At 61.3% G+C, this 56,868-nt stretch carries 54 protein-coding genes and 1 riboswitch (2 of these 55 only partly in view); of the genes, 23 read left to right on the plus strand and 31 right to left on the minus strand.

Going from position 1 to position 56,868, the window contains the following annotated elements; translation table 11 throughout:
* A protein-coding gene (locus F0311_RS12075; protein ID WP_150462185.1) for a molybdopterin cofactor-binding domain-containing protein crosses the window boundary here: on the plus strand, nt 1-789 show its 3' end. It extends 2,991 nt beyond the left edge of the window; only the last 789 of its 3,780 coding nucleotides appear in the window; the start codon falls outside the window, past its left edge; it ends in the stop codon at nt 787-789.
* Between the two features lie 18 nt (nt 790-807).
* On the opposite strand, the gene F0311_RS12080 is transcribed toward F0311_RS12075, so the two are convergent.
* The 4 genes from F0311_RS12080 to F0311_RS12095 form a co-directional block, all read right to left on the minus strand.
* Nucleotides 808-1,410, minus strand: a complete 603-nt coding sequence (locus F0311_RS12080) for a helix-turn-helix domain-containing protein (RefSeq protein ID WP_150462186.1) — start codon at nt 1,408-1,410, stop codon at nt 808-810.
* Nucleotides 1,411-1,544: 134 nt separating this feature from the next.
* Nucleotides 1,545-2,552 (minus strand): ABC transporter substrate-binding protein, encoded by a 1,008-nt coding sequence (locus F0311_RS12085; protein WP_150462187.1) that lies wholly within the window; start codon nt 2,550-2,552, stop codon nt 1,545-1,547.
* 42 nt (nt 2,553-2,594) lie between these two features.
* Nucleotides 2,595-3,296, minus strand: a complete 702-nt coding sequence (locus tag F0311_RS12090) for an ABC transporter permease (RefSeq protein ID WP_191089908.1) — start codon at nt 3,294-3,296, stop codon at nt 2,595-2,597.
* 188 nt (nt 3,297-3,484) lie between these two features.
* On the minus strand, nt 3,485-4,279 hold the full coding sequence (locus tag F0311_RS12095; protein WP_223881304.1) for an ABC transporter ATP-binding protein: 795 nt from the start codon (nt 4,277-4,279) through the stop codon (nt 3,485-3,487).
* Between the two features lie 186 nt (nt 4,280-4,465).
* Here F0311_RS12095 and F0311_RS12100 point away from each other — a divergent pair, with 186 nt between their 5' ends.
* From F0311_RS12100 to F0311_RS12115, 4 genes are read left to right on the plus strand one after another with little or no spacing between them, the layout of a single operon-like run.
* Nucleotides 4,466-5,848, plus strand: coding sequence for an FAD-binding oxidoreductase (locus F0311_RS12100; RefSeq protein WP_150462190.1), 1,383 nt, complete (start codon nt 4,466-4,468; stop codon nt 5,846-5,848).
* Nucleotides 5,811-6,212, plus strand: a complete 402-nt coding sequence (locus F0311_RS12105) for a VOC family protein (RefSeq protein WP_150462191.1) — start codon at nt 5,811-5,813, stop codon at nt 6,210-6,212. Before F0311_RS12100 ends, F0311_RS12105 begins: the two co-directional genes overlap by 38 nt.
* Before the next feature lie 21 nt (nt 6,213-6,233).
* Nucleotides 6,234-7,481: an amidohydrolase family protein gene (locus F0311_RS12110; protein WP_223881328.1), complete on the plus strand. Its 1,248-nt coding sequence runs from the start codon at nt 6,234-6,236 to the stop codon at nt 7,479-7,481.
* 5 nt (nt 7,482-7,486) lie between these two features.
* Nucleotides 7,487-8,440, plus strand: coding sequence for a PDR/VanB family oxidoreductase (locus tag F0311_RS12115; protein WP_150462193.1), 954 nt, complete (start codon nt 7,487-7,489; stop codon nt 8,438-8,440).
* Here the strand turns inward: F0311_RS12115 and F0311_RS12120 are convergent.
* The 19 genes from F0311_RS12120 to F0311_RS12210 all read right to left on the minus strand — a co-directional run bounded on the left by F0311_RS12120 (nt 8,435) and on the right by F0311_RS12210 (nt 30,293).
* On the minus strand, nt 8,435-9,022 hold the full coding sequence (locus F0311_RS12120; protein WP_191089909.1) for a nucleotidyltransferase family protein: 588 nt from the start codon (nt 9,020-9,022) through the stop codon (nt 8,435-8,437). The genes F0311_RS12115 and F0311_RS12120 overlap by 6 nt on opposite strands.
* A gap of 4 nt (nt 9,023-9,026) precedes the next feature.
* Entirely contained in the window at nt 9,027-9,284 is a 258-nt protein-coding gene (locus F0311_RS12125; RefSeq protein WP_150462195.1) for a helix-turn-helix domain-containing protein, read from the minus strand.
* The gene (allB, locus tag F0311_RS12130) at nt 9,281-10,741 is read right to left on the minus strand and encodes an allantoinase AllB (protein ID WP_150462196.1); all 1,461 of its coding nucleotides are present in this window, start codon (nt 10,739-10,741) and stop codon (nt 9,281-9,283) included. The genes F0311_RS12125 and allB overlap by 4 nt, the downstream gene beginning before the upstream one ends.
* Before the next feature lie 93 nt (nt 10,742-10,834).
* Nucleotides 10,835-11,740 (minus strand): factor-independent urate hydroxylase, encoded by a 906-nt coding sequence (gene pucL / locus F0311_RS12135; RefSeq protein WP_150462197.1) that lies wholly within the window; start codon nt 11,738-11,740, stop codon nt 10,835-10,837.
* Nucleotides 11,741-11,748: 8 nt separating this feature from the next.
* Nucleotides 11,749-12,072: a hydroxyisourate hydrolase gene (uraH, locus tag F0311_RS12140; protein WP_150462198.1), complete on the minus strand. Its 324-nt coding sequence runs from the start codon at nt 12,070-12,072 to the stop codon at nt 11,749-11,751.
* A 141-nt stretch (nt 12,073-12,213) separates the two neighbouring features.
* Nucleotides 12,214-13,794 carry an ABC transporter substrate-binding protein gene (locus F0311_RS12145; protein WP_150462199.1) on the minus strand — a complete coding sequence of 527 codons (1,581 nt, stop codon included), beginning with the start codon at nt 13,792-13,794 and terminating at the stop codon, nt 12,214-12,216.
* 34 nt (nt 13,795-13,828) lie between these two features.
* Entirely contained in the window at nt 13,829-14,911 is a 1,083-nt protein-coding gene (locus F0311_RS12150; RefSeq protein ID WP_150462200.1) for an ABC transporter ATP-binding protein, read from the minus strand.
* Entirely contained in the window at nt 14,908-15,936 is a 1,029-nt protein-coding gene (locus F0311_RS12155) for an ABC transporter ATP-binding protein (RefSeq protein ID WP_223881305.1), read from the minus strand. Before F0311_RS12155 ends, F0311_RS12150 begins: the two co-directional genes overlap by 4 nt.
* Entirely contained in the window at nt 15,933-16,883 is a 951-nt protein-coding gene (locus F0311_RS12160; RefSeq protein ID WP_223881306.1) for an ABC transporter permease, read from the minus strand. The genes F0311_RS12155 and F0311_RS12160 overlap by 4 nt, the downstream gene beginning before the upstream one ends.
* Before the next feature lie 6 nt (nt 16,884-16,889).
* On the minus strand, nt 16,890-17,822 hold the full coding sequence (locus F0311_RS12165; RefSeq protein WP_150462201.1) for an ABC transporter permease: 933 nt from the start codon (nt 17,820-17,822) through the stop codon (nt 16,890-16,892).
* 234 nt (nt 17,823-18,056) lie between these two features.
* Nucleotides 18,057-18,974 carry a MurR/RpiR family transcriptional regulator gene (locus tag F0311_RS12170; protein WP_223881307.1) on the minus strand — a complete coding sequence of 306 codons (918 nt, stop codon included), beginning with the start codon at nt 18,972-18,974 and terminating at the stop codon, nt 18,057-18,059.
* On the minus strand, nt 18,971-20,302 hold the full coding sequence (locus tag F0311_RS12175; protein WP_223881308.1) for an allantoate amidohydrolase: 1,332 nt from the start codon (nt 20,300-20,302) through the stop codon (nt 18,971-18,973). The genes F0311_RS12170 and F0311_RS12175 overlap by 4 nt, the downstream gene beginning before the upstream one ends.
* Complete coding sequence (locus tag F0311_RS12180; RefSeq protein WP_223881309.1) at nt 20,299-21,534, minus strand: pyridoxal-phosphate-dependent aminotransferase family protein; 1,236 nt, start codon at nt 21,532-21,534, stop codon at nt 20,299-20,301. Before F0311_RS12180 ends, F0311_RS12175 begins: the two co-directional genes overlap by 4 nt.
* Before the next feature lie 136 nt (nt 21,535-21,670).
* On the minus strand, nt 21,671-24,628 hold the full coding sequence (locus F0311_RS12185) for an ExeM/NucH family extracellular endonuclease (protein WP_150462202.1): 2,958 nt from the start codon (nt 24,626-24,628) through the stop codon (nt 21,671-21,673).
* A 256-nt stretch (nt 24,629-24,884) separates the two neighbouring features.
* Nucleotides 24,885-25,385: a 2-oxo-4-hydroxy-4-carboxy-5-ureidoimidazoline decarboxylase gene (uraD, locus tag F0311_RS12190; protein ID WP_223881310.1), complete on the minus strand. Its 501-nt coding sequence runs from the start codon at nt 25,383-25,385 to the stop codon at nt 24,885-24,887.
* Nucleotides 25,382-26,695 (minus strand): amidase family protein, encoded by a 1,314-nt coding sequence (locus F0311_RS12195; protein WP_150462203.1) that lies wholly within the window; start codon nt 26,693-26,695, stop codon nt 25,382-25,384. Before F0311_RS12195 ends, uraD begins: the two co-directional genes overlap by 4 nt.
* Nucleotides 26,692-27,780 (minus strand): acetamidase/formamidase family protein, encoded by a 1,089-nt coding sequence (locus tag F0311_RS12200; protein WP_150462204.1) that lies wholly within the window; start codon nt 27,778-27,780, stop codon nt 26,692-26,694. The genes F0311_RS12195 and F0311_RS12200 overlap by 4 nt, the downstream gene beginning before the upstream one ends.
* Nucleotides 27,781-27,789: 9 nt before the next feature.
* On the minus strand, nt 27,790-28,944 hold the full coding sequence (gene metX, locus F0311_RS12205; RefSeq protein WP_150462205.1) for a homoserine O-acetyltransferase MetX: 1,155 nt from the start codon (nt 28,942-28,944) through the stop codon (nt 27,790-27,792).
* A gap of 8 nt (nt 28,945-28,952) precedes the next feature.
* Complete coding sequence (locus F0311_RS12210; RefSeq protein WP_150462206.1) at nt 28,953-30,293, minus strand: O-acetylhomoserine aminocarboxypropyltransferase/cysteine synthase family protein; 1,341 nt, start codon at nt 30,291-30,293, stop codon at nt 28,953-28,955.
* Nucleotides 30,294-30,338: 45 nt separating this feature from the next.
* Nucleotides 30,339-30,480, minus strand: a riboswitch (SAM riboswitch).
* A gap of 131 nt (nt 30,481-30,611) precedes the next feature.
* Between F0311_RS12210 and F0311_RS12215 the strand changes: the two genes are divergently transcribed.
* Complete coding sequence (locus tag F0311_RS12215) at nt 30,612-31,565, plus strand: L-lactate dehydrogenase (RefSeq protein ID WP_150462207.1); 954 nt, start codon at nt 30,612-30,614, stop codon at nt 31,563-31,565.
* A gap of 107 nt (nt 31,566-31,672) precedes the next feature.
* Here F0311_RS12215 and gluQRS read toward each other — a convergent pair whose 3' ends face one another.
* From gluQRS to F0311_RS12230, 3 genes are all read right to left on the minus strand, one after another.
* Nucleotides 31,673-32,596: a tRNA glutamyl-Q(34) synthetase GluQRS gene (gene gluQRS / locus F0311_RS12220; protein WP_150462208.1), complete on the minus strand. Its 924-nt coding sequence runs from the start codon at nt 32,594-32,596 to the stop codon at nt 31,673-31,675.
* 132 nt (nt 32,597-32,728) lie between these two features.
* Nucleotides 32,729-33,520: an SDR family NAD(P)-dependent oxidoreductase gene (locus F0311_RS12225; RefSeq protein ID WP_150462209.1), complete on the minus strand. Its 792-nt coding sequence runs from the start codon at nt 33,518-33,520 to the stop codon at nt 32,729-32,731.
* A gap of 34 nt (nt 33,521-33,554) precedes the next feature.
* On the minus strand, nt 33,555-34,739 hold the full coding sequence (locus F0311_RS12230) for an acetyl-CoA C-acetyltransferase (RefSeq protein ID WP_150462210.1): 1,185 nt from the start codon (nt 34,737-34,739) through the stop codon (nt 33,555-33,557).
* A 178-nt stretch (nt 34,740-34,917) separates the two neighbouring features.
* Here F0311_RS12230 and F0311_RS12235 point away from each other — a divergent pair, with 178 nt between their 5' ends.
* From F0311_RS12235 to F0311_RS12245, 3 genes are all read left to right on the plus strand, one after another.
* The gene (locus F0311_RS12235; RefSeq protein ID WP_191089910.1) at nt 34,918-36,414 is read left to right on the plus strand and encodes a CoA-acylating methylmalonate-semialdehyde dehydrogenase; all 1,497 of its coding nucleotides are present in this window, start codon (nt 34,918-34,920) and stop codon (nt 36,412-36,414) included.
* A 188-nt stretch (nt 36,415-36,602) separates the two neighbouring features.
* Nucleotides 36,603-37,541: a 3-hydroxyisobutyrate dehydrogenase gene (gene mmsB, locus F0311_RS12240; RefSeq protein ID WP_263406273.1), complete on the plus strand. Its 939-nt coding sequence runs from the start codon at nt 36,603-36,605 to the stop codon at nt 37,539-37,541.
* Nucleotides 37,538-38,314: an enoyl-CoA hydratase gene (locus tag F0311_RS12245; RefSeq protein ID WP_150462211.1), complete on the plus strand. Its 777-nt coding sequence runs from the start codon at nt 37,538-37,540 to the stop codon at nt 38,312-38,314. Before mmsB ends, F0311_RS12245 begins: the two co-directional genes overlap by 4 nt.
* Nucleotides 38,315-39,456: 1,142 nt before the next feature.
* Here F0311_RS12245 and F0311_RS12250 read toward each other — a convergent pair.
* On the minus strand, nt 39,457-39,963 hold the full coding sequence (locus tag F0311_RS12250; protein ID WP_150462212.1) for a MarR family winged helix-turn-helix transcriptional regulator: 507 nt from the start codon (nt 39,961-39,963) through the stop codon (nt 39,457-39,459).
* A gap of 124 nt (nt 39,964-40,087) precedes the next feature.
* Between F0311_RS12250 and F0311_RS12255 the strand changes: the two genes are divergently transcribed.
* The 10 genes from F0311_RS12255 (at nt 40,088) to F0311_RS12300 (ending at nt 48,850) form a co-directional block, all read left to right on the plus strand.
* Nucleotides 40,088-41,284 carry an acyl-CoA dehydrogenase family protein gene (locus F0311_RS12255; RefSeq protein WP_150462213.1) on the plus strand — a complete coding sequence of 399 codons (1,197 nt, stop codon included), beginning with the start codon at nt 40,088-40,090 and terminating at the stop codon, nt 41,282-41,284.
* Between the two features lie 133 nt (nt 41,285-41,417).
* Nucleotides 41,418-41,894, plus strand: coding sequence for a hydroxyphenylacetyl-CoA thioesterase PaaI (gene paaI / locus F0311_RS12260; protein WP_396897440.1), 477 nt, complete (start codon nt 41,418-41,420; stop codon nt 41,892-41,894).
* Nucleotides 41,894-43,279: a phenylacetate--CoA ligase PaaK gene (gene paaK, locus F0311_RS12265; RefSeq protein ID WP_150462214.1), complete on the plus strand. Its 1,386-nt coding sequence runs from the start codon at nt 41,894-41,896 to the stop codon at nt 43,277-43,279. Before paaI ends, paaK begins: the two co-directional genes overlap by 1 nt.
* Before the next feature lie 39 nt (nt 43,280-43,318).
* A complete protein-coding gene (locus tag F0311_RS12270) occupies nt 43,319-43,948 on the plus strand; it encodes a TetR/AcrR family transcriptional regulator (RefSeq protein WP_150462215.1) in 630 nt (209 codons plus the stop codon).
* A 75-nt stretch (nt 43,949-44,023) separates the two neighbouring features.
* A complete protein-coding gene (gene paaA / locus F0311_RS12275; RefSeq protein WP_150462329.1) occupies nt 44,024-45,064 on the plus strand; it encodes a 1,2-phenylacetyl-CoA epoxidase subunit PaaA in 1,041 nt (346 codons plus the stop codon).
* A gap of 52 nt (nt 45,065-45,116) precedes the next feature.
* Nucleotides 45,117-45,467, plus strand: a complete 351-nt coding sequence (paaB, locus tag F0311_RS12280; protein WP_150462216.1) for a 1,2-phenylacetyl-CoA epoxidase subunit PaaB — start codon at nt 45,117-45,119, stop codon at nt 45,465-45,467.
* Complete coding sequence (gene paaC, locus F0311_RS12285; protein WP_150462217.1) at nt 45,464-46,309, plus strand: 1,2-phenylacetyl-CoA epoxidase subunit PaaC; 846 nt, start codon at nt 45,464-45,466, stop codon at nt 46,307-46,309. Before paaB ends, paaC begins: the two co-directional genes overlap by 4 nt.
* Nucleotides 46,310-46,317: 8 nt before the next feature.
* The gene (paaD, locus tag F0311_RS12290; RefSeq protein ID WP_150462218.1) at nt 46,318-46,857 is read left to right on the plus strand and encodes a 1,2-phenylacetyl-CoA epoxidase subunit PaaD; all 540 of its coding nucleotides are present in this window, start codon (nt 46,318-46,320) and stop codon (nt 46,855-46,857) included.
* A complete protein-coding gene (paaE, locus tag F0311_RS12295; protein ID WP_150462219.1) occupies nt 46,857-48,035 on the plus strand; it encodes a 1,2-phenylacetyl-CoA epoxidase subunit PaaE in 1,179 nt (392 codons plus the stop codon). Before paaD ends, paaE begins: the two co-directional genes overlap by 1 nt.
* Nucleotides 48,036-48,079: 44 nt before the next feature.
* Nucleotides 48,080-48,850, plus strand: a complete 771-nt coding sequence (locus F0311_RS12300) for an enoyl-CoA hydratase/isomerase family protein (protein WP_150462220.1) — start codon at nt 48,080-48,082, stop codon at nt 48,848-48,850.
* A gap of 44 nt (nt 48,851-48,894) precedes the next feature.
* On the opposite strand, the gene F0311_RS12305 is transcribed toward F0311_RS12300, so the two are convergent.
* The gene (locus F0311_RS12305; protein ID WP_150462221.1) at nt 48,895-49,563 is read right to left on the minus strand and encodes a class I SAM-dependent methyltransferase; all 669 of its coding nucleotides are present in this window, start codon (nt 49,561-49,563) and stop codon (nt 48,895-48,897) included.
* A 297-nt stretch (nt 49,564-49,860) separates the two neighbouring features.
* On the opposite strand from F0311_RS12305, the gene F0311_RS12315 reads away from it, so the two are divergent.
* Nucleotides 49,861-50,055 (plus strand): hypothetical protein, encoded by a 195-nt coding sequence (locus F0311_RS12315; protein ID WP_150462222.1) that lies wholly within the window; start codon nt 49,861-49,863, stop codon nt 50,053-50,055.
* Nucleotides 50,056-50,345: 290 nt separating this feature from the next.
* Here F0311_RS12315 and F0311_RS12320 read toward each other — a convergent pair whose 3' ends face one another.
* Both F0311_RS12320 and F0311_RS12325 read right to left on the minus strand, forming a co-directional pair.
* The gene (locus F0311_RS12320; protein ID WP_223881312.1) at nt 50,346-50,837 is read right to left on the minus strand and encodes an NUDIX hydrolase; all 492 of its coding nucleotides are present in this window, start codon (nt 50,835-50,837) and stop codon (nt 50,346-50,348) included.
* 43 nt (nt 50,838-50,880) lie between these two features.
* The gene (locus F0311_RS12325; RefSeq protein ID WP_150462223.1) at nt 50,881-51,447 is read right to left on the minus strand and encodes a hypothetical protein; all 567 of its coding nucleotides are present in this window, start codon (nt 51,445-51,447) and stop codon (nt 50,881-50,883) included.
* 649 nt (nt 51,448-52,096) lie between these two features.
* Here F0311_RS12325 and F0311_RS12330 point away from each other — a divergent pair.
* Genes F0311_RS12330 through F0311_RS12340 form a run of 3 tightly spaced genes read left to right on the plus strand, consistent with a single transcriptional unit; the run spans nt 52,097 to nt 55,957 of the window.
* Nucleotides 52,097-54,070, plus strand: a complete 1,974-nt coding sequence (locus F0311_RS12330) for a TRAP transporter permease (RefSeq protein WP_150462224.1) — start codon at nt 52,097-52,099, stop codon at nt 54,068-54,070.
* A 10-nt stretch (nt 54,071-54,080) separates the two neighbouring features.
* The gene (locus F0311_RS12335; RefSeq protein ID WP_150462225.1) at nt 54,081-55,049 is read left to right on the plus strand and encodes a TAXI family TRAP transporter solute-binding subunit; all 969 of its coding nucleotides are present in this window, start codon (nt 54,081-54,083) and stop codon (nt 55,047-55,049) included.
* Nucleotides 55,046-55,957: a prephenate dehydratase gene (locus tag F0311_RS12340; protein ID WP_150462226.1), complete on the plus strand. Its 912-nt coding sequence runs from the start codon at nt 55,046-55,048 to the stop codon at nt 55,955-55,957. The genes F0311_RS12335 and F0311_RS12340 overlap by 4 nt, the downstream gene beginning before the upstream one ends.
* Before the next feature lie 10 nt (nt 55,958-55,967).
* Here F0311_RS12340 and paaZ read toward each other — a convergent pair whose 3' ends face one another.
* On the minus strand, nt 55,968-56,868 hold the 3' end of the coding sequence (gene paaZ, locus F0311_RS12345; protein WP_150462227.1) for a phenylacetic acid degradation bifunctional protein PaaZ. The gene runs 1,235 nt beyond the window's last position; only the last 901 of its 2,136 coding nucleotides appear in the window; its start codon lies beyond the right edge, outside the window; the stop codon is at nt 55,968-55,970.

Below are 56,868 nucleotides of genomic sequence, written 5' to 3' on the forward strand. Positions count from 1 at the left end.
CACTCCCACGCCGTGCTCCGGCCCCTCGGGGATGGCCGCTATGAGTTGAAGGTGGGCACCGCGGAGTTCGGCAATGGCACCTCCACGGTGCACCGTCAGGTAGTGGCCGAGGTACTGGGCACCACTGCGGAGAAGATTCTGCTGCGCCAATCCGACACTGACTTGGTGGAGCACGATACCGGGGCCTTCGCCTCCACCGGAATCACAGTCGGTGTCAAAGCTGCCTATCTGGCCGCCCAAGATTTGGCGGCCAAGCTCTCAGCCCTGCCAGCGGACGCGGACTCCACCCGGCTGATCGGCACCGGTCGCTGGGGCGGCTCACCGCGCACCGCGGCATTCAATGTGCACGGCTTCCGGGTCGCGGTGGACACCCGCTCCGGCACCCTGGCCATCCTGCAGTCGGTGCAGGCCGCCGATGCCGGCACCGTGCTCAACGAAGCCCAATGCCGTGGCCAGGTGGAGGGCGGCGTCGCCCAGGCCATCGGCGCCGCACTGTTCGAAGAGGTCCGGATCGATGAGGCCGGCAAGGTCACCACTGACATCCTGCGCAACTACCACATCCCGCAGATGGCGGACCTGCCACGCACTGAGGTGCACTTCGCCGTCTCCGAGGATCCGCTGGGCCCGATGGGTGCCAAGTCCATGTCCGAGTCCCCGTTCAACCCGGTGGCCCCGGCCCTGGGCAACGCCATCCGCGATGCCACCGGCATCCGGCTGACCAAGACTCCATTCACCAAGGACCAGATCGCTGTGACACTCGCACGCTACAAGGCAGCGGAGCAGACCTAAGGATGAATTTTGCACCATTCAGTCGAGGAATGCTGGGGGTTCTTTCACCATTAGAAGCTCACAAGGCTTACCCCCTACGCATCTCCAACGGTGCCCCTGATCTCCTGGATAGTAAAGAGAGTCATTAGCTTCCAAAAAATATACTTCATTATCCTCAAGATCGACTTCTAACCAACCGGCTATGATGTAAACAAACTCGGCTTCTGGATGGTGGAAGTAATCAAGGAACTGCGGATTATCCACGGTCAATCGCATGACGTGGAAAGCAGCCCTGCCATGAAGTAAAAGACTTCGACCACTCTCTTCCTGAAAGCTATCTGAGGACGATTCCACCCCACGTTTCGCACGAACTACTCGATCAGAAGTTCCACCCTCTTCAGAAACATCGCTAGCAGCAACTATCAGTTCGAGGCGGCCCACCCCTAAAGCGCGGCAGATCCTCTCCAAAGAAGACAGGCTCGGATGCGCATGTCCGCGTTCAATCTGACTCAGGAAAGGATGAGAGAGATCTGCTTGCTTGGCTAACTGGACTAACGTCAATCCTCGTCTCTGACGAAGAGCCCGAATACGTCTACCGATTGCGTTGTCGTCGGGAGTCACCTTCTGTTGTTCAGTCGTCACTGGCGCTCCTTAATGGAATGACCGGGTACGTCCCCGAACAATATCAGGTTCAATCAAGCCATCTACTGCAGACAAGGAGACCATCTGCTACTTTTAAAAGCAGGCGTTTCCCCTTGCTCTGAGCCAAACTTCAATTAGTCCTCCGGCAAGAACTCAGTTGTCCAAGCCCCCTCAGCCACCTCTTCGTCTTCAATGATATCCATCTCCAGCGCTAAACGCAGACTTTCATTCCAGCGCTCCTCTGTTTGCCAACCAAACTGAACCTCCTCAGCATCACCAGTCCAGACAAATGGCCGTAGGGCTTCTGATTCCTCGATAAGTTCTTCCACTGTTTGATCTTCAGCAAGCGGCGCAATCCACTCGGCAACATCCTCGATGTTGTCTTCGTAGTACTCCCAGCCTCGAACTGTCGCCTCGACCACGTCACTCACCAATTCAGGATTCTCATCAATAAGTTCCTCAGTGGTGAAGAGACAAGTACCGTAGTCCACGTTCGTGGGATTCGGCAAGACTTCAACATCTACCCCTTGCTCTGCAAGCTGAGCTGGCGCGTTTGTCAGGTACCCCTGAGCAACGGCTGTTTCATCCATGACGAAACTCGCGTAACTGCCCGAAAATTGCACCGCCTCAACCTCATCTAAGCCATACTCTTCCACGGTCCATTCCCAGTCTGGGGAGGACACTTGAGTGTAGACAGTACGACCGTTGAAGTCCGCAGGGGAGTCGATAACCTGCCCCTGATGGTACAAGTAGGCGGCTGGACGCTCCTGAAGGCTAGGCATCAGACACACTATGCCAATACCCTGCTCTCGGCCGAGAAGAATTTGACCGCTGGTCTCTTGACCGAACTCAGCACCTCCGCCTGCTACCACCTGAATGGATGTTGCTTCAGTACCACCTGGCTGAATGTTGACTTCTAATCCAGCGTCTTCGTAATAACCAAGTTCCTGCGCCGCTACGATCCCGCCGGCATTACTCGGTTGCGCGAGCCAGTCAAGCGCGATGGTGATCTCACGAATCTCCTCTGAATGAGGCTCCGTCCCACTAGTGTTTTCAGATGGTCCACTCTGGCCACATGCAACAAGCAGTAGAACTGACGGCGCCAAAAACGCCATTACAGTAGATCCTGAGAAATCGGTCATTATCTTCTCCTTATGGTGCAATTTATTTACGAAATAAAACTTCTACGACGATTCGGTCATCTCCGACTCATGCCACTTACCAAGCAGTAGTCGAGAGAGCTTAGAAACTAAGAAATTAAATATTATTCCAAGAAACGCACAAGCAAGACCAGCCGCAAACATTTCGGGAACTTCAAGACGTATTCCAAAACGAATAATAAGGAAACCCAGTCCAGCATTTCCCGATCCAATCCCCGAGACATATTCTCCGACAATCACGCCGACGACTGCCATCACGCCACAGAGTTTGATTCCCGTCACAATATAGGGAAGGGCAGCTGGCAGCCTTAAACGCACCAAGGATTGAAATTTACTAGCATTCAAGAGCTTATACAGCTCCTGGAGGTTCTTATCTGTGCTACGGAGACCTATCAGCGTATTGGTTAGCACTGGAAAGAACGCCATTATAGTAGCTATAATTACAACAGCAGTGGGGCTAACGCCGAACCAAATGATTATCAAAGGTGCTATGGCAACAGACGGCATAGCCTGCAGAACAATGACGTAGGGATAGACTGCTCGCTCTATGATTCGCGAGGAAGACAGCAGTATAGCTACCAGAACTCCGCTAATGAGACTGACAGTAAAAGCAACTAGCGAGGTAGTAAGGGTGACTATAAACGCTGAGCTGACAACGCCTATCTCACTCCAGGCTGCAGTTGCTATTACAGATGGCATCGGAACAAGGTAGTGCGGGATCTCCATGACTCGGCATACCGTTTCCCAGATAGTCACTACTAACAGTAGTAGTACTGTAGGCGGAATCGCTCGAGCGAGCATTCCAATGAAATCTCGTCTGTTCTCTACACTTGACCATCTTGCGGAAAAATTAGTTTTCCTTACTGATGGAGTAAGCAGCGAATTACTATCAGGAGGCGCAATAGCTGTTGACATCAAGAATCTCCCAGAGAGCGATTAGACTGTAATGCCGAATTTATATCCCCCACCAATTGGGCAAATCGAGCACTAGCTCGAAAGTCGGCTTCCTCATGAGCACGTTGAACGCCAATATCTGCTACCACTTGTCCCGGACTGGGACTCATTACCACTACTCGAGTAGAGAGATAGGCTGCTTCAAAGACATTATGTGTGACAAAAAGGACAGTCATATCTTCCTGTCCTCGCCAAATGCTCAACAGCTCATCTTGCAGAGTCTGTCGAGTTATTTCATCCAAAGCCGCAAAAGGCTCGTCCATGAGCAAAATACGGGGTCTCGCGATAAGTGCCCTTGCAATCGAGACCCGCATCTTCATCCCCCCGGACAGTTGCCGCGGCAGGTCCTTAGCGTGGTCCTTGAGACCAACCAACTCCAACACCCGATCGACTTCTGCCTGAACTTCAGAGCGAGAAACCCCTTGAAGCCCTAGCGGCAGAGCTACGTTGCGTGCGACACTCGCCCAGGGCATGAGGGTAGGTTCTTGGAAGACGAAAGAGACCAGGTTGTCTGCACGCGCTTCGGCGTTAGAGCGCCCGTAAATGCCGACTCGTCCTGCTGTAGGCTCAGCCAGCCCTGCGACCATACGGAAAACTGTAGATTTGCCGCATCCTGATGGCCCCAAGAAAGTAATGAACTCGCCTTGGCCGATGTCTATGTTCACGTTCTCGACAGCTAATTTCCCGTTGCCGAAAGTCTTACTGACCTGAGCTAGTCGCACCGCGACTGGCTCAGGATGAGCTACCAGAACCACACTCAACATCCTCCATTGTGTTGTATATATCAACATTTAAGATGTTAAGCCTCGACTGTTTCTCGATCATGAAGCAGGTGTTTCCGCCAAGTTAAGCGCGTACCTCATACTTTGTGGGTCGTATCTGGATACTCTGGCCGTCGTGCTAGTGTTGAAGATACCAACATTCTATGAGATGGAGTGAGAATGACTGTCACCTCTTCTGACACACAGGTAATAGATGAACTTACTTCAATTCTGGGTCTTGACAAGGTAGCGATCGACGAAGGCACCCGATCGCGAGCCTCAGTAGACGAAGCCACTATGTCGCCAATCCTCGCCGCGAACCTTCCAAACACTATTGCGGATGCGGTCGTCTACCCCGAGGAGATGCAAGATGTCCTGGACATAGTCAACTTAGCGGTCCAAGCCCATACCCCTCTCACGCCCAGAGGAAAGGGAACCGGAAATTACGGACAAGCGGTGCCACTCAGTGGCGGGATTGTCATCGATTTCACCCGAATGAGAAAGATCTGGACGATCGAAGACGGAGTTATCACTGCCGAACCTGGTGCACGAATGATCGAATTGGAACGACACGCAACTTCAGTCGGCCAGCAGCTATGGATGTATCCGTCAACTGTTCAAAGCACCTTAGGAGGATTCATCGCCGGAGGTTCCGGAGGCACGGGATCGATTCGGCACGGGGGTATCCCTGGTGGTTTCGTTGCAGAACTTGAAGTCGTCCACGCAGTTCAGAAACCGGAGATCGTCAAGGTTGCTGGGGACGACGTTACTCCCTATCTCCACGCCTACGGCCTTACAGGACTCATAGTTGGAGCCTCAGTTCGACTCGAGCCCCTGCAGGACTGGAGTGTTGTTTACGGGAGCTTTTCCACACTTGAGGACACTTTCGAACTGATCCAGGAGTTGCCTAACCTGAACCCCGCGCCACGCCTGGTCTCGGCTGATGAGTCGGAGATCACTTCAGGCTTTCCTAAAGATGCAGCAATTCCCCAAGGTCGAGCGAGTCTCAGAGCCATCGTGGACTCCAGACTTGTTGGTCAAACGCAGCACTTGATCGAAGCTGCCGGCGGAATGGTTGAAGAAGTCCGTAAGGGTCTGGGCGCAATGGTTAAGGCCTCTGGCCTCTCGTACAACCATCCGAGCTGGTTCCTTATTCGAAAATCGTCGACTCCGTTATTTCACATGGAGGTAGGAGGTAAGGCGCTTATCGAAAGTTTCGATGAAATGAAATCCGTGTACCCTGGGGCGCTGATTCATCTGGAAGGCAACATTCCGGAGCCTCACGGCATGATCACCGCTCCCTACACCTCAAAGGAAGACGTCCTGCAAGGGCTGGAACAACTCAATAAACTCGGGATCGGTTTCCATAATCCGCACCAGTGGTATATCGACCGTAATGTAGATCTTCTCCGTGAGACGGCAATACACACGGATCCCACTAGCTTATTGAATCCCGGTCACTGGCCCAGCCGGAATTCGGATCCAAGTTCGAACGTAGTGCAGGAAAAGAGGCGTGAAGCGATGAATGAACTATCACGAATGGGAAACAACTGTGAAAATTGATCATTTCGCACTTGAAGTTCCCAACTTTGACCAATTAATTGGTTCATTGACTCATCTTGGTCTCACTTTGCAAAGAGTTGGATGCAAGGCGGACGACTCAAGTCGTAGAATCGCTATGATCAGAGATAAGTCGGGATTTAAAATAGAAATTATAGAAGGAGAAAATATAGAATTCTCTCATTTTGCTGTCAAGGTAGAGAGTATCAATGAACTTCACAAGCGTCTGGTCACCGAGTCGAATTACAATGAAGTTAAGAGTCTTCGACGCCTTTCAGCTGCTAAAGCGTATACCTCTCTAGTGGCGGATCCCAGTGGTCTCATGGTGCAGCTTGTCCGGTATGACCCGGATAGTCCGGACCTGTGATAGAGAAATCACGTGAGCCTTATGCCCCATAGCAGCAGTATTCTGCGCAATGCCTCTCTTGTTAACGGTGAGCAAGTAGACGTTAGATTCGACGGATCCCGTATATCCCACATAGCCCCTGCGAGTCCTCCATCAGCGATCAGTCGGGGAGAGCTTGATCTCCAAGGCTATCTGCTCCTTCCTGCTTTGGCAGAACCCCATGCTCACCTCGACAAAACCTTGACACTATCCCCGGATGTTCCTTTTCAATCGGGAAAGGGATTGGAGGGCGCTATCAGTTCTTGGCACCGAGCCAGGCATCACATGACAGAGGCCAATATCTACGAGCGAGCAAAATCAGCATCGATGAAATTGCTTCACCATGGTACAACTGCCATCCGCACTCACGTCGATGTGCATCGCGACGATGACCCATTACGAGCGGTACGAGCTTTGATTCACTTGAGGAATGATCTTCGGGATGTGATGAACCTCCAACTAGTTCTGCTAGCTCATTGGGACACCTCGGAAGAAATTTTCAAGGAAGCAGTCAGGCTAGGAGTTGACCTCATTGGCGGTGCTCCTCATATGGCTCCTGATCCAGTGAGGCACACCGAAAGACTAATGAAAATCGCTGAGACTTTCAACGTAGGCACAGATTTCCACACGGATGAGCACCTGGACCGTGAAAGCACTATTCAACATTTTATACGGTTAGCTTACCGGAGTTCCACGGAAGTTGTTAGACATACGGCCAGCCATGCTTCTCGATTAAGTACAGTTTCATCCTTTGAACGTCAGAGAATAATAGAATCGGCAGCCGCGAAAAACTTAGGTTTTATAGCCCTTCCGCAAACAAACTTATATCTACAGGGAGGCAATCAGCGTATCGGAACCCCCAGGGGAATTGCACCCATAAATGATCTACTCCACCAAGGTTCCGCAGTAGCCGCGGGAGGAGATAATCAGAGAGACGCCTTTAACCCCATGGGGAGGTTTGATCCTCTAGAGATAGCATCTCTTGTAGTAACTGCCAGCCATGTAGAGGTGAAGGCAGCCTTGGCGCTCGTGAGTTCCCGCGCTAGACATGTAATGGGACTTGCGGAGGCACCATCTGATCGCAACTGGCTTCTGGTTAAGCAGGGACAGCAAGCTGACCTGTTAGCCATAAAGGCAAAGAGCATTGATCAGGCCGTGGGAGAGAGCCCCATGGACCGATACACCTTTCATAAAGGTCAGCTTGTCGCTCGTTCACATTTGAGAGTGGAGTTTCTATTCAGAGGTAGGTAAGCCACATGCTTGATGATACTATTGAAGTAACAGTAGGGGATTTGGTCGACGAAGCGATAGATATAAAAAGATTCGTTTTGCATCGAACAGGAAACCTGGACTTCCCTACCTGGACACCTGGTGCGCATATTGATGTGCTGTTCGCAGAGGGCTTGGTCAGACAATACTCGCTTTGCGGGGACCCACATAGGGCTGATATATGGGAGATTGCAGTCCTGCATACAGGGGAGAGTCGAGGGGCCTCTCATTATTTGCATACTCAAATAAATATAGGCGATCGTCTTTCTATTCGAGGCCCTCGAAATAACTTCAAATTTAACTTAGATTCTTCACTCAGATTTCTCGCCGCTGGTGTGGGAATTACTCCGATAATTTCTATGATAAGAGCTGCACATTCTGCAGATGTCAAATGGCGACTTGATTATATCTCTCGCTCTAGAAAGAGAATGGCGTTCCTTGAAGAGCTGGAATCCTATAGCAGTAATGTCGTTGTTCATGCCTCTGATGAGGGACGTGTTTTCAAACTTAAACACTACCTTATAGACACGGGCGGAGTTTACGGGGCCCCTTTATACGCTTGTGGACCAGCTCGCTTATTAGATGAGCTGACTACTATGAGTGAAACCTGGCCTGAAGACTACCTCCATATAGAGCGTTTCCGGCCTAAGTCAGATGCCTCATTACCAGATCGGCATTCCTTCACAGTAAATTTCGCTTTGTCCGGAGTCACTGCCCAAGTCAATCAAAGAGAGACCATCCTCGATGTAGCGGAGCAAAGTGGGATCCTTGTTGTTTCCTCATGTCGAGAGGGGACTTGCGGCACTTGCGAGACAGACATCATTGAAGGGGAAGCTGATCACCGGGATTCAGTACTCAGTGCAGCTGAGCAGGCTCAGCAACGGACGATGATGATCTGCTGTTCCCGCTCTAAAGGATCTAATCTGGTGTTGGATTTATAACAAATCCTCCGGGGTGTCGATGTCGGTGTCGTCAGCGATACCGGTGAGGTCCATGAGGTCGAGGCGGTGGGCCTGTGCCCGCAGGTAGCGGCGGGCCCCCTCGTCCCCTTCGGCCAGCGCAGCTGCTGCGGCGGCGTCGCCTGTGTCGAACACCACCGGATGCGTCGGCCGGCCAGCCACCGCACCCTGGGTGATCCGTCCCGGAGAATGCTCGTCCAACACGGCTTTCAGCGCCGCGGCCCCGATCCCGGGCTGGTCCACCAGCAGCACCGCAATCCACTGCGCGCCCAGCTCAGCGGCCCGCTGCACCCCCATCCGGAATGAATCCGCCAGCTGTCTCTGCCTGCCAGAGAGAACGACGACGTCCGTTCGGCCCAGCAGCCCCCGAGCGTCAGAATTCAGCGCCTCCAGTACCTCTTCAGACCGGTGGCCCAGTACCAGGACCGGCACGGTGCCCGTCTCCCATGCAGTGCGCAGCGCCCGGACGGCCAGCAGCTCCCCATCAGCTCGCAGCAGCGGTTTGGAGGCCCCGCCAAGCCGCTCAGCTTGCCCGGCGGCAAGAATCACCGTGGCGGTACGCATCGGCCTAAAGACCGTTGCGGCGGGCCGCAGCGTCCCCAATGGGCACCAGTTTGTCGCTGAGCCCATAGCGCCGGTCCTGCATCTGCACCAGGTATCCGGAGGTGATCAGTGTGCGCAGCAGCCGGTGCACTGTGGCTGCTGGCAGTCCGGTGGCCGTGGAGAGTTCACTGAGCGTGGCGGTGCCGCCGCGGGCTGCCACCACCTCAATCAGGGCCAATGCCCGCTCCACGGACTGCACTGAGGATCGCCGGGGCTCGGTCATCGGGCACCTACTGTCTTCTCGGTACGGACCGGATGGCCAGCCGCATATCCGGGGCCGTGCAGCTGTTCCCCGCCGCTGAGCAGCATGGCGGAGGAATCCTGGGCGCTGAACAGCTGGGTGCCGCGCAGCACTGCCCCCACCACCGTGCCGCGGATCTCATAGCCGTTGTAGGCACTGATCGGGTTCTTATGCGCCAGCCCGGCTGAGGAAACTACATGGGTCTGTTCCGGGTCATAGAGCAGAAAGTCGGCGTCACAGCCAGCGGCTATCCGCCCCTTGTGGCTCAGCCCCACCTGTTGAGCGGTGTTGGTGGCCATCCACCGGCTGACCTTCTCCAGGCTGATGCCACGCTCAGCAGCCGCGGAGGCCACCGCGGCGAAACCGACCTGCAGGCCGGAGACCCCGCCCCAGGCCTGAGTCAGGTCAGGGGCGCCCTTGTACTTCTGCTCCCGGGTCGCCGGAGAGTGATCGGTGACCACCATGTCGATCAGCCCCTCGTCCAGCCCCTGCCACAGGGCCTCCCGGTTTCCGGCATCACGGATGGGTGGGCAACATTTGAACTCGGCAGCACCGTCCGGCACCGATTCGGCCTCGAAGCAGAGGTAGTGCGGACAGGTCTCCACGGTGATCGGCAGGCCTTCGTCCCGGGCAGCCTGGATGGTCTCCAGGGCACCGGCCGCAGCCAGGTGCAGGATATGGGTTCGGCAGCCGGTCTCCCGCACCGCGTCGATCAGTCCCTCAATGGCGGTCAGCTCCGCCTCGGCCGGCCGGGTGGCGGCCCAGTCCCGGTAGCGCTTCATCCTGCGGTGCGGCCCGCCGTGGGCGGCGGTGGCCACATCAATGGTTCGGGCGTCCTCGGCGTGGACGATCACCAGACCGTCAAACCGCTGGATCCGGATCATCGCCTCGCGCAGCTGTGCCGGTGTCACCGGTGGGAACTCCGGCACCCCGGAATCCAGCAGGAAGCATTTGAAGCCGAAGACCCCAGCCTCCCACAGTGGTTGGAGGTCATCGGCGTTGCCCGGCACGATTCCACCCCAAAACCCCACATCCACATAGGTCTGGCCCTCGGCCGCGGTCTGCTTGGCCTGCAGGTTGGGCACATTCACTGTGGGCGGGATAGAGTTCAGCGGCATATCCACAATGGTGGTGGCCCCGCCGAGAGCAGCAGCCATGGTCCCGGTGGCGAATCCTTCCCAGCTGGTGCGCCCAGGTTCGTTAAGGTGCACATGGGTGTCCACATTGCCGGGCAGCACCACCAGCCGCGGGGGCACCCGGAGCATCCCGGTCCCGCCGGAGACGTCACGGGCGCGCACAATCGCAGCCTGCCGGGCAGCCTGGCCAGGAGCCAGGCGGGTGATCCGCCGAATTGCCCCCTGATGATCGATCTCCAGGTGCGCCGGCACCAGGTCCCCCTCTACCAGGACCCGCTCTGCGATCAGATGGCGCACGGTCATGGGCCCTAAGCCTAGGACGGCCATATTTCGGGAATATTGACGGCGTGTTCACACCCCATGTCACACGAGAGCAGCAGCCCCTCTATCAGCCTGCTAGACGAACTCGGGCAGCCACTCCCAGGCAGCCGGCGCAGGCGTTGCCCCGGAGCGGGTGACTGAAGCGTTCATCAGCCCGTAGGGCAGCACTCCGGCCTCGAAGACCTCATTGGGATTCTCCAGTCCGTACGGCTCCAGGTCCACCACATAATGGTGGTTGTTCGGCATGGCAAAGCGGATATCCTCGATCTCCGGCACAGCCTGCAGCACAGCTTTCCCTGCCGCGTATAAGGTCTGCTGCAGGCTCAGCGAGTGCACAGCGGCAAACTGCTCCAGCACTGTCTGCTTGACCTGGGCAAACACGGCGTCGTAATCCACACCCCCCGACTCGGCGGCGGTCGCAAACAGCCAGCGGGCAGAGATATCGGTGGCCATGATCCGGTCGGTGGTCTCCGGCAAGGTGGTGAACTCATCCCGCGGGAATCCGGTGAACTCGCTGCCGGTGGACTTCAGCACGGTGAGGTCTTTGAACCCGCCCAGCACGTATTCCACACCATTGGCCATGGTGACTGACGCTGTACGAATCTCCTGCTTGGACCGAACAAAAGAGTGGTCATGGCCGCGGCCCTTCACCTGGATCCGTTCCCAGGGATAGGACTCGGCCAACCATCGCCCGCCGTGCACCTCCGGGTGGCCCAGAAAATGCCGCCCCAGGGTCAGCAGGAACTCCTCGGGGGTGGTGATCCCGTGCTTCCTGGCAAACGCGTAGACGGTGTTCTTCTGGGTGTCGGTGGCCAGTACCTTGGAGTTGTCCCCCGTCAGGAAGGTCTCTGCGAAATCCCCGCGCAAAAAGCTGCTGACGTTCAGGTCGCGGATCTGGTGCACCGGGGTGTCCCGGTTGATCCGCACCACCCGCACTTCGGCCTTGCCGTACTGGTTGGGTCCAAGCACAATCTCGTTCATCGTGTTCCTCAGCTTCCGCGGTAGGTGGAGTAGGAGTAGGGGCTGATCAGCAGGGGCACGTGATAATGGGCTTCAGTGCCGATACTGAAGGTGATATGCACCTCGGGGAAGAACGTGGGCAGGCCCTTGGCCTGGAAGTACGCGCCGGTGTGGAAGCTCAGCCGGTAGGCGCCTTGCTCCAGCTGTTCGGGCCCCAACTCACCAACCCGCCCGTCGCTGTCGGTTCTGCCACGGGCAATCTCAGTGCCCGTACTCTCAGCAAGGATGACGACGACGCCGCCGGCAGGGGTCCCAGCTGTGGTGTCGAGTATATGCGTGGTCACCAGGCTCATCGAGGTCTCCTCCTACTGAACAGCGGTTGTGTCCGAGCTTAGCCGCCCCACGAAATCGCTAAGGCTCAGGGCGAGCGGCAGTTCATGTGGACTGCCGCCCGACCCTGCGCCCCGTATTCTCTGAGCTGTAGTCAGGCCAGATCAATCCGCAGTGATGTACTCCACATAGACCATATCGTCAGCCCGGGGCTCATAGTTGATCCCCTCAGCGCTAGCCCGGAAAGTCACCTGCTGGTACAAGTAGATGTAGGGCAACTCCTCGGCCACGATCTCCTGGACCTGCTGATACTGCTCTTCCCGCTCCTCCTCGTCCATATTCACTGCCGCAGCTTCCAGCAGCTCGTCAACCTCGGGATTGTCGTAGCCAAAGGCCTCGGGGTGGTAATCAGAGTGGAAGTGCCCAAGACTGAAGGAACCATCGTAGAAGGTGTTGTTCCACATGCCGTGCAGCAGATCATTGAACTCGCCGTTGTTACGGGAATCTACGTACTGGCTGGCTTCCATGAGGTTCAGCTGCGCCTCAATGCCGACCTCCTCCAGCATTCCGGCCACGGCCTGAGCCATATCGGCGTCGTCGGGGCTTCGCCCCTGCGACTGGTTCACGGTGATTTCCAACTCACCCTCCCCGTAACCAGCTTCCTCCAGGAGCTCTCGCGCCCGGTCGGGGTCATACCGGAAGGAGTCATGCAGGGACTCTTCGAACCCGAAGGCTCCCGGGACCAGAGCCGTACGGGTGGGAACGCCCTCACCGTTCTGGAACATGTCGTTCATCGTCTCGTTGTCGATGGCGTAGTCGAGAGCTTCGCGTACCAACGGATCTTCGGTGGCGTTCCCTTCATTGGCGTTGACGTAGATGCGCTGCACGGTGGTAGTCGTGGTGGGGAGCAGATCAATGCCCTCCTCCGCATCCACGCGGTCTAGGTCCTGCATCGGGATGAAATCTGCAATATGCACGCCTCCGGTCAGCAATTCGCTGATACGGGTGGAATCCTCACCGATGATACGGAATTCGACAGTGTCCCATTCTGTGACGTCCCCGCGGAAGTAGTCCTCATAGCGGGAGATGGTGAAATTCTCGCCTTCGGACCATTCGACGAATTCAAAGGCGCCGCTGCCGACCGGATGCTCCATATATCCTTCCCAGCCTTCTTCCTCGATGTAGTTCTTGGGGAAGATGCCGGAACCCTCACGGGCCAGACGATAAGGCAACACAGGGTCTGGACCGTCGGTGACGATCTCGAAGTTCAGCTCATCAATTACGTTGACCTCAGCGATGGTGTTGTAGTTGGCGTACTGGGCCAATGTGTCATCGCTAGATACTCGTTCCAGGGTGAACTTCACGTCCTCCGAGGTCAAGGGGTCCCCGTTGTGGAAAGTAATACCCTCGTGCAGGGTGAAGGACCAGGTCTGCTCATCAATATTCTCGTAGGTCTCCGCCAGGTGCGGCTGAAGCGTGCCGTCATCATCGCGACGAATAAGGTAGTCCTGCACGTTGACCATAATGGCTTCGGTAGCGATATCCGCAGAGTTGTGGGTATCTACAGTGTCGATGTCCCGGCCGAAGCCGATGATGAGTTCGTTGCTGCCGGTGCCAGCGGCTCCGGTGCCATCATCCTCACCGCCTTCCGTCACTGCGTCACAGGCTGACAGCGCGAAGAGGCTGCCGATAGCCAATCCAGAGATAGTGGTTCGCCGAAGGGTGTGGGAGTTTCGTGCTTTCATGGTGTCATTTCCTCTCAGATGGGGTGAGTGCTCTTCAGTTATGGTTCAGTGGGAAGTGGCAGGCGGCCTGAGCCGTATCGCTAAGAGATCGCAGCGGCGGTTCTTCAGACCGGCATCGGTCCTGGACATAGAGACATCGAGTGTTGAACGGACACCCCCTCGGAGTGATGTCAAGGCTTGGAACTTCTCCCTCGAGCAGCTCATCCTGGCTGCCTCGCAGTTCGGGCGAGGATACCGGGGATGAATCCAGGAGAGCTTTGGTATAAGGGTGTTTGGGATCGTCGAAGAGTGAATCCCGGGTGGTGATCTCAACGATCTTGCCCAGGTACATCACCGCGATCCTGTCACTGATGTGATGAACCGCCGGCAGGCCATGGCCGATGAAGATATAGGTAAGGTTGAACTCTGCTTGCAGTTTCTTGAGCAGATTGAGCACCTGCGCCTGGATGGATACGTCAAGTGCAGAGACTGCCTCATCGCACACGATCAGCTTGGGGTTGAGCGCCAGAGCCCGGGCTATGCCAATACGTTGGCGCTGACCGCCGCTGAACTCATGGGGGAAGCGGTCAACGAAGTCCGGACTAAGCCCTACGGTGTCCATCAGATCCAGCACCCGGTCACGCCGACCCCGACGGGTGGGCAGGGTCCTATGCGTGCGCAGCGGCTCCTCAATGATCTCACCGACCCGCATGCGAGGATTCAACGAGGAAAAAGGGTCCTGGAAGACCATCTGCATGTCTCGCCGACGCCGACGCATCTCCTGGGGCGGGAGCTCCAACAGATTCTGACCTTCGAAGTACACTTCTCCGCTGGTAGCTTCGAGCAGCCGCAGAATCAGTGCCGCAGTCGTGGATTTTCCAGACCCGGACTCGCCAACGAGGCCGAGTGTCTCCCCGGGGTAGACGTCGAAGGAGATGTTGTTGACAGCAACCAGCTCATTGCGGGGACTCTGCCGTTCCTGAGCCTGATCGGAAGCCTTCCCCTGCTCATCCTTAGCGCTGGCCTTGGGCCGGGGCCCCCGCAACGTGAATTTCTTCGTCAGGTGACGCACTGTGATCAGCGGCTCCTGCGCGGATGCCTCCGTGGTGCTGTGTAAGTGCTCAATCGCCTCAGTCATGAACCAGTCTCCTGTTCGGCATAGAGCCAGCATCGGGTCTTCGCTCCGCTGCCGAGCTCCACCTCGGGCGGACGCTCAGAACAGATTTCCATAGCTTTGGGACAGCGGGCGGCGAACCGGCAGCCAGTGGGCATCTTTGAGGGTGTGGGAACAGCGCCCGGAATAGATTCAAGCTCGTCCCGGACTTCTTCAATCTTCGGAGTGCTGGCCATGAGCGCTTTGGTATATGGATGCCGGGGTTCACGGAAGAGCTCATAGACCTCGGCTTCTTCAACGACCTGCCCGGCATACATGACGACTACTCGGTCAGCCATCTCTGCGATGACGCCTAGGTCGTGGGTGATCAGCAGAATAGAAGTCCCGGTAGTTCTCCGCAGCTTCTTCATCAGGCGCAGAATCTGTGCCTCGACGCTGACATCCAGTGCGGTGGTCGGCTCGTCGGCGATGAGCAGCTGAGGCTCACAGACCAGAGCAATGGCAATCATGATGCGTTGGCGCATGCCCCCGGAGAGTTCGTGAGGATAAGAGCTGTAGGTCTGTTCTGCCCGGGGGATACCGACACTGCGCAGCGCTTCCACAGTGCGTCTCTTCGCTTCCTTACGTGACAGCTTCTCGTGGTAGCGCAGCGGCTCAGCGATCTGTTTGCCCACGCTCATGAGTGGATTCAGGGAGGTCAGCGGTTCCTGGAAGACCATCGAAATCTCTTTGCCCTGCAGCCTACGGCGCTTCTTCGACGGGAGCCGAACGAGGTCATGCGCGCCGGCGAAGAACATCTTGGATGCTGTGACCTCCGCATTGGGCGGCAGCACACCCATGATGCCGTACGATGTGACGCTCTTTCCGGACCCGGATTCCCCGACGATACCGACAACTTCACCGCGTCCGACGGTGAAGGAGACATCTTCGACCACGGTGGTGCTGCTGTCGTCCCCTCTGAAGGAGATCTGCAGCTTCTCAACCTCCAGAACTGGGGGATGCTTCTCTGTCATGATTCTCTGCTGCGGAAAATCGGCTGTAGCAGTCATGAGCGCTTCTTCTCCCTTGGGTCGAGGACGTCTCGGAGCCAGTCCCCCAGGAACATGATGGCCAAGACTGTGATGGTGATCGCTAACCCTGGAAAAGTGGCAATCCACCAGGCGGTGGCCAGATAGTCACGGCCTTCGTTCAGCACATAGCCCCAAGTGACGGTAGGCGGCTGGATTCCCAAACCTAAGAAGCTCAGGGAAGCTTCAATCACTATGTTCGTGCCGAAGCTCAGCGTGGCCACAACGATGGTGGTGGGCATCACATTGGGCAGAATGTGCCGCATCATCATCACGGGATCGCGAGTACCGATCGATCGTGCCGCTCGGACGAAGTCGCGCTCCCGGAGGCTGACGACATCAGCCCTGACCATACGAGCGAAAATCACCCATCCGGTGACCCCGAGTACCACAGTCAGCGTGACAGTGCTGGGACCCATGCTGCCGATGATCACCAGAATCAGCAGGATGTTCGGGATTGCCATGTTGGCATCCACTAGACGCTGAATGATGGTGTCGAACCAGCCACCGGCGTAAAAACCGCTGATCACTCCGAGAGTGACCCCCAAGACCGCTGAGATGATTACGGCTATTCCACTGACCAGCAGAGTGACCTGTACCCCGTGGACGATCCGACTCAGGATGTCCCGCCCCAGGTTATCCGTGCCCAGCAGAAACTCGGTGCTGCCGCCCTCCAGCCAGAACGGCGGCAGCAGACGATCCTGCGGGTGTTGCTGGCCCGGCGGATATGGTGAGATGAATGGGGCAAGCAGTGCCGTCAGCACACAGAGCAGCAGCACCAGGGCGCCGATGGTGGCAGCGGGGCTCTGCAGAAGTGTGCGGAGCCGACGGCGCACCACGGCTGCTGAACCACCGCTGCCTGAGACCGCCGGGCCTCCGGGTGCGGCCTTGGTGCTGGTCTCATTCTCCATCAGGGGCTGTTGTGTCATGGGGACCTACTCGAATCGGATCCGGGGGTCGATCACTTTGTTGAGGATGTCCGCGGCCAGGTTGAACGCGATGATCAGGAGTGCGGTGACAAAGACCACCGCTTGCACGATGGCCATATCTGCGGCAGTCACAGCGTTCACCAGCAGTTGGCCGATGCCGGGCCAGGCGAAGACGCTCTCGGTGATGATCGCACTGCTGATCACCAGTGGCGTGGTGAGCGCAAGCAGTGTGATGCAGGGAACCAGGCAGTTGCGAAAGGCATGACGGTAGAGCACAACCTGGTGAGGCAGCCCCTTGCTGCGGGCGGTACGGATGTAGTCCTGGTTCAGCACCTCCAGCATGTTGGAGCGGATCACCCGGGTCAGCTCGGCGGTGACCCCACCACTGAGGGTAATGGCAGGCAGCACCAAGTGGGCCCAGCTGCCGGAACCCGAAACGGGGAACAGCCCCAACGATACGGAGAGAACCAGAATGAGCATGATGCCGAGCCAGAAGTTTGGAATGGCTTTTCCCACCACAGCGAGTCCTGAGACCACCACGTCGAGTACAGAATTCTTATGCGTTGCTGACAACACCCCCAGCGGCACTGCCATGGCGATGGAGATCAGCATTGCAGCTCCTCCAAGCAGAAACGTATTGGGAAGCCGATCCAGCACAATGGGCATAGCGTCACGGCCATACATATAGGATTCGCCGAAGTCCCCGCGCACCAGGTTCCACATATATTCCCCGTACTGGACATGGAACGGACGGTTGAGCCCCATCGCTTCTCGAAGATCCGCAATCTGCTGAGGCGAGGCGTTGTCGCCCAACCGCTGGCCGACGGGATCTCCCGCAATGTAAACCAGAAAGAAAATTACAAAAGTGATGATGAGCAGCACAGGAATGATCTGTAACGCGTAGCGCGCCCAGTAGGAGGTGGCAATCCTGTATAGCATCGACCTGCGATCCCCTCATTTGGACCTGGAGGCGCCCAGGCCTGAAAAGCGGCTGACTGGACACCGTATGAAACAGTAGTTTCATTAGATCACCCTTGAATGTCACAGAGTTTTCATCAATATGACACTTATGTTTCACCAACTGAGTGATGATCGATCATTCGTTTCATCAAGTGGAAACTCACAGTGTCCCGACCAGTTGGCGCCACCTAACAGAGCGGGTGGCCTGGTGGTTCACAGTTCAAGCTCGTCCAGATCCTCATAAGCCGCAGCGATGGCCGAGATGCGCCGTCGGCTCTCCGGCAGTAAAGCGTTCAGCACACCGTTGGCCAGCACACTCACCAGGGACATCGGTGCGGAATAGGAGTCAAATGCTCCATCGGTGCTGATGGGGCATTCCAGCCACAGATCAGCGTCCCCGGCATAGTGCCGGGAAGTAGAGTCTCCGATGCACAGCAATTTCGCCTCAGAGTCGGAGATCCAACGAATCATCCGAGAGAACACCGCGGGGCGCCGGCGGAAGCCCACTGCCACGACTAGATCCCCGACGCGCAACTTGGCCAGCTCCTCGCCGAGGGTTTGCCCCGGCTGCGGAGAGACCCGCACATCAGTCCGTGCCTGAACCAGCTGCTGATGAAGATGAAGTGCAATGGGATAGCTGTTACGCAGACCTATCACGCTGATCCTCTTGGCTCCGGCGAGCATGCTGACTGCGGCGCTGAGGCGCCCATTCGCCAGGAGTGCACTGAGCTTTGCGAGATTCTCTTGTTCATGGGCCTGGTGCCTCTGCAAGCCGCTGGTGGGGGTGCCGCTTTCATCGGCGTGATGCCCTGACAGGGCAGGAGAGGCCACGGGCAAGCCTCTGCTGCGCAGAGATCGGGCGTGGTCTCGGACTTCTCTGAAGTCATCAAAGCCGAGTTTGCGGAAGAGCCGGGAGACAGTTGCTTTGGAGACTCCCGTTTCACGGCTGATATCAGCGGCGGAGAAGATCGCCAAATCGCCAAGATGCTCCAATAAGAAGTCAGCTACTCGCCGTTCCTGGGGCGGTAGACCTCCGTAGCGGGCATCGATCCTGGCATCGATGCGAACCTCAGCTGGCTCCGGCTCCTTCCCGGCGCCGCTCATTACTGCGAAAGACGTATCCCCACTCACGCTGCCGTCCCTCCGACGCTGAACTCACCGGCATCATAGTTCTCCGCTGTCTTCCATACGGCTGTTTCGAGCGCGTTCAGAGCGGCGGCAACATCCTCGGTGGTCACTGACTCCTCGGGATGGTGACTGATGCCGTCATGACACCGTGTGAACAGCATGGCAACCGGGGTCAGGGCAGCCATGGCCATGGCGTCATGGCCAGCTCGGGAGTAGAGCTGCATTGGATCAGGGTCTCCGGTATGCACGATACCGGCGGCGACCGCCTGGGAGAGCTGATGATCACAGTAGACGGTGCCGGCGGTGTGAATTTCTTCGGCCTCATACTCCAGCCCACGTTCCGAGCACAAATTCTCCAACTCAGTCTCGATCGCAGCCCAGGCGTCGTCTCGAAGTTCATCTGTCTCGGCACGTAGATCAAGGGAGAGATCCGCTCGGCCAGGAACTACGTTGACGGCTCCAGGCACGGCGGTCATCTGCCCCACTGTGGCTATCGCTTGTTTCTCCCGGCCGATCCGTTCGATGTCCAAGACAGCTTGGGATGCACCGATCAGCGCATCACGGCGCCGAGCATAGGGAGTGCCGCCGGCATGGCGGGCCTCCCCCAGAACACTGATCCGGAAACGCCTAGCCCCAGCGATGGAAGTGACCACGCCGAGCGGACGATCAGCGATCTCCAGATAGGGCCCCTGTTCGATGTGGGCCTCCAGGTAGCCCACAAGGTCCGCAGGCTTCCGTGCCGCCTCGCCGACGCGGTCCGCGTCCAGACCGAAGACCTCGAAAGCCTCCCGGAGAGTGATTCCATCCTCATCCTTCACATCCCACCATGTGGGATCCCAGGTACCAGCCATCGCCCGAGACCCGAGTAATGTGGCACCGAACCTGGTACCCTCCTCATCACCGAAAGCAGCCACTTCTATGGCGAAGGGAAGCTGGGCAGAATGTGGGGCCATTCGCCGTGCTGTCTCAATGCCTATGAGCACACCAAGAATGCCGTCATAGCGGCCGGCGTAGGGCACCGTGTCCAGGTGAGAGGCGATCAGCAGGGCGGGCAGACCGGGTTCGCGACCTTCGATCCTGCCGCACTGGTTTCCGGCGGCGTCCTGCCAAGTGGCCATCCCAGCTTCCTGCATCCAATGGGCGGCCAACGCGTTGTGCCTGCGATGCTCCTCGGTGAGATAGGCGCGCAGGATCCCGTCCGGCAGCGCGCTGATAGCGGCCAGCTCGTCGCAGCGGGCCATGATCCGCCGGGCTGCGGTCATGGTCTGCTCACTGGGCAGGTAGGTGCTGTGCTGATGGGCGCCGGGTGTGGCGTGGTGGGCTGTGCTCATCCGGCCTCCGCATATATCTCACTGGCGGCGCCGGTTCCGCCACCGGCGGTGACCTGCGCCCCGGCGGACCGCAGCACCTGTTCCAGGGCGGCCAGGGTGAGCATCACGGCGTCTTTACGGGCGTTATAGCCCATAGTGCCGATCCGCCAGACCACTCCGTGCAGGGGGCCGAAGCTGGTGCCGATCTCAATGCTGTAGTCGCTCAGCAGGGCGGACCGCACTGCCTCGCCGTCCACCCCGTCGGGGATGTGCACGGCCACCACGTTGTTCATCCGGTGGGTCTGGTCGCCGAAGAGCTTCAGCCCCAGTCCCTGTACCCCGGCAACCATGGCGGCACCGTGCAGCCGGTGACGCTCCACAGCATTGTCCATACCTTCGTTCACCAGCAGCCGGGCGCACTCGCGTGCCGCATACAGCATGGAGGTGGCCTCGGTGTGGTGGTTGAGCCGCTGCGGGCCCCAGTAGTCCAGGATCATCGCCAGGTCGAAGTAGTTGGAGGCGATCCGGGTGCCGCGCGGGGTGGTCCCGTCATCGATGCCGGACTCTACATGGCGGCGGGCCCGGATGACCTCCACCGCGCGGTCAGAGAGAGTAATCGGAGCTGAGCCGGAGGGCCCGCCCAGGCATTTCTGCAGACCGGCGGTGGCGGCGTCGACTCCCCAGTCATCGGCCAGGAAGGTGTTGCCGACCAGGGATGCGGTGACATCGGTGTAGAACAGGGCGCCGTGCTTGCGGCAGAGTTCACCGACTCCCTTCAATGGCTGGTTCATGGTGGTGGAGGTGTCGCCCTGGACCAGGGCCAGGAGCTTGGGCCGATGGGTGGTAAGGGCGGCGTCGAGCTCTTCCAGGGTGAAGACTTGCCCCCATTCTTTCTCGATGACGACGACTTCGCCCCCGGCTCTTTCTGCGATCTCCTTCAGCAGGTGCCCGAACCGGCCGAAGACCGGGACCAGTACCTTCTCCCCCGGCTCCACCAGGGATACGATGGCGGCCTCGATGCCTGCGCGTGAGGTGCCGTCGACGAGCAGCGTGGCTCTGTTGCTGGTGCTGAAGACTCCGCGGTAAAGCTCCATCACCTCATTCATGTAGCTGGTCATAGCTGGGGCGAACTGGCCGATCAGTTGGGCGGTCATCGCCCGCAGCACCCGGGGGTCAGCGTTGACCGGCCCGGGCCCCATCAGCAGCTGCTGCGGCGGATGGATCTGGCGATGCTCTGCCACGGAGGATGTCATGGGGATCATCATACTGAAACAATTGTTTCAGCCAGATGAAACGCCGCAAGCTTCCCATCGCCCGTTCTGGGACGGTGAGCCAGCCGGGAAATTCGCCAGCCCACCCTCGTGTTGCGGTCGGGGAGAAATCCCCCGGTCAGTCGGTGAATTGACTGCTGCGGCGTGCCCGGTGATGCAGAATCAGCCCCAGCAGCACCAGCAGCAGAGCTCCACCCAGGACCGCGCCGATAGCAGCGCCGGTGCGGGCCAGGCCCCCTTCACTGCCCTCATCGAAGTCTTCGGGCTCCGTCGGCTCTTCCGTCGGTGTACCTGTCGGATCGTCCGTAGGTGCCTCGGCAGGGGGAGTGGTTTGGTCATCCGTAGGATCCTCACTCGGCCGGTCTGTCGGCTCGGCCTCAAGGGCGATATCAGCAATGATCGGGTCGTGATCTGAAGCTCGCCAGACCATGGAACCCCATGTCTCAGTACCGTAGATGCCCTCGGTTCCGGAGGCCTCGTAGCGGCTGTACTCCAGGGCGATGGGTTCCCGGGCGTTGGTGTTCCAGATGACGGTCTGCTCCACGGTTTCCGCTGCAGAACCCGAGGCCAGGATGTGGTCCAGGGCGCCGAGCTCGCCGCCGAAGTGGTAACCGTCCTGTCCGAGGGAGAGGTTCTGGTAGTCGCCGAACTCAGCATCGTAGATAGCACGCATCGGGTCCTCATAGGCATGGGAGTTGAAGTCGCCCATGAGGTAGAAGTTCTCGATGCCGCGGTCGTCACGGATGGCCTCAGTGAAGGCCACCTGGGCCTCTGCCTGGGCAGTCCGGTCAGCGTTGAAGCAGGCCTGACCGTCGCCCTGGTCCTGGTTGGCGCCCTCTGCCCCGCTGCAGCTCTTGGACTTGAAATGGTTGACGATAGTGACGAACTGGTCCGTGTCGGTTCCGCCCACCGGCTGGAAGACCGCGGCCATGGGCTCGCGGGCGTTGGAATAGATATCGGCCAGGTCGTAGCCCTCCAGCGCGTCGGAGTCCAGGGCGGCCACCCCGTCCTCGAAGAGGATCAGGGAGTCCACCAGTTCCACGTTGGCAGGCTTGTAGACGAAGCCGTTGCGGATCACATCCTCATCCTCCGGGTGCTCGTCCACCGGCACGAAGTCCCAGGCCTCGTCGCCCTCAGCGGCGTTCAGCGCCTCGACCAGCACTTGGTGGGCGTAGTCGCGGTCCTCGCCGAAGTGTGAGGAGTTCTCGATCTCCTGGAGGGCTACGATATCGGCATCCATCTCCACGATGGTGTTGACGATGCGTGCCTGCTGCACCTGGAAGTGCGCCTCGGTGTAGGCGCCGCGGACGTCACACCAGTCGGCGGTGGTGGGGTTGCCGTGCCGGTCCTCGTGATAGTCACAGCCGGGTTCGTCCTCACCGAGGTGCGGGAAGTAGTTCAGCACGTTGAACCCGGCCAGGCGGAGGTCACCGGCCCGCTCAGGAAGGACGGCTCCGCTGCGGGTGTCCTGGATCTCCACGGGCTCCGCCTCGGGGTTTCCGGGCAGGAAGCTGGTGGGCTCGAAGCGCCAGCCGTCGTAGCGGTACTCCAGTATCACGTGGTCGGTCCAGGTGAGGGCTGCTCCGATGCGCACGGTGTCGTTGCTCTGCAGGTAGGGCAGCGGCATATGCCGGTCGAAGGCGAAGGACGCCCAGCGGTTGCGTCCGCCGTGGCCCAGGGTGATCTCCCTGGCCTGGTTCTCCGCCAGGTGCGCATCGGCCTCTGCGCCTGGTGCCATGAGATGGGTTGCGGTGTAGTGCGGCTCGGTGCCGTCCACGATGCGCAGCACTCCGCCTACGCTGTCCGGCTCACCGTGCAGTAACCCGTAGTTGTCGCTGATGGCCCAGTCCCCGGCAGGCTCGATGAGCATGCCGATGAGGTGCTCCCGCTCCTCGGCGCTGAGGAAGCCCTCGTAGACATAGGGCACGGGCTCGGTGACACCATCTTCGGGTTCCGCCACCTCAATAACTGCCCCGTTGAGGATCTGCAGCTGGGCGGATTCCTGGGCGCCGGTCTCGTTCCAGGTGCCCACGGTGCCGGTGATCTCCACGTAGTCGCCGATCTCGACTCCAGCACCGTCCCAGCTGGTGCCCTGGTGGACGAAGATCGCGCAGGAGACCTGGTGGTCGGTGTAGTCCCCCTCACCGCAGGCTGCCTCTTCCTGGACGTAGAAGCCGTCGTGGGCGCGGGAATCGTTCTCGGCGTCGTCGTACTTGGCGGTGACGAAGCCCGCGATCATCACGTCCTCACCCTCCAGCGGGCTTTCAAAGGAGTCGGTCCAGTTCTCTCCGCGGATCTCGGAGATGCGGACCTCTTCGCCGTCCTCCGGCGCCCCGGGGGCGTCAGGGTCGGTGGGGGTGGGGGTATAGGGCTCTCCGCTGGAGTTGACCGGTTCAAACTCCTCCGTCGGGGCGAAGTCGGTGCTGTTCTCGGCGGAGGGGCCCTCCCAGCTGGTGACCCGCTGCAGGGCGGCGTCCTCCACCTCGTTTCCTGCCGGAGCGGCAGCCTCGCCGGCCCAGGCGTATGCGCTGCCGTAGCCGATGAGGTCGACGATCTCCTCATAGTCGGTCACCTCAACGCTGCCCTCCGGCATGGTGATACGGTCGGTCTGCGGGGCCAGCAGCAGGGTGTAGTCGGAGGTGTGGAACCAGTCGTTGGTGGCGTCGAAGTCGGCGTAGTCCACTAGGGTGTACTCGCCGTCGGCGGCCTGGGCTCCCTCGAAGGCGATGAGGAAGTGACCGCCGGCTGGGACGGTTCCCTGCAGGTTCTGGTCGCCGTGGAAGCTGCCGGCGGCGTTGGTGTACTGCAGGGACCACTCTGCCAGGTCGATGTCCTCGGTGCCGTAATTGTAGAGCTCTACGTACCGTTCCAAGTAGGTGGAACCTGGTTCGCCGCCCTGGGTGTAGACCTCATTGATCAGCAGCGTCTCGGGGCCGTCATAGGGTTCCTCGGACTGGGTGTCAGCGGAGACGGGGGCGAGAGTAGCACCTAGCAGGGCCCCGGTCAGGCCGAGTCCGCCCAGGCCTTTGGTGACGCGGGTGCGGAGTGAGCGCGTCGAGGTCGTGTGTGTACTCATAGAAGCAGACGTTCCTCATCAAGAGACAGCGAGTGGACAAAGCTTCGGCGCCGACCGGGGAAGAGGCTGGGAAAACCGGAAGCGAATATCTGTCAGCCAACCAGGACGATGTTAAATTTTGGTGACAAGCGCACTAACTTCCCGTGCCCACGCCATGGCGCTACCTGCCAGCTGCCGCATCTTCCCGGGAAAGAACCACGCTTCAATGTCGGTGACCTGCTGGTTTCTGCGGGCAAACATTACGTGGCACAGAGTCTCAGGAAGTGACTGCGTCCGCCAAGCGGAGAAGGGCAATCTCAGCGAGCTGCTCGCGGCGGATACGCGCCTCGGCGTCGGCGTCGTTCTCCAACCGCCCACGCAATTGGGCGAGCATCTCCTGGTGGGACCGGCCCCTGGCTCGGATCAGGAAAATCCGGTCGAAGCGCTCCTCGTACTCCTTATTGGCCGCCAGCCACTCCTGCTGGGCACGCTCATCCTCGCTGAGGCTGCCCTGCTCAGCACGCGAGGCGCGAGCCTCGACCGACTCACCGGCAGCCTTCTCGCCAATCCGCGGGTGATGCGCCAGAGCGGCGTCGACCTCCTGGTCGGTCCATCCCTCGGCCAAGGCCGCGGCAGTCTCCAGCAGCTGCTCCAAAGAGCTGTACGGGCGGCGGGCCAGAATCCCTGCACGCCAGGAGGCGATCGGCGCGCAGGTGGCCAGGATCTCCCCGACCGCTTCAGCCGATGCAACGTTGAATTCCTCCACACTCAGGCTCACTGCTCACCTGCCAACCGTGCAGCGTAGCGGATCAGCGCTTTGTCACTGCCGGCAGGGCCAATCAGGCTCACTCCGCCGGGCAGGCCGGCGGCAGTGGTGATGGGCACATTCACCGCAGGCAGCCCGGAGAGCCCAGCCACGCAGGTCAGCAGCAGATTACGACGCCGCACCTGGGTTGACCGCTCCGAGCCCGCCTCTGCTTCCTCCACGGTAGGCGCCGCTGAGGCAGCCGAAGGCAGGGCCAGCACTCCGTCAGCCACCCAGGAGCGGATGGTCTCCCGTGCGGTACCCAGCAACTCACGCCCGGCCGCAGCCTGCTCCGCAGTCACCTCTGCGGCCTTGGCATAGCGGGCTGCGACCTCGGGGGTCATCGCCTCCCAGTGCCGGCTGATCCAGTCCCCGTTATTGGCCCAAGCCTCGAAAACCTGCACCTTCTGGAAAGCCTCGTCCAACCAGTACTCCAGGATCTGCGGCTCCGGGCCCAGCAGCTTCTCCGCCGTCTCCCCGTTCAGCTGCTCCAGCCGGGCTACCAGTCCGCCCAGTGCCTCAGCCAGCTCAGAGTCAGCCAGCTCAGCGAGGCTCGGGGCGATCCGCAGCCTGTCCAGCTGCTTATCAGCCTCCCATGCCAGCGGGCCTTTGGGGACGGTGGGGATGGATCCGGTGGTACCCATTCCGCCCAACGCGGAGGGGGCCGAGGGCACAATCTTCTTGGGCCGGGGGACCAGCACCTCGGCCACCTCGGCCAGCAGCTCAGGGGTCCGGGTCAGCCAGCCCACGGTATCGAAGCTCTGAGCCAGCGGGTGCACCCCGGCAATCGGCACCAGGCCGTGGGTGGGGCGGATGCCCCAGAGCCCCTGGTAGGCGGCGGGCACCCGGATAGACCCCCCGGTGTCGGTGCCCAGTCCGATGCTCACCTCACCCAGTGCCACTGCTGCCGCTGAGCCGTTGGAGGATCCGCCGGGAATGCGCCCCGGGGCCGCTGGGTTGGGCGGTGTGCCGTAATGTCCGTTGGTCCCGGCCAGGGAGAGCGCGAACTCATCGGTCTGGGAGATACCGGTGATCTCTGCCCCGGCATCCAGCAGGGCCTGCACCGCAGGTGCGTTGGCCGGCTCGGAGCGCGCCTGGGCCAAGAAGGCGGGGTTGCCCGCCCCGATGGGCTCACCAGCCACTGCGAAGAGGTCCTTGACCGCCACCGTCTCCCCGCTCAGCGGGCCGGTCCTGGCGACAGGGACCAGTGGCGACCCCTTGGTGCGCCATACGGAGCGGTCGTAGGTGTCGGTGTCTGTTTCCGAGGCAGCTGGTGTACTCATATCTGGCTCCTGACGTCGACATCTCGGAAATCGGCTTTGCGCACAGCTGCATGGACACCCTTGACGATGTCCACCACCTGGGAGATGTGGAAGTCGGTGGCTGCCGAGAGGTAGGCATAGGCATGCTCGGCGTCCAGGCCCCAGCGGGCCTGCAGCAGGGCGAGGCAAGAGCGCACACAGTTCTGCACAGCCAGGTCCAGGTCCTCGTCCAGCCCGGTGGGGATGAGGAACTCCTCCGTCTCGGCGATCGGTCCCGCCTGTTCGCCGAACTGCCGGACCGCCTCCTCCCGGGCCACCACCTCGAACTGCACGGTCCCGCGCAGACTGGCCTCCATCGCGGTCAGCGCCACCTCCCCGTCCCCCTGGGCGAAGTGCGGGTCACCCAGAAACGCCAAAGCACCTGGTACCTGCACCGGCAGATACAGCGAGGACCCCTCAGTGAGCATCCGGATGTCGATGTTCCCGCCGTGGGCACCCGGGGGCACCGAGTGGGGGCGGGCGTCGTCGTCGACTGCCACCCCAATGGTGCCGAAGAACGGTTCGAGCGGGAATCTGATGCTGCGTAACGCTCCTGCGGCCGGGGCGATGGTGCCCTGCTCAGCGTCCACTCCGGCGAAGACCGAGACATTGCGCTCCCCTCGGGGGAACTCGGGCAGGGCACCCTTGCCGTGTCGGTTGGAGATCACCCCGTATGGCACTCGGCGCTCCAGCTTCACAATGGTGACTTTGAGCAGGTCCCCGGGCTGTGCCCCCTCCACATAGATGGGTCCGGTGTTGACATGCGGGCCGTCGGTGCGCGGATCGCGCGGATGGTCGCTTGCGGCCAGTGCGGCGGCATCGGTGAGCACCTGCTCGGCCTCCACGCCGTAGGAGCCGAAATAGGCTACCGGGTCCCTGCCCTGGTCCTCCAGGATGCCTTCGTGGGAGATGGTGTCCACCGTGACGGTCTCGCCGGGGCTGATCCGCAGCACCGGGGCGTCATTGCGGGCGGGCAGCCGTCCCCAGAACACGGTGTCCAGCTCAGCGGGGAGATAGTGCGGGACATTCTCGGGAAGGTGTTCGCCGGGCTGCAGGATTCGAGTCACCCTGCCACCCTATAGGCCGAGCGTTACACGAATTTCACGTCCCAGCTGCTCAGCAGAGGTGAGAAAACCGTCATGGCCGATGTGTGAGGTGATCAGGTGCACCTGGTGCTCTCCGGGGATGAGGTCGGCGATCTGCTGGGACTGTTCGGGGAAGTAGAGCCGGTCGGTGTCCACTGCGGCCAAGAACGGAGTGGCGCTGACCTGCCCCAGGGCGGCTTCCACTCCCCCGCGGTGGCGGCCCACATCGTGGCTGATCAGCGCTTCGCCCAGGGTGATGTAGGCATTCGGGTCGAACCGCTGGGTGAGCTTGGCGGCCTGGTGGTCCAGATAGGACTCCACCTGGTACCTGCCAGTACGACGCCGTCCGCCGGCCAGCTGGGTGCCCGCGAACGGGTTCTCTGCCCCTTGGGGGGAGCGGCCGAAGCGCAGGCCCAGCTCGGCCTCGGTACGGTAGGTGATATGCGCGATCCGGCGGGCCAGGCCCAGCCCGGCCTGCGGCTTGTCTCCGGCGTAGTAGTCCCCGCCGTTGAAGTGCGGGTCATTGCGGATGGCCAATACCTGGGCCTGGCCGAAAGCGATCTGCTCGGCGGTGGAGGCCGCCCCGCAGGCGAAGACCCCGAAGCTGCGCACGAACTCCGGGTAGGTCACCGCCCACTCCAGGGCACGGGCCCCGCCCATGGAGCCACCGACCACAGAGTGCAGTCGGGTGACCCCCAGATGGTCCAGCAGCCGTTTCTCCAGGTGTACTGAGTCGCGGATGGTCACGAACGGGAACCGTGAGCCCCACGGGGTGCCGTCGGGGTCGGCCGAGCCTGGTCCGGTGGAGCCGTAGCAGCCGCCCACCATGGCCGGGGCGATCACAAACCAGCGGGAGGTGTCGATGGGCCGGCCCTCTCCCAATAAGCCTTCCCACCAGCCAGCTGACGGGTCAGCGGGACTAGAGGCCACATGGGAGTCCCCGGTCAAGGCGTGGGCCACCAGCACGGCGTTGTCGCCTGCGGCGTTCAGCTCACCCCAGGTCTCGTAGGCCAGTGTGATGGCAGGCAACTGGCCGCCGGTCTCAAAGGTGAAGGCACCGGCGTCGTATGTTTTCAGGGCACCGGCAGGGCGGGTGCCATAGTCGTTCTCAACTGCACCCACCTTCTCCTCCGGCACCAGGGACATCAGCCGACTCAGTCCTCGGCCTTGGCCAGCGCTTGGTCGAGGTCAGCGATGATGTCATCGATATGCTCCAGACCCACCGAGAGGCGCACCAGTCCGGGTTTGACTCCGGCTGCGCGCTGGTCCTCCGGAGACAGCTGGCGGTGGGTGGTGGAGGCCGGGTGGATGGCCAGCGAGCGCACATCGCCCACATTGGCCACCAGGGAGTGCAGTTTAAGGGTGTCCACCAGCTCCTGGCCCTTGGCCACGGCCTTCTCCGGGTCACGCTCATGCAGCTCGAAACTCAGCACAGCACCGACCCCCTTCGGCAGGTATGTCTGGCCGCGCTCATAACAGGGGCTGGACTCCAGCCCGGAGTAGAAGACCCGGCGGACTGCGCGGTGGCTCTCCAGATATTCGGCGACCTTCTGCGCATTCTGGACGTGGCGTTCCACACGCAGGCTGAGCGTCTCCAACCCCAGGTTGATCTCAAAGGCGTTGTGCGGGGAGAGGGCGGGCCCGATATCGCGCAGCAGCTGCACCCGGGCCTTGAGGATGTAGGAGAGATTGACCCCGAAGATGCCCTCAGGTCCCAGGTCACGGCCGAAGACCAGCCCATGGTAGCTCTCATCGGGCTGGTTGAAACCTGGGAACCTCTCTGGGTGCTGGGCGTAGTCGAACTTTCCAGAGTCCACTACGACGCCGGCAATAGCAGTGCCGTGCCCGCCCAAGAACTTGGTGGCCGAGTGCACCACCACATCGGCGCCGAAGTCGAATGGCCGCAGCAGGTAGGGGGTGGGCAGGGTGTTGTCGACGATCAGCGGGGCGCCGTATTCGTGGGCGATGGTCGCGACTGACTCGATGTCTAATACGTCAGTGCGTGGATTGGCTACGGTCTCGGCGAAGAAGGCCACCGTGTTGTCCCGAATCTCTGCACGCCAGGACTCCGGGTCGTCAGGGTCCTCCACAAAACTGATCTCCACCCCGAACTTGGGCAGGGTGTGCTTGAACAGATTCTGAGTGCCGCCGTAGAGGGAGGGCGAGGCCACTACGTGGCTGCCGGCTTCGGCGATGTTCAGCAGGGCTAGGGTGGTGGCGGCCTGTCCGGATCCCACTGCCAACGCACCAACTCCGCCCTCAAGGGCCGCGATCTTGTCCTCCACTGCCTGCACCGTGGGGTTGCCAATCCGGGAGTAGATGGGGGCGATCTCTTCCAGCCCGAAGCGTTTGGCCGCAGCCTGGGTATCGGGGAACACGAAGCTGGTGGTCTGCTGGATAGGCAGTGCTCGGGCTCCTGACCCTGGGTCAGGCTGGACTCCGGCATGGATCTGCAGGGTCTCAAATTTAGGCTGGGTGCTGTTCTGCTCGCTCATGATGGTGCTCCAGTGGTCTCTAAGACCTGCACTGGCAGCCAGTGAGGTCCGCGCTTGCCGTCACGGGGCGTTCCGTGCGGCCAGGTCGTCACCCGGGGCACCCCACCGCGGATCGGGAGAATCTCAACGATTCACCCTGGAGGGTTGCCGGCCAGCAAACCGGGGTTTGGCACTGGCACTCTTGACCTAATCCACAAGTTTGCTGAAAGTGCGGTGCGTGTGCAAGTCGCCGCGCAATATTCTGCAATCTGGAACATTGCCGTTGTGATCTGTTTCCGGTGCTGGTACTGGACCCAGCTGCTGTGCAAGGCTTGGACTATGAGTGCTATTGAGAACTCCACCCTGGCCATCATCGGGGCCGGAAGCGTGGGCACCTCCACCGCCTATGCGGCGATGATCCGCGGCTCAGCCCGGCATGTCCGGCTTTATGACATCAACGCAGCCAAGGTCGAGGCCGAGGTGCTGGATCTTGCCCACGGCAGCCAGTTCACCGGTGCCAGCGATATCGACGGCGGGGACGACCTCAAGCACGTTGAGGGCGCAGACGTGGTGGTGATCACCGCAGGGGCCAAGCAGGACCCGGGGCAGAGTCGCCTGGATCTGGCCGCCACCAATGTCCGCATCCTCGAAGACCTGATGCCGCAGTTGGTCGAGCGGGCACCGCAGGCAATCTTCCTGCTCGTCACCAACCCCTGCGATGTCCTCACTGTGGCAGCCCAGCAGATCACTGAACTTCCCTCGCACCGGATCTTCTCCTCCGGCACTGTGCTGGACACCGCACGGCTGCGCTGGCAGCTGGCCCGCCGCGCCGGGGTCGCTCAGCAGAGTGTGCACGCCACCATTGTCGGTGAGCACGGCGATACCGAGTTCCCCCTGTGGTCCACCGCCACCATCGGCACCACCCCGCTGCTGGACTGGCAGCAGCACGGCCAGGCTGTGTTCACTGCAGAGAGCCTGGAGAACATCGCAGATCAGGTTCGCACTGCCGCATACCAGGTGATCCAGGGCAAAGGAGCCACCAACTACGCGATCGGCCTCTCCGCGGCCCGGATCGTGGAAGCTATCTTCAACGATGAGCATGCCGTGCTGCCCGTCAGCACTGTGCTCAACGGGTTCCAAGGTATCGCCGGCACCGCCCTGTCCATCCCTAGTGTCATCTCCGCCCATGGCGCCGAGCCGGTACTCACCACACCGTTTACCGAGCAGGAGGCCCAGCACTTACAGGCCTCTGCCGAAGCGCTCACACAAGCCCAGAAAAGCCTAGGAATCTGACCACGGCGGTGAGGAGCCTTCCACGACCAGATACGTACCTCGCCACTTCGGCGCCACGCCTGCACGTTTGGTGTGTTGAAATCTCCGAATCGGGTCCCCACAGAAGGTTATTCCGGGGATTTCAGCACACCATCTGGAGTGGAAGTGACCATCCAGGGCTCCAGGGGCAGGGCGGCGGCGTCGAAGGCTGCCAGCACCTTGTCCAACGGCCCCGGCGGGAGGTTGAGTGAGCCCAAGAGACTGTCACGAACCTGCTCTGCGGCGACACCCTGCTCAGCCAACTGGCCCAGGGTGACCGCACCGTCGCGCTTGGCCAAGCGCTTGCCTTGCGCGTTCACTACCAGCGGCACATGGGCGTACTGCACAGCCTGGACGGCAGTCTGACCGTAGAGCAGCCCACGCAGATAGGCCTGCCGGGGCGCGGAGTCGGCCAGGTCATCTGCCCGAACTACCTGGTCCACCCCGGACAGCTGGTCATCGACCACCACCGCCAGGTTGTAGGCGGCGGCCCCATCATTGCGTGCCAGTACAAAGTCATCCACCGCCGCAGTCACTGATCCCAGCAGCTGATCCTGGACTGTGAACTCAGTACGCTCAGTACACAGCCGCAAGGCTGGCGGTCGCTCGGTACGACGACGCCCCCGCTCCTCATCGGTCAGCTCACGGCAAGTGCCGGGATAGGCTCCAGGTGGCGCGTGCGGGGCACGCGGGGCCTCCTGGATCTCACGGCGAGTGCAGAAGCACTCATAGACCAGGCCTTGAGCACTCAGCTGCGCCACGGCGTCGTGGTAATAGCGCTGACGGTGGGACTGGTACACGGGCTCCCCGTCAAAGGTGATCCCGAGGGCGCCGAGGTCTGCCAGTTGGCGGTCGGCAGAGCCGGGCACCGTGCGCCCGGTGTCCAGATCCTCATAGCGCAGCATGAACTCCCGGCCCGAGGCTTTGGCGAAGAGCCAGGCGAGGATCGCAGTGCGCAGATTCCCCAGATGCAGGTCTCCCGAAGGACTCGGTGCATACCTGCCAGCAGACATGGTCAACAGCCTACTTCCGGCAGCGGTGCCGTCATCTGCCCAAAGCTGCTGACAATGCCGAGCGTTACAGCACTGGGCGATGCGAACAGGTCTAGGCAGAGCGGAAAGGTCAAGGAATCAGCGCCCTTATCCTTACTTGGGCTCGAGTCTGATCGCTCCGTCGAGGCGAATCGTTTCTCCGTTGAGCATAGGGTTGGCGATGATCTGCAGAACCGTCTGGGCGTAGTCCTCAGGTTTGCCGAGCCGGGCCGGGTGCAGGGTCTTGGCGCGCAGGGATTCCTTGGCCGCCTCGGGCAGTCCGGCCATCATCGGGGTCTCAAACAGTCCTGGGGCGATGGTCACCACCCGGATGGCGTGAGCGGCCAGTTCGCGGGCCGCAGGCAGGGTCAGTGCGGCCACCGCGCCTTTGGAGGCGGAGTAGGCGATCTGGCCGATCTGGCCGTCGAAGGCGGCCACCGAGGCGGTGTTGATCAATACTCCGCGATCCTCCCCGGCGAGCGCATTCTCAGTCATCGCGGCAGCCGCCGCAGTCATCAGGTTCACGGTACCGCCGGTGTTTATGGCCAGAACCTTCATGAAGGTGCCAGCCGGCAGCGGTCCCTTACGGCCTAGCAACTTGCCCGGAGTGGCGATTCCGGCGCAGCTGATCGCCGCACGCAGCGGGCCGCGCTTCACAGCACGTGCCACGGCGTCTGCGCTGGTCTGCGGGTCGGTGACGTCTCCGGGATGGAACTGGGCGCCTTCCCCCAGAGCTGCCACCGCATCTGCCCGGGCGGTGGAGTCTGGAGCATCGGGCAAGTCGATCACCACTACCTGGGCGCCGGCCTCCACCAAGGCGGCGGCGGTGGCGTAGCCGAGTCCGGAGGCTCCTCCGGTGACCACTGCGCTGGATTCAGTGAGGCTGAGCGGTGCGTTCAGTGCCATTGTTGTTCTCCCTGGTTGGTGTCCCTAGTTGCTTTCAGCTGTTGACGTGCAGGATCAGGGCGTCGCCCTGGCCGCCGCCCCCGCAGAGGGCGGCCGCTCCGGTGCCGCCGCCGCGGCGGCCCAGCTCCAGAGCCAGGTGCAGCAGCAGGCGGGCCCCGGACATGCCCACCGGATGGCCCAGGGCGATCGCCCCGCCATTGACGTTGACGATCTCCTCACGGACCCCCAGCTGACGCATGGAAGCAGCCGAGACTGCGGCAAAGGCCTCGTTGATCTCGATCAGATCCAGATCAGCGGCCCCGATCCCAGCCTTGGCGCAAGCAGCCTCAATGGCATTGGCCGGCTGCAGCTGCAACGAAGAGTCCGGACCGGCCACCATGCCGTGGGCACCGATCCGCGCGATCCAGTTCAGCCCCAGCGCCTCGGCTTTGGCCCGGGACATCACCACCAGGGCACAGGCCCCGTCAGAGATCTGTGAAGCCGAGCCAGCGGTGACCGTGCCTTCTTTGCCGAAGGCCGGGCGCAGCTTGCCCAAAGACTCCGGGGTGGTCTGCGGGCGGATGCCCTCATCGGCCTCGATCACCATCTCATCACCGCGCCGCTGCGGAATACGGACCGGCACGATCTCCTCGGCGAACAGGCCAGCCTCCGCGGCACGAGCAGCCCGCTGATGCGAACTAGCGGCAATCCGGTCCTGCTCCTCACGGGAGACCTCCAGGGCATGGCCATTGCAGGATTCGGTCAGCGCTCCCATGGACTGGCTGGTGGCCTGGTCGTAGAGGGCGTCGTAGGCCATGGAATCCACCAAGGCGGCGTCGCCATATTTGATCCCGGTGCGCGAAGCAGGCAGCAAATGCGGAGCCTGGGACATCGACTCCATACCACCGGCCACCACCACCTCGGACTCCCCAGCGCGGATCATCTGATCAGCAGTAGCTACCGCGTTCAGCCCAGAGAGGCAGACCTTATTCACAGTGATGGCAGGAACCGAGGCGGGGATCCCCCCGGCGATAGCCGCAGTCCGCGCGGGGTTCTGCCCCGCACCAGCCTGGATCACCTGACCCATCACCACATAGTCCACCGCATCCCCGCTGATCCCGGCCCGCTGCAGAGCACCGGAGACGGCGACGCCACCCAACTCAGCTGCAGAGCGGGAGGATAAGCCACCCAGCAGCCTCCCCATCGGAGTACGAGCACCGGCTACAATCACTGATTCCACGAAAGACCTCTCTGTCTGTTCAGGGTCTGTTTGTCCTCGGCCTGTTCTTCCAGGCACAGGAACGTCAGAAATTTAGTTGCACGTCCAACCACCTGGGCATAGGCTAACAGATGAGAGATGGATCACACCCTTCGGGCCCTGCGCGGAGCACCGAAGACCCCCGTGCAAAGGAGCACTGATGGCACAACTGACCCACTTCATCCATGGCGAGCATATCCAAGGCACCTCTGGCCGCACCAGAGAGGTGTTCAACCCGGTGCGCGGCGAGGTGAGCGCCCAGGTGCCGCTGGCTAGCTGGGAGGAGGTTACCGCGGCAGTGGACTCCGCCCAGCGGGCCTTCGGCGAGTGGTCGGCTGTCAACCCGCAGCGCCGCGGACGCATCCTGCTGAAGTGGGTGGATCTGATCAACCAGCACCGCGACGAGCTGGCCGAGGCGCTCTCCAATGAGCACGGCAAGACCTTTGAGGATGCTAAGGGCGATATCCAGCGCGGGGTGGAGGTGGTGGAATTCGGCGCCGGCGCCCCGCACCTGCTCAAGGGTGAGTTCAGCCATAATGTGGCCACCGGGATGGACGTGCACAGTCTGCGCCAGCCCCTCGGCGTGGTCGCTGGGATCACTCCGTTCAACTTCCCAGCCATGATCCCGCTGTGGAAAGCCGGGATCGCCCTAGCCGCCGGCAACACTTTTGTGCTCAAACCTTCCGAACGCGATCCCTCGGTCCCACTGCGGCTGGCTGAGCTGGCACGTGAAGCCGGGATGCCGCCGGGCACGCTCAACGTGGTCAACGGGGACAAGGAAGCGGTGGATGCCCTGATTGAGGACCCCCGGGTCAAAGCCGTGGGCTTTGTGGGCTCCACCCCCATCGCCCAGTCCATCTACTCTGCGGCCGCTGCCGCCGGCAAGCGGGCCCAGTGCTTCGGCGGGGCCAAGAATCATATGGTGATCATGCCCGATGCTGACCTGGACCAGGCCGCCGATGCGCTCATCGGCGCCGGCTACGGCTCAGCCGGCGAGCGCTGTATGGCGATCTCGGTGGCTGTCCCGGTGGGTGAGGCCACTGCTGAGGCACTGCGCGAGAAGCTCCTGGCGCGGATCAGCAAGCTCACTGTGGGCCCCTCCTTGGACCCGGTCAGCGACTTCGGGCCGGTGGTCGGTGCAGATGCCAAGGAACGGATTGAGGACTATATTGCTGCCGGGGCGGATGAGGGGGCGGAACTGGTGGTGGACGGCCGCGGCGTCGTCGTACCCGGTCATCCCAATGGCTTCTGGGTGGGCGCCACCCTGTTCGACCATGTCACCCCCGATATGCGGATTTACCGGGAGGAGATCTTCGGGCCGGTGCTGTGTATTGTGCGAGCCGCCGACTATGAGGCTGCATTACGGCTGCCCAGTGAACACGAATTCGGCAACGGGGTGGCCATCTTCACCCGCGACGGTGACACCGCCCGGGACTTCACCTCCCGCGTGGAAGTGGGGATGGTGGGGGTCAATGTGCCGATCCCGGTGCCGATTGCGTACTACACCTTCGGCGGCTGGAAGGCCTCCGGATTCGGGGACCTCAACCAGCACGGCACCGACGGGCTGAGGTTCTACACCAAGACCAAAACGGTGAGCACGCGCTGGCCCTCCGGGCTGAAAGAGGGCGCGAGCTTCATCATGCCGGAGGGAAGCTGATGGCAGGGATGAAACCAACAACGGGTGAGGTTGGCAGCGAAGCGGGCGAGCCGACTTCAGGCGTGACCAGCACTGACGACGCCGTCACCGTGAGCAAAGAGCACAGTGATGCTGCAACTTCAGGCGTGAAGGCTGGCCTAAGCCAGCCGAGAGGGGCCCGGGGTCTCCCCGCCCCCGGGACCAGCACTGTGGCGTTCATCGGGCTGGGCAATATGGGCGGGCCGATGGCCGCGAATCTGGTCAAGGCTGGGGTGGATGTGTGGGGGTACGACGTCGTCCCCTCTGCCATGGAGACCGCACGGGCCAACGGAGTCCAGGTGGTGGAGGATCCGCTGGAAGCCGTGCCCCGGGCCGATGTGGTGCTCACTATGCTGCCCTCTGGCCAGCATGTGATCTCCGCCTACCAGGACTCCCCTGGGCTGCTCTCAGCCGCTGGGCCCGGCACCATCTTCCTAGACTGCTCGACGATCAATATTTCCGAAGCGCAGCAGGCGGCTGAGTTGGCCCAGGCTGCCGGCTTCCGGGCTGCCGATGCACCGGTTTCCGGCGGGGTTGTGGGCGCCGAGGCCGGCACTCTGGCGTTCATGGTAGGTGCCAGCGCAGAGGTCTTCGCAGAGGTCGAGCCGCTGTTAGACATCATGGGCGCCCGGGCGATCCACTGCGGGGGCAACGGGTTGGGCCAGGCGGCCAAGATCTGTAACAACATGATTCTGGGCGTCACCCAGATCGCAGTCGGTGAGGCCTTTGTGCTGGGTGAGAAGCTGGGGCTGACCCACCAGGCGCTTTACGATGTGGTCTCCAAGGCCTCCGGGCAGTGCTGGGCGGTGACCACCAACTGTCCGGTGCCCGGCCCGGTGCCGAGCTCACCAGCGAACCGGGACTATCAGCCCGGATTCGCTGGCGCCCTGATGGCCAAGGACCTCAACCTGGCCGCCAACGCCCTGGATGAGCAGGGGGTCCGTGCCCAGCTGGGCCGCCTGGCCACCGCTATCTACACTGAGTTCGCCGCCGGTGAGGGCGCGGGCCAGGATTTTTCTGCGATCATCAATACCATCCGCGAGGACTCCCAGCATCAGAGCTCTGGGCCTGAAAACTCCTCAGCACCACTGGCAAAGGACACTACATGACTGAGTACACCACCATCCTGGTCTCCGCTGAGGGCCGGGTAGGCACCATCCAGCTGAACCGACCAAAGGCGCTGAACGCGCTGAATGAGACGGTGATGGAGGAGGTGATCTCCGCGGCGTCGGACTTTGATGCCGACTCAGCTGTTGGGGCGATCGTGCTCACCGGTTCAGAGAAGGCTTTTGCTGCCGGAGCCGATATCAAGCAGATGGCGCAGATGGACTACCCGGCTATGTACGCCGCCGACTTCTTTCAGCGCTGGGAGGACTTCGCCAAGCTGCGCACTCCGATTGTGGCTGCGGTCAACGGCTACGCCCTGGGCGGGGGATGCGAGCTGGCCATGATGACCGATGTGATCATCGCCGGGGAGAGTGCAAAGTTCGGCCAGCCCGAAATCAACTTGGGCGTGATTCCTGGGATGGGCGGATCCCAGCGGCTGGCCCGCTCGGTGGGCAAGGCTAAGGCGATGGATATGGTGCTCACCGGCCGGCATATTGACGCCGCGGAGGCCGAGCGGATCGGTCTGGTCTCCCGGGTGGTGCCTGATGAGCAGACCGTGGCGGAGGCTGCGAAGGTGGCCGAGACCATTGCAGCGAAGTCCAAGCCGGCTGCCCAGCTGGCCAAGGAGGCGGTGACCACTGCCTTTGAGACCCCGCTGAGTCAGGGCCTGCTCTTTGAGCGGCGGATCTTCCACTCCCTGTTCTCCACCGAAGACCAGGCTGAGGGTATGTCAGCCTTCGCTGAAAAGCGCGACCCGCGGTGGAAGCATCGCTGAGCTGAAGCCGCGCGGGTCTAGAGCGCGTCTGATGTAATGCTTGGTCCAGGCGATGACGCCGTGCAGTGGGGCTGCAGCGCCGAATGTGGTGGCCAACTCGTCGTAGCCGGTGGTGATGCCTCGCCATTGTTTCAGGTGGCAGAACCCGCGGTTCAACGATGGTAGGGCCCTTGCAGCGCTCAGTGTTGAACGTCCGGGCCTGCCGTCCTTGGTGCCGCGGTGCCGTCGGTGGCATTTCTAGTCCTCGGGCTCTGCAATGGTGGCAGTGCTCCCGCGGTCGCGCTGGCATGTGCGGATCGCACGGGATCAGGAGGCTTTATCGCCCAGCAGCCCGGACCCAACCTGGACCGGCAAGAGCTGCCGCACACCGCAACATCTTGTGACTATTCTTAGGTGTTCGGAGCGCCTCAGGGAGACTCTGCCATCAAGAAGAATGTGTCTGAGCTTGCTTGCGGCGTTGGATGGTTAGCAGGATGAATACTGCACCTGATCCCAGCAGTAATGCCCAGACTGGCGAAATGCTGGTTTCGGACCACGCAGTAGCTACTCCTGCGATACCGAGGATCAACCCGATAAGGGCCAGTAAGACCCCGATGCCAGTAAGTAGTTTCGAGTTCATAATCACCATTCAGGTTGTGACCAGCAGACCGGGGCAGGTCCAGTACTCATAACGATGCCATGTCCCCATGAGTTACACAGGGCGCTAAGACTGTCTATTAACCCTAGAGCTGCCGCCGTTGCCGCGTGTTCATTGGGCACCTGTTCTGCAGCTTGTGCTGGTGCAAAGCTCAGTCCTAGCAGGCCCGCCACTAGCAGAAGGACGATTGGAAAGCGGAAATTGCGCGAGGGCGACGAAATCGTAGAGTGATTTTTTTCTTCATTAAAAAGCAAAGCGGCACTCATATTATGTATGTCTTATACGTTTATAGTACATGTTCCATGGCTAACGTATCGGTAGTTTATAGTCTTCATTGCACACCCATCGAGTGTCAACGGTGAGCAGGACTCGTTATGGAGATGCTGCTTTCGACGGATTACGAAGCTTGCGAGCAACTCTCTCGTGCCTCCCGCTCCGAGACACGCCCCAGGCTGCCAGACTTCCAGGGCAACCCACACATATTTCTCAGACACGCCCTCAATGCTCAGGCCTTGAAATCACCGGCGCGCTGCCGGAAGTTGGCCAGAATCCGGTTGAGCTCGGCGACCTCCTCCGCGGTGAAGCCGGTCTGCTCGAACAATTGCTCATTGAGCGCCGCAGTGGCCCGATCCACCATCTGCTTGCCCCTGGGGGTGAGCACCAGCAGCATGGCGCGCCGGTCGGTGGCATGGGGCTGGCGCTCTACCAGTCCGGCGGCCTCCAACCGGTCCACTGCATTAGTGATCGAGGTGGGGTGGACCTGCAACAGGGCGGAGGCCTTGTTCATCGGCATCCGCCTCTCCCTGGAGAGGCTGAGCAGACTGATCACCTCATACCGGGCGAAAGTCAGCTTGAACGGCTTGAGAATCTCCTGAGCACGGGCTAGCAGGATCTGCTGAGTGCGCATAATCGCAGTCACCGCCGCTGCTGGGGCGGCTGCCTGCTGCCAGCCCTGACGCTCCCAATTGCGCTGAATCTCCGCGATCGGGTCTTTGGTCAGCGGGACTGGCATGTGGAGGCTCCTCATCTGTTGCGGCACGATTCCGTCCATTCTATGGATACCGATGATGTGATACGCATCACCTACTATATACTTGGAAGTCCTACAGTTGGTCTACCTATAGGAGCTTGCAGCAATGCCGCTGACTCAGCAGTCCCCACGCGCAGCCGCCACCACACCCCCAGCGACGGCTGTCACCTTTCTGGACCTGGCCCGTCACCTGGAGCCGGCCGAGTGCGAGCGTCTCGAGCGCATTGACCAACAGCTGCAGGCCACACTGCGGCCAGCAAGCATTGAGCCCTGGAACCAGGAGGAGTTCCCCCAGAAGCTGCTTCCGGGTCTGGGCGCACTGGGTCTGGGCGAGACCTTCGCCGACGGCTCCTCCCATCTCTTCCAAGGGCTGGCCAGCGCCGCAGTGGCCCGGGCCGATATCTCCATCTCGGCACTGCTGGGGATTCATAACGAGCTGATTCTGGGCACCATCGCCACCCTGGGCTCTGCAGAGCAGAAGCAGACCTGGCTGCCACGGCTGCGCAGCCTCGAATCACTGGGCGCCTTCTGCCTCACTGAGCCCGAGCACGGATCCGATATTGCCGGGGGCCTGGCCACCACGGCCCGCAGAACAGCTCAGGGCTGGCATATCGCCGGTGCTAAGCGCTGGATCGGCGTGGGCACTATTGCTGATATCGCCATCGTGTGGGCCCGAGACACCGCCGATCAGCAGATCAAAGGCTTCCTGGTGCCTACTGACGCCCCGGGCTACTCCGCACAGAAAATCAGCAATAAGACCGGCTTGAGGATCATGCAGAATGCTGATGTGCAGCTGGATGTCACCATCCCTGCCAATGCTCAGCTGCCAGGGGCGTCGTCGTTCTCAGCAACCAATGAGCTGCTGATGTCCTCCCGCGCCTGGGTGGGCTGGCAGGCGGTGGGTGCCCAGCAGGCGCTGCTGGATGTGATGAGCGCCTATGCCGGCCAGCGCGAACAGTTCGGCCGACCCATCGACTCCTTCCAGCTGATCCAGGCAAAACTGGCAGAGGTCGCAGGCAACCTCACCGCCTCGGCCGCGATGATGGCCGATACTGCTGACCTGCAGGCCCGCGGCGAGCTGACTATGATGCGGGCCTCAATGGCCAAGGCCACCCTGACCCGACTGGCCCGCTCCTCGGCAGCCATCGCCCGTGAGAGCCTCGGTGGCAACGGCCTGGTCAGCGACTTTGAGGCGGCCAAGATCGCCGGGGATGTTGAGGCGATCTACACCTATGAGGGCAGCTACCACATCAACTCCCTCATTGTGGGCCGAGCACTCACCGGCGTCTCTGCCTTCATCTGAGCCGCCCAGCCCAGCGCACCCTGAACTGTGCACTGGGACACCTCACCCTGTGCTTGACATCACAGGTGCCTGATGCTTATGTTGACTTACTGACCGATTGGTCTGTAATTGCTGTTTGCGCCCCAGGAGCACCATGACTGATACCAGCACCACCGCCGAAACCACCTATGAGGGCGTGTCGATGCCACCGGGCGGCCCGCACCACAAAATGCTGGAGACTGACCGGTGTACCGCCTGGCTGGGCGCGGAGGTGCTGCTGGCCGATCCGGGCCACGCCAAACTGCGGATGACCGTGCGCCGGGAGATGACTAACGGCTTCGACATTGTGCACGGCGGGATGGTCTTCACCCTGGCCGACACCGCCTTCGCTATGGCCTGCAACCACCCGCAGGGTGAAGAGGGAACCATCACCGTGGCCTCCGGGGTGGACATCAACTTCATGAAGACCGCCTGGCTGGGCGATGAGCTCATCGCTGAGGCCAAACCGGTGGCCCAGGCCGGGCGCAGCGGCGTCTATGACATCGCCGTGACCCGGGGTGAAGACCTCATCGCCGTGTTCCGCGGACGCTCCCGCACTATCCCGTTCAACCCAGAGAAGGTGATCCGCTGATGAGCATCGCCCCCTCCCCCGCCGGACCTGACACTGAGTACGACGACGCCAACGCCGTGGCAGCCGCCTTCGCCACTACTGCCGCCGCTCCCACACCAGGCAGTAAGCCTGATGCCGAAGAGCTGTTCACCCGCGAACAGATCGAGGAGCTTCAGCTGACCCGCCTGCAGGCTACGGTGCGGCATGCCTACGAGAACATCGCCGCCTACCGGGAGCTCTACGACGCCCACGGGGTGCACCCGGAGGACCTGCAGACCCTGGAGGATCTGGCGAGGTTCCCCTTCACCGACAAGGAGTTCCTGCGCAGCGCCTACCCCTTCAAGTCCTTCGCGGTGCCGATGGACCAGGTGCGGCGCATCCATGCTTCATCAGGCACCACCGGCCGGCCCACCGTTGTGGGCTACACCGAGGGTGATATTGACCGCTGGGCCACCCTGCTGGCCCGCTGCCTGCGCTTCTCAGGGGCCAAGCCCGGCGACATTGTGCATAATGCCTACGGCTACGGCCTGTTCACCGGCGGACTGGGCGCCCACTACGGCATCGAGAAGCTCGGCGCCACGGTGATCCCGATGTCCGGCGGGCAGACTGAGAAGCAGATCCAGCTCATCCAGGACTTCCGGCCGCGGGTGATCCTGTGCACGCCCACCTATCTGCTGGCCCTTGCTGATGCGTTCCGGCACAAGGGCCTGGATCCCCGGAAGACCTCCTTGGAGGTGGGGGTCTTCGGCGCCGAGCCCTGGACTGAGGAGATGCGCCATGAGATCGAGAAGGCCTTCAACATCACCGCCTGCGATATCTACGGCCTCTCTGAAGTGATGGGCCCAGGCGTGGCCGGGGAGTCCGCGGAGCACAAGGACGGCTCCACCATCTGGGAGGACCATTTCCGCCCGGAGATCATCGACCCGATGACCGAGGAGGTACTGCCTCTGGGTCAGCACGGTGAGCTGGTGTTCACCACACTAACCAAGGAGGCGCTGCCGATCATCCGCTACCGCACCCATGACCTCACCCGGCTGCTGCCCGGTACCGACCGCCCGGGTCACCGCCGGATGGGCCGGATCACTGGGCGCAGCGATGACATGATCATTCTGCGCGGGGTCAACCTCTTCCCCACTCAGATCGAGGAGATCGCGTTGAGCATTCAGGGGCTTTCTCCACACTTCCAGCTGGAGCTGACCCAGCCTCAGCATATGGACCAGATGACGGTGCATATTGAGCGCCGCCCGGAGGCCACACCTGAGGCCGCCGAGGCCGCCGGGGCCGAGCTGGCCCGGCAGATCAAGGTCAAGATCGGTTCCAGTTGCCAGGTGCAGGTGGCCGAGCCGGAGACCCTGGCCCGCTCCTCGGGCAAGCTGCGCCGCATCTACGACAGACGCCCCCGCTGAGCAGCTCCCTGAGACTGGGCTGAACGGTAGTCTGGGACAATGCCGCCCACCACCGATCTCACCGCCGCTGAGTCCGACCGACAGTCCAGACGAGGACGCCCCGGGTATCACCGGGACTCCCTGGTCAGGGTCTGCGTGGAGGTCTTCAACCGGCACGGCTACGAGGCCACCTCCATGGGGGTGCTGGCCCAGGAGCTGGGCATCTCCAAGTCCGCCATCTACCACCATGTGAAGTCCAAGGAAGATATCCTTGAGGCTGCGCTGAGCCACTCACTCACTGAGCTGGAACAGGTGGTGGCCGAGGCTGAGGCGCTGGAGGTGCCGGCGGTGATGGAGCTGGAGACCATCATCCGCGAGTCGGTCAATGTGCTCACCCGCTCGCTTCCCTATGTGACCCTGCTGCTGCGGCTGCGCGGGAACTCTGAGCTGGAGACTGCCGCACTGCGGCGCCGCCGTGAGATCACCCTACGGATTGCTGAGCTGATCCGGCAGGCCCAGCAGGACGGTGACCTGCGCAGCGACATTAACGCCCGCACCGCCTCCCGACTGGCCATGGGCATGGTGAACTCCATTGTCGACTGGTACCGCCCGGAGCGGGCGGATTCCGGGGCGCCGGTAGCTGATGCGGTGGTCACCCTGCTGCTGGAGGGGCTGCGCACCCCGCAGTGAGGCCCACCGGAGTGTTGTGCATCACGTCACAACTGGTATATACTGAACGAACGGTCAGTAATTCAGGAGGTCATGATGTCCACACAGTCACCCACGCTGCACCCCGTTGAAGAGACAGCCGCCACCGAGCAGATCTCTGAGGATGCCCGCGCCGCCGCCGATGAGGCCCGTGTGGGCTGGGAGCGGTTCGAGCAGCTCATCGCTGAGGATAAGCGCGTCGAACCCCGGGACTGGATGCCCGATAACTACCGCAAGACCCTGGTCCGTCAGGTCTCCCAGCACGCCCACTCCGAGATCATCGGCATGCAGCCGGAGGGCAACTGGATCACCCGGGCGCCGAGCCTGAAGCGCAAAGCCGTGCTGATGGCCAAGGTGCAGGATGAGGCTGGCCACGGGCTCTACCTCTACTCCGCCGCCGAGACCCTGGGCACCCCCCGTGATGAGCTCTACGAGCAGCTCTACACCGGCAAGGCCAAGTACTCCTCCATCTTCAACTACCCGGCCCGCACCTGGGCTGATATCGGGGCTATCGGCTGGCTTGTGGACGGTGCGGCGATCACTAATCAGGTGCCGCTGTGCCGGGCCAGCTACGGCCCCTATGGCCGGTCCATGGTCCGCATCTGCAAGGAGGAGTCCTTCCACCAGCGCCAGGGCTGGGAGATTCTCTACAGCCTCTCCCACGGCACCGAAGAGCAGAAGCAGATGGCCCAGAACGCAGTGGACCGTTTCTACGGACCGGCCCTGCAGATGTTCGGCCCCCCGGATGATGAGTCGCCGAACTCGAGGCAGTCCATGGCTTGGAATATCAAGCGGTTCTCCAATGACGAACTGCGCCAGCGGTTCGTGGACATGATTGTCCCCCAGGCTGAGGCACTGGGTCTGCGCCTACCGGACCCGGAGCTGAAGTGGAACGAGGAGCGCGGCCACTATGACTACGGTGATTTGGACTGGGACGAGTTCTTCAGCGTGGTCAAGGGCAACGGCCCGCTGAACCACCAGCGGCTGGCCCACTACCGGGCCGCCCGGGACAACGGAGCCTGGGTCCGTGAGGCAGCGGCCGCCTATGCCGCCAAGCAGCAGCAGACAGAGTACGACGCCGCCCTACTCGCCGCCTGAGCCCTGTTCTCCTCCGCTTCACCTCACCCAAGACATGAAAGGCCTCTCCGGCATGACTAAACCTGAGCAGAATGCAGAGCAGATCCCGGACGGCGGCGTGATCGCCACTGATCCGGCCGACCGCAGCCTGTGGCCGCTCTGGGAAGTCTTTGTCCGCTCCTCGCGGGGGCTCTCCCATGTGCATGCCGGTTCCCTGCACGCCCCGGACGCCTCCATGGCGCTGCGCAACGCCCGGGATCTCTACACCCGGCGCAATGAGGGAACCTCCATCTGGGTGGTGCCCACTGCAGAGATCGCAGCCTCCGACCCCGACTCCAAGGGTGGCTACTTCGAGTCCGCCCAGGGCAAGGCCTATCGGCACGCCACCTACTACACCCAGTCCGAGGGGGTGCCACACCTGTGAATGAGACCGCAGGATTCACTGCCCAGGACTCCGCCACCAGGATCTCGGTGGGCGATGCCATCACCCCTGAGGATCTGCGATCCTCCGGGGCGGCCACCGATGAGGAGACAGCCCGCTACGCCCTAATCCTGGGAGATGACTCACTGATGCTCGCCCAACGGTTGGGGCACTGGATCTCCCGGGCACCAGAGCTGGAGGAGGATATCGCCCTGGGCAATATCGCCCTGGACCTGCTGGGCCATGCCCGGTTCTTCCTCACCTATGCCGGCACTGCCTGGGGCAAGACCGAAGATGACTTGGCTTATTTCCGTGACGAGGATGAGTTCCGCTCCGCCCGACTGGTGGAGCAGGACAACGGCGACTTCGCCAAGACCATCGCCCGGCAGCTGATCTTCAGCTTCTACTCCCATGAGCTGTACTCCCGACTGGTGGACTCCGCCGATGAGACCCTGGCCGCCGTGGCAGATAAGGCGCTCAAGGAGGTGGCCTACCACCAGGACCACTCCGCCCAGTGGCTGCTGCGCTTAGCCGGCGGCACCGAGGAGTCCCACCAACGCATGCAGGCAGGGCTGGAGGCGGTCTGGGCCTATGTGGACGAGCTGTTCTACGACGCCGAGCCCACACCCAAACTGGCTGAAGCCGGCATTGCTGTGCTGCCTTCAACCCTGCGGGAACCGGTGATGTCCCGGCTGACTCAGAGCATTGAGCAGGCTGGGCTGAGCATCCCTGAGGTCAAAGGCGCCTTCGGAGCTGACCGGTCCGGACGGTTCTCTGAGCAGCGCGGCTTCATCCTGGCTGAGATGCAGGTGCTGGCCCGCCAGCACCCCGGAGCCACCTGGTGACAGCCGCCATGACCACTGCTGAAGACATCCGCCTCTCCCCGGACGGTGTGCGTCCAACAGAACCGCGCGATGCCGCAGTCTGGGACCTGGCCGCCCAGGTGAACGATCCGGAGATCCCAGTGCTCTCCATTGCTGATTTGGGCATCCTGCGGGCCGCTGCGGCAACTGGGGACGGAGGCGGCGTCGTACTGATCACCCCCACCTACTCCGGCTGCCCGGCCATGGACACCATCACCGAAGATGTCCGGACCGCCCTGCAGCAGGGCGGCTATGATCCTGTGCGAGTTCAGACGGTGCTCAAACCCGCCTGGACCACCGACTGGATGACCGATGAGGGTAAGACCAAACTGCGCGAGTACGGCATCACCCCGCCCAGCGGCACCGCCCCGGTGCGCAACGGCCCGGTCTCGGTGGGGCTGAGCGTGAAATGCCCGCGGTGTAATTCCCTAGACACCCGTGAGCTGGCCCGGTTCGGCTCCACTGCCTGCAAGGCGCTGTACCAGTGCCGGGCCTGCCTGGAACCCTTCGACTACTTCAAGGTGCTGTAATGACCGTTGAGACCCCTGCCGCGGAAGCGGCTCCTGCGGCGCGCCGCCGCGCCACCTTCAACACCCTGCGGGTCAAGGATGTTCGCCGGCTGACCGCCGACTCCGTGGAGGTCACCTTCGAGGTGCCCACGGAGTTGCAGGAAGACTTCGACTACGCCCCGGGTCAGTATGTAGCCCTGCGCACCCAGATCGAGGGCAAGGAAGTGCGGCGCTCCTACTCGATCTGCACCGAACCGGTTGCCGGAGAGATCCGGGTGGCGATCAAGCGTGACATCGGCGGAGTGTTCTCCACCTGGGCCAATGAGGAGCTGATCCCGGGGGCAAGCCTGGAGGTGATGAACCCTTCCGGTGCGTTCGTCTCCAAGACCGCGATCACCTCGATGAATCGTCCGGAGGAGCTGGCTGAAGAAGCGGTGGCCCGCCGCACTGATGCCCGACTGGTGGCCTTTGCCGCAGGCTCCGGCATCACCCCGATTATGGCGATCGCCCGCTCAGTGCTGCGCTCCTCCCCTGAGGCTACTTTTGAGCTGGTCTACGCTAACCGTTCGGCCGGCGAGGTAATGTTCGCTGAGGAGATCGGGGACCTGAAGGACCGTTATCCGGCCCGGTTCGCAGTCCACCATGTCCTCTCCCGCGAGCAGCGGCTGAACCCACTGCTGACCGGCCGGATCGACGCCGAGAAGCTCACTGCCCTGCTGGACTATGTGCTGCGCACGCAGGAGACCGACGAATGGTTCCTCTGTGGGCCCTTTGAGCTGGTCCAGCTGGTACGTGATGAGCTGGCTTCCCGGGGGGTGCCGGAGGAGAGGGTGCGCTTTGAGCTGTTCAGCACCGGGCGGCCCGACCAGCCTGCTGGCCAGCAGGGCCGCCGGGTGCAGACCGATCCGGGCGGGAAGACCATGGAGATCGAATTCACCTTGGACGGGCTGACCGGCCAGGTGGCCTCTCCGGCTGCCTCCGGGGAGACCGTGCTCAACGCCGCCCTGCGCTCCCGCTCCGATGTGCCGTTCGCCTGCGCAGGCGGAGTGTGTGGCACCTGCCGGGCCAAAGTGGTCTCCGGAGACTTTGAGATGGAGGAGAACTACGCCCTGGAGAAGGACGAGGTGGAGCGCGGCTATGTGCTCACCTGTCAGACCAGACCCACCGGCGAGAAGCTCGTGGTGGACTACGACGCCTGAGCACTCTGGCCCCTGACCCCGACCCACCAACACGGAGGCAGCTGATGATTGATCTGACTATTGATGAGGGCTTGGCCGAGGTGGTGCTCAGCGCGCCAGAGAAGCTGAACTCGCTGGATGAGGCGGCCCTGGCGCAGCTGGAGGGCGCCTACCAGGAGGCCGAGGCAGCCGGGGTCCGGGCCCTGCTGCTGCGCGGTGAGGGCCGCGGGTTCTGTGCAGGCCGGGACATCTCCGGGGTTATCCCAGCCGACGACGACGTGCTGGGTTACCTGGGAGGGAAGGTCACTCCCCTGCTGCACCGGATGGCGCAGTTCCCGGCACCGACCTTCGCTGCGGTGCAGGGCGCCTGTCTGGGAGTGGGACTGGGGTTGGCGATCGCCACCGATGTGGTCTATGTGGCCGAGGACGCCAAGATCGGCTCCCCCTTCGCCTCCCTGGGCGCGACCCTGGACTCCGGGGGCCATGCCCTGTTCGTGGAGCGACTGGGCGTCCACCGCACCCTGGACCTGATCTACACTGCGGAGCTGATCTCCGGGTCAGAAGCGGTGGCGGCCGGGCTGTTCTCCCGGGCTGTGCCTGCTGATGAGCTGGTGGAGTTCACCCGGGAGAAGGCGCAGAGGGCTGCCTCCGGCGCCACTCTGGCTTTCCGGGAGTCGAAGAAGCTGGTCGCCCAGATCCGCGATGAGCGGATCGGGCTGTGGGAGTCTCTGGACGCGGAGAACCGCGCCCAGGCCGCACTCTGCGCCACCGAGGACTACGCCGAGGGTTTCGCCGCCTTCCAGACCAAGCGCAGGCCCACCTTTAAAGGTCATTAGACCTCCGGGAAGAGCCGTTGGACTCCTGAATTCCCGTGGATACCTCAGTCCGTGCGTCGCCAAATGGCTTCCCATTGAATCCAGGTGCCCGGGCCGCTCCTGCGGGGTTGAGCGTCTTTCACGAGAGGAAGAACAGGATCCCAGCTTTCAAAAAGGTTCTCTAGCTCAGCAGCAGCGAAGAAATGTACGTCTAGGTATTGCTTAGGACCTTCCAAGTAACGGATGTCGAAACTGCTGTCCGCATTCTCGGAGGTTACCTCATAGGCGGGCCATACCTCTGTCCCGACCGCATTTGCCCTCAAGCAGAAGAGTCCTCCTGGCCGAACAAGCCTTTGAGCAGAACGAATATGGCGGTGACATCGCTGGCGAGTTCCAAACATGAATACTTGGATCCCGATCACCATGCTCGTGATCTCTGGCGGCAAGGTCTCAACAGTTCCTATGTTGAAGCGGTGCGCGCGCTCTGGGAATCGGCGGCGCATTTGCTCAATTGCCACAGAAGATATGTCCAGCCCGCACAGATCCATGTTGGCATCGATGAACGCCTGCGTATTGCGACCATTACCACATCCAACCTCAAGTGCGTCATTGATACCGAAGGTCTGAGCCGTAGCGACTATCTTTTCCGCAAAAGGGATTGGCAGCTGGCTCATATAGCGTCCCGACCCGAACTGCGCATTCCAGGACCGTTCGTTGGCTTCCTTCCAATTCATGCGACAACTCTGTCATAGTCCGTTCAGCTCGGGTTGAAGCACTTCGACGCCTCAAACTTCTGCCTAAGCCCTAGAGGTCGCTGGTGCTGAAAAAGAACCGCGCCCAGGCCGCGCTCTGCGCCACTGAGGACTATTCAGAGGGCTTCGCCGCCTTCCAGGCCAAGCGCAAGCACACCTTCAAAGGTCATTAGCGTCTCCCCCGCCGAGCTAGCCGATCACCCGCAATTGGGACACATCCAAAGGTGGGGGATGCAATAGTTGGCTTTCCTTCCAAAGCCATCATGGTAGGTGAGTTTGATGATCCCCCTCATGCTGCTCTACCGACTCGTCATCGGCCGCTGGTGGAAACTGGCGCTGCTGACCGCGGGACCTGTCTGGATCCTGATACTCCTCGTTGATTCTCAGTGGAGAAACCAACTGACCGAGGTCGGATGGTTCAGCACATTGGTGGGAGCCCTCCTCCTGGCCACCCTCATGCTGCTCTCGGCGTAGCGGTGCACCAGGGGCTGCTCCAAGGCTTCCGACTGCTCCGGCGGCAGTTCACTGATGCCGCATGCGCGCCCAACCCTGCAGCTCAGTAGGTACCGCGCCCCAACGTTGCTCCCGCCTATCCACGCGGGCCGGAGCAGCGTCTTCCCAGCCCCGCTGGGCGCCGTGCGGAGAAACTCATTCGATGGGCACAAATGCCCACAGTTCAGCTGTTGCGACCCCGGATTTATGGACAAACGTGCCCACCGAACGCCGAGGACACGCACTCCCAAGTGAAAGGACCGCCAGTGGGATCAGCCGGCTGGCCGCTGCCGGATGACCCATGCTGCGATGGCGTCGTCGATGGCTGAAACCTTCAGCTCGGTGCCACTGAGGGGTTCCCTCCAGACGAACGTTTCCAACTCGTCACTGGGGTGCGCTTGCTGCCCGGTGCCATCAGCGGCATAGATCGCTCCGAGTTCCTCTCGCGGCGGAGCGGCCATACTGAACCGGGCGTAGCCCACCAGCGTGAGGGAGGCGGCTGCTATACCGGTCTCTTCCTGGAGTTCACGTGCTGCCGCATCACGAGGCGATTCACCTTCCTCGATGATCCCTCCGGGAAGCTCATATTCCCTCCGCCAGGTGTTCAACCCAAACAGCACCTCCCCGTGGGACTGGTTGACCAGCACCACCAGTGCCAGAGGGCAGGGAGTCTCTCTGACAGCTTCTTCAAGCTGCTCGATGCTCACAGCCCGGAGGTCAGTCATCACGTTCCCGTGGACATCGACGGCAAGTGGGGCACTCACCCTCAAAGACTACGTGCATTAGCGCACCAGCAGCCGAACTGTTCTAGTTGGAGGCGCGTGAGATGAGAACCTCGGCGCTGCAGGGGGTGCCGTCCTCATCATCGTCCTGGTCAGGTTCGCCGGGGCGCAGATGGATGGCGCGGATAGTTCCCTCGGGCAGCTCCAGCAGCTGCTCGGCGCGGATGAACAGCTCCTGCCAGACCTGAAGCTCCTCCTCACTCTCAGTCCCAGGCAGGGAGACGAAGGGGGCCCGCCCGTCATTGAGCAGACGCTGGGCATTGCGAAAGATATGCAGGCCGAAGTCGACTAAGCCGGCGGAGATGCCGGTGCCGTTGCAGATCACCTTGTCCTGGGCACGAGCCAGCCGCTGCGGGCTGATGAAGCTGCTGGGCGGCTCAGACAGGTGCTGATCCACCAGCAAAGCCCAGTCGCGGGTGCTACTTCTGCGGGTGCCATCGGAACCGAGCGCCTCCACCCGGGGACCGAATTCCTGGTGCAGGACGCCCAGGAACTCCAGGGTTGCGGCAGTGAAGAGCTCGTTCTGCCGCGGGACCTCAGGGCCAGCCAGGGTAGCAAACTGGCGTGATGTCTCAGGGGCGGTGATGGTCATGGCGAATCTCCTTTGATTCTTGGGCCGTCTTCCTTGACATTCACCAGTCTTGACCACTGGACAACCCGCTCACCAGCGATTCTTCCGCAAAGATTGACGCTTCTTCGCAGTGGCGAAGAAAAGCCAAAACTCCCGCACCCCTTCAGGGAGCCAAATGCCCCAGAGAGACCACATGGACTCCATCTGGTCGCGTGTAACTCAACTCGCCTCCGGTCAGCACGACTAGCGCTTGGAGCTGAGCTTCACGCTGTTCAGAGACCTTAGCCTTGAGCTGCCGCAAATTACCCGCTGCACGGTCGATGTGCTTCTGACCCCCAGCTTTCACCTCAAAAGCGGCCCAACGACCGTCGCGGAGTTCAACAATGGCGTCAACTTCCAGGTGTGAGCTATCCCGGTAATGGAAGACACCCCCCGGTGGACATCCGCACTGTATGAATTTCCGTACCCATTTTGCACACGAGAGACTACCTAGTTTGCACGAATTCTGAGAAAAGGTCTGATTTGCCTACTCCGCCCAGCCGGAGGTCTCCTTCACCATCAGCAACTTACTAACTAACCGTTCGGTCAGTAATGTGCTATCGTGAACGCTAAACGTGATGTAGCTCACTGGCATCTGTGAGCTGAACCTCAAGCACCCTGGTGGCGATACATGGCAACAGCGACAACTGCTCAGGAAACTCCGAAGGAATTCGGAGACGTCACGCCCGGAACTTCCGCGCAGGAAACTCTGGGCAACGATGCTAAGCGGAGCTTCGGCCCGCGTGCGGGCCTCATCGTTGCTGCAATAGCCATCATCTGGGCTGCCTTCCAACTCTTCGCGACAGTTTCAGGAACTGTGGGGGCCATGAACCTCCGCGGGTGGCACATCGTCTTCCTCGTCCTCCTGACATTCCTGATATTCCGGCCTTTCAAAGCACGGTGGACGCGCAGTAACTACGTCACCGCCTTGGATGTCCTACTAGCCCTCGTAGCGACATCTCCCTTTCTCTACTTTCTTTGGAACTACGAGAGCATCGCCTTGCGTGGAGGGTTCCTGGAACCTCTGGATTACGCGATGGGCATCCTTGGTGTGATCGTGGCGCTTGAAGCTGCTAGAAGAGTTGTGCGCAACCTCGCCATCCTGGCCGCGATCTTCTTGTTGTATGCCGTCTTCGGAGGCTACATCAGTGGCATCTTTGGTCACGCGGGCTACTCCATGGAACGTCTCACACAACAACTATTTTGGGGTAGCCAAGGCATCTTTGGAATCGCGATCGGGGTCTCAGCCACCTTTGTATTTATCTTCATCGTCTTTGGCGTCTTCCTGAAGTACAGCGGCTTCAGCGACTTCATCAGCGATATCTCACTCGCCATCACCGGCCACTCCCCTGGCGGCCCAGCCAAGGTAGCTGTCATTGCCAGTGCTTTAACTGGGACAATCAACGGCAGCGCCCTGGCAAACGTCGCAACCACTGGTTCCATCACAATCCCCTTGATGAAGCGGAACGGTTACACACCTCGAATGGCGGCTGCGGTTGAAGCTGTGGCTTCAACTGGCGGACAGTTTGCCCCACCGGTAATGGGCGCGGTCGGCTTCGTCATGGCTGAGTACTTGGGGCTGCCCTATGTGGCCGTCATGCTGGCTGCGGTGCTGCCCGCCGTTTTGTACTACTTCGCCATTCTGCTGGTGGTTCACTTTGAAGCCAAGAAACAGGGCCTCTCAGGAATCTCACGAGAGAACCTCCCGCGCGCCTTCGAGGTGATGAAACGCAAAGGCCATCTGTCACTGCCACTTATTGTGCTTGTGACCCTCCTGCTCATGGGCTACACCCCGCTGTTCGCAGGAGTCGTGGGAATCGGGTGTGCAATTGCTGCCTCATGGATCCGACCCTCTGACGGCATGCGCCCCAAAGACATCCTGAAGTCTCTTGAGGAGGGGGCGCGGAGTGCGATCGGCGTCGGCGTGGCCTGCCTAGTCATCGGCATCATCATTGGTGTTGTTTCGCTCACGGGCTTGGGACTGAATCTGGGGTTTTTCATCGCCAACTTCACAGGCGGTTACCTCTTCGTCGCAGCGCTCTTGGTGATGATCATGAGCATCATCTTGGGGATGGGAGTCCCAGGGGTGGCTGCTTACGTGATCGTTGCCGCCGTAGGCGCTCCGATCCTGACCAACGCTGGGGTTGAGCCGCTGGCAGCCCACATGTTCATCCTGTTCTTCGCCTCCCTGTCCAATATCACTCCACCAGTTGCCCTTGCCTCTTACATTGCCGCGGGAATCGCACAGGAAGACGAGACCAAGGTCTCTCTCACAGCAGTCAAAGTGGGACTCATCGGCTTCATCATGCCATTCATTTTCATCTACAATCCACGGCTTCTGATGGACCCAAACGATCTCGGGGCCAGCCTGCTGCCAGCGCTCACCGCGTTGTCGGCCGTAGTGCTGATGACCGCGGCCTTGCAGGGATGGCTATGGGGAGCACTTCACCCGATCCTAAGGTTTGTGCTCTTCACAGCCGGCCTCTTGGTGTTCATCCCCGGCCTGATGACCACGCTGGTGGGTGGCGGAATGGCGGCAGCAGCACTTGTTCTCCACGTAACCACGAATGTGAAACGAAGCGAAGACGCTTCTCAAGGAAGGTAAAGAAATCACCATGAGGAAACACCTCGCACCCCTCGCAATTCTCAGCATCTCCGCACTCACCCTCAGCGCCTGTAATGGTGAGGACAATGGCCCGGATGCCAGTGACCTACGGTTCCCCACAGCCAGCACCACTGGTGTGATTTATCCTCTTGGTGCTTCCATGTCTAATGTCTGGAACTCCGATCTAGAGGGTGTCACTGTTCACTCGGAAGCCTCCAATGGCGGCGTGGAAAATCTCAACCTGATGGCCAGCGGTGACGCAGACATCACCTTCGCCACAGCCGGAATCGCATATGAGGCGCTGCACGGTGAGGGGACTTTCGAGGGTCGCCAGCATGAGGGACTTCGAGTATTGGCCGGTCTCTACGAGAATCCGAACCAGGTAGTGGTTCGTGCGGACCAGGGTATTGAGTCCATTTCAGATCTTGAAGGACGCAACTTCGCACCTGGTGCCACGGGCAGCACACCCGAAGTGGAGGCCAGAGCCATTCTTCCGGTCTACGGAGTTGAGTACCCAGATGGAATCAACGCAAACTTCGTTGGCTTCGATGAAGCAATCGACCTGATGCGCAACCGGCAAGTTGATGGTGCGCTGATTCAAGCCGGCCTACCCACGGCAGCGGTGACGGAAATGACCTCCACTGTTGGGGCAGAGCTCATCCCGATTGAGGGCGAAGAACGCGACCAGCTGTTGGCTGAGTACCCCTGGTACAACGAGTTCACGATCCCCGCTGATACCTACGACAACCAGCCGGAGGATGTTGAGACCATCTCAATCAAGATGCTGCTTCTGGTTGACGAAAGCATGGACGACGATCTGGCCTACGACCTTGCCCAGGCCTTCTGGGAGAATCTGGACCAGTTAGATCAGCAGAGCGTCGTGGAGCAAATCGATATTAGCGGCGCAGCACAGGATCTCGGTGAAGTGCCCCTTCATGACGGTGCTGCCCAGTTCTACGAAGAGAATGGCAACCTGTGAGTCACGCCTTGGGCGCGATGGCCCTTTCCAGCGAAGAACCATCCGCGGAATCACCTCGAATCAGCTTCCTCGGACCGTCAGGGACATTCTCCGAGAGCGTAGTTGATTACATCTTTGAGGACCTTGCCATTCACCGATCGCCGCAAGGCACCATTGGTGAATGCGTCGATTCGCTCAGGGGAGGCAATGCGGAGTACGCCGTTGTACCAGTCGAGAACTCCACAGGTGGCGTCGTCCCTGATTTCTGGGACCTCCTCGCAGCGCAGTGGCAGGATCGAACCTGGAATCTGGAACTCGATGTGGTCAGTGACGTTTCTCAGCATCTGTTTGCTTCAGCGGCACTCGTTGAACGCCATGAGGAGCCAACGAAGATCTTCTCGCATTGGCAGGCGCTGCGGCAGTGTCGAAAGTACCTAGATCGAATCTATCCGAAGGCTGAGCGAGTTCCGGTGGACAGCACAGCTGAGGCCGGACGGATAGCTCAGGAGTTCGCTGATGAGCCATTTGCAGCTATAGGACACCGCAATATTGGTGATCGCTTTGGGCTAGTGAGAATCGCATCATCCGTGGAGGACAATCCCTTCAACCAGACCCGCTTTGTAGTCCTTTCTAGCCGTGAGGCACCCAAGGCGGGAACGTGGATTGACGCAGCAGAGCACCGTGCATTGACGTATCACTCTGTTGAGAGTTCGGGACTCACCTCCGTGCCCTCGACATTGGCCGAGATTGAGGCCAGCCGCGGTTGGGAACTCACTGGCTGTTACTCACTGCCAAAACCGGGGTACATGGGTGAGTACAACGTCTTTATGGACTGGCGCACCACTTCCACTGATACAGGCACTCACCAAAGCAGACCTAACAAGCAGGGCACATACGTGGTCGTCGACGCTTACCACAGAGTGCCATGAACCCCTGGATTTACTCCGCCCAGTCGGGGGTCTCCTTGGCAACCCGGGTGAGCACATCGTAGGTGGCCACGATCTCGTCATTCTGGTTGTGCAGCACGGTGTCCCAGCGCACCTCGCCGTAGTCGTCGGTCTCCCGCGGGGTGATCTGCTTGGCGGTCAACGTGACTCGGATCGAGTCGCCGTAGGTGACCGGGGTGAGGAAGCTGAGGTTCTCCAGCCCGGTATTGGCCAGCACCGGGCCCGGGGCCGGCTCCACGAACAGCCCGGCGGCCCAGGAGACCAGCAGGTAGCCGTGGGCCACTCGCCGCGGGAAGAACGGGTTGGCGGTGGCCGCCTCTTCATTGGTGTGGGCATAGAACGTATCCCCGGTGGACTCGGCAAAGGCCTCAATGTCCTCCAGACGTACCTCGCGCAGCCCGGAGACGAACTGATCACCGATCCGCAGCTCAGACAGCGGCTTGCGGAAGGGGTGGACCGCCTCACCGGAGGCCACCTTTTCAGGGGTGGCGGTATTGGCCTTCGCACCACGGTGCCAAACCCCGGTCACCCCGGTGAGCAGGTCAGGGGTGCCCTGAACTGCGGTGCGCTGCATATAGTGCTTGACCCCACGCATCCCGCCGAGCTCCTCGCCGCCGCCGGCCCGGCCTGGGCCGCCGTGCACCAGAGCGGGAAGCGGAGAGCCGTGCCCGGTGGAGGTCTTGGCATCGTCGCGATCCAGCAGGTGCACCCGGCCGTGGTGAGAGCCGATCCCGCGGACAAACTCCCCGGCAATCTCCGGGTCATGGGTAGCCACTGTGGCCACCAGGGAGCCGCCACCCAGGGCAGCCAGGGCCACGGCGTCGTCGATATCTGTGTAGCCCAGAACGGAGGTCACCGGCCCGAAAGCCTCCACCTGATGCACCTCAGGAGTG

This window comes from Nesterenkonia ebinurensis (genome assembly GCF_008711175.1).
Taxonomy (GTDB): Bacteria; Actinomycetota; Actinomycetes; order Actinomycetales; family Micrococcaceae; genus Nesterenkonia; species Nesterenkonia ebinurensis.

Bases quoted from the DNA above. Each gene is read 5' to 3' on its own strand.
- F0311_RS12085 (WP_150462187.1), bottom strand. From the start codon at position 2,552: ATGACCGATTTCTCAGGATCTACTGTAATGGCGTTTTTGGCGCCGTCA.
- F0311_RS12090 (WP_191089908.1), bottom strand. From the start codon at position 3,296: ATGGAGATCCCGCACTACCTTGTTCCGATGCCATCTGTAATAGCAACT.
- F0311_RS12100 (WP_150462190.1), top strand. From the start codon at position 4,466: ATGACTGTCACCTCTTCTGACACACAGGTAATAGATGAACTTACTTCA.
- F0311_RS12105 (WP_150462191.1), top strand. From the start codon at position 5,811: ATGAACTATCACGAATGGGAAACAACTGTGAAAATTGATCATTTCGCA.
- F0311_RS12110 (WP_223881328.1), top strand. From the start codon at position 6,234: ATGCCCCATAGCAGCAGTATTCTGCGCAATGCCTCTCTTGTTAACGGT.
- F0311_RS12115 (WP_150462193.1), top strand. From the start codon at position 7,487: ATGCTTGATGATACTATTGAAGTAACAGTAGGGGATTTGGTCGACGAA.
- F0311_RS12120 (WP_191089909.1), bottom strand. From the start codon at position 9,022: ATGCGTACCGCCACGGTGATTCTTGCCGCCGGGCAAGCTGAGCGGCTT.
- F0311_RS12125 (WP_150462195.1), bottom strand. From the start codon at position 9,284: ATGACCGAGCCCCGGCGATCCTCAGTGCAGTCCGTGGAGCGGGCATTG.
- allB (WP_150462196.1), bottom strand. From the start codon at position 10,741: ATGACCGTGCGCCATCTGATCGCAGAGCGGGTCCTGGTAGAGGGGGAC.
- pucL (WP_150462197.1), bottom strand. From the start codon at position 11,740: ATGAACGAGATTGTGCTTGGACCCAACCAGTACGGCAAGGCCGAAGTG.
- uraH (WP_150462198.1), bottom strand. From the start codon at position 12,072: ATGAGCCTGGTGACCACGCATATACTCGACACCACAGCTGGGACCCCT.
- F0311_RS12145 (WP_150462199.1), bottom strand. From the start codon at position 13,794: ATGAAAGCACGAAACTCCCACACCCTTCGGCGAACCACTATCTCTGGA.
- F0311_RS12150 (WP_150462200.1), bottom strand. From the start codon at position 14,911: ATGACTGAGGCGATTGAGCACTTACACAGCACCACGGAGGCATCCGCG.
- F0311_RS12155 (WP_223881305.1), bottom strand. From the start codon at position 15,936: ATGACTGCTACAGCCGATTTTCCGCAGCAGAGAATCATGACAGAGAAG.
- F0311_RS12160 (WP_223881306.1), bottom strand. From the start codon at position 16,883: ATGACACAACAGCCCCTGATGGAGAATGAGACCAGCACCAAGGCCGCA.
- F0311_RS12165 (WP_150462201.1), bottom strand. From the start codon at position 17,822: ATGCTATACAGGATTGCCACCTCCTACTGGGCGCGCTACGCGTTACAG.
- F0311_RS12175 (WP_223881308.1), bottom strand. From the start codon at position 20,302: ATGAGCACAGCCCACCACGCCACACCCGGCGCCCATCAGCACAGCACC.
- F0311_RS12180 (WP_223881309.1), bottom strand. From the start codon at position 21,534: ATGACATCCTCCGTGGCAGAGCATCGCCAGATCCATCCGCCGCAGCAG.
- F0311_RS12185 (WP_150462202.1), bottom strand. From the start codon at position 24,628: ATGAGTACACACACGACCTCGACGCGCTCACTCCGCACCCGCGTCACC.
- F0311_RS12195 (WP_150462203.1), bottom strand. From the start codon at position 26,695: ATGAGTACACCAGCTGCCTCGGAAACAGACACCGACACCTACGACCGC.
- metX (WP_150462205.1), bottom strand. From the start codon at position 28,944: ATGTCCCTGGTGCCGGAGGAGAAGGTGGGTGCAGTTGAGAACGACTAT.
- F0311_RS12210 (WP_150462206.1), bottom strand. From the start codon at position 30,293: ATGAGCGAGCAGAACAGCACCCAGCCTAAATTTGAGACCCTGCAGATC.
- F0311_RS12215 (WP_150462207.1), top strand. From the start codon at position 30,612: ATGAGTGCTATTGAGAACTCCACCCTGGCCATCATCGGGGCCGGAAGC.
- gluQRS (WP_150462208.1), bottom strand. From the start codon at position 32,596: ATGTCTGCTGGCAGGTATGCACCGAGTCCTTCGGGAGACCTGCATCTG.
- F0311_RS12225 (WP_150462209.1), bottom strand. From the start codon at position 33,520: ATGGCACTGAACGCACCGCTCAGCCTCACTGAATCCAGCGCAGTGGTC.
- F0311_RS12235 (WP_191089910.1), top strand. From the start codon at position 34,918: ATGGCACAACTGACCCACTTCATCCATGGCGAGCATATCCAAGGCACC.
- F0311_RS12245 (WP_150462211.1), top strand. From the start codon at position 37,538: ATGACTGAGTACACCACCATCCTGGTCTCCGCTGAGGGCCGGGTAGGC.
- F0311_RS12250 (WP_150462212.1), bottom strand. From the start codon at position 39,963: ATGCCAGTCCCGCTGACCAAAGACCCGATCGCGGAGATTCAGCGCAAT.
- F0311_RS12255 (WP_150462213.1), top strand. From the start codon at position 40,088: ATGCCGCTGACTCAGCAGTCCCCACGCGCAGCCGCCACCACACCCCCA.
- paaI (WP_396897440.1), top strand. From the start codon at position 41,418: ATGACTGATACCAGCACCACCGCCGAAACCACCTATGAGGGCGTGTCG.
- paaK (WP_150462214.1), top strand. From the start codon at position 41,894: ATGAGCATCGCCCCCTCCCCCGCCGGACCTGACACTGAGTACGACGAC.
- F0311_RS12270 (WP_150462215.1), top strand. From the start codon at position 43,319: ATGCCGCCCACCACCGATCTCACCGCCGCTGAGTCCGACCGACAGTCC.
- paaA (WP_150462329.1), top strand. From the start codon at position 44,024: ATGTCCACACAGTCACCCACGCTGCACCCCGTTGAAGAGACAGCCGCC.
- paaB (WP_150462216.1), top strand. From the start codon at position 45,117: ATGACTAAACCTGAGCAGAATGCAGAGCAGATCCCGGACGGCGGCGTG.
- paaD (WP_150462218.1), top strand. From the start codon at position 46,318: ATGACCACTGCTGAAGACATCCGCCTCTCCCCGGACGGTGTGCGTCCA.
- paaE (WP_150462219.1), top strand. From the start codon at position 46,857: ATGACCGTTGAGACCCCTGCCGCGGAAGCGGCTCCTGCGGCGCGCCGC.
- F0311_RS12300 (WP_150462220.1), top strand. From the start codon at position 48,080: ATGATTGATCTGACTATTGATGAGGGCTTGGCCGAGGTGGTGCTCAGC.
- F0311_RS12305 (WP_150462221.1), bottom strand. From the start codon at position 49,563: ATGAATTGGAAGGAAGCCAACGAACGGTCCTGGAATGCGCAGTTCGGG.
- F0311_RS12315 (WP_150462222.1), top strand. From the start codon at position 49,861: ATGATCCCCCTCATGCTGCTCTACCGACTCGTCATCGGCCGCTGGTGG.
- F0311_RS12325 (WP_150462223.1), bottom strand. From the start codon at position 51,447: ATGACCATCACCGCCCCTGAGACATCACGCCAGTTTGCTACCCTGGCT.
- F0311_RS12330 (WP_150462224.1), top strand. From the start codon at position 52,097: ATGGCAACAGCGACAACTGCTCAGGAAACTCCGAAGGAATTCGGAGAC.
- F0311_RS12335 (WP_150462225.1), top strand. From the start codon at position 54,081: ATGAGGAAACACCTCGCACCCCTCGCAATTCTCAGCATCTCCGCACTC.